Origin of the sequence: Peribacillus simplex NBRC 15720 = DSM 1321, from assembly GCF_002243645.1 — a bacterium.
GTDB lineage: Bacteria > Bacillota > Bacilli > Bacillales > DSM-1321 > Peribacillus > Peribacillus simplex.
The window spans coordinates 1-57671 of record NZ_CP017704.1 but is presented as its reverse complement, the minus strand read 5'-3'; the positions used below and the strand labels follow the sequence as shown (position 1 = coordinate 57671).

Annotated in this window: 50 protein-coding genes and 11 pseudogenes (1 of these 61 running past the window's edge); 46 read left to right on the top strand and 15 right to left on the bottom strand. The window is 36.1% G+C overall.

The annotated features are described in order from the left end of the window. The 10 genes and pseudogenes from BS1321_RS00285 to BS1321_RS00240 form a co-directional block, all read left to right on the top strand. A protein-coding gene (locus tag BS1321_RS00285; protein WP_063233629.1) for an acyltransferase crosses the window boundary here: on the top strand, positions 1-453 show its 3' portion. 426 nt of this gene lie to the left of the window's left edge; 453 of the gene's 879 nt are visible here — the last part of the coding sequence; its start codon lies beyond the left edge, outside the window; the stop codon is at positions 451-453. Between the two features lie 563 nt (positions 454-1016). After that, a pseudogene (locus tag BS1321_RS00280) lies at positions 1017-2188 on the top strand (IS110 family RNA-guided transposase). Positions 2189-2557: 369 nt separating this feature from the next. Further along, entirely contained in the window at positions 2558-2869 is a 312-nt protein-coding gene (locus tag BS1321_RS00275; protein ID WP_063236494.1) for an ArsR/SmtB family transcription factor, read from the top strand. 224 nt (positions 2870-3093) lie between these two features. After that, positions 3094-3285, top strand: a complete 192-nt coding sequence (locus BS1321_RS00270; protein ID WP_063236486.1) for a hypothetical protein — start codon at positions 3094-3096, stop codon at positions 3283-3285. A 258-nt stretch (positions 3286-3543) separates the two neighbouring features. Continuing rightward, positions 3544-4716: an MFS transporter gene (locus tag BS1321_RS00265; RefSeq protein WP_063236487.1), complete on the top strand. Its 1173-nt coding sequence runs from the start codon at positions 3544-3546 to the stop codon at positions 4714-4716. Positions 4717-4790: 74 nt separating this feature from the next. Next, positions 4791-5225 carry a MarR family winged helix-turn-helix transcriptional regulator gene (locus tag BS1321_RS00260; RefSeq protein ID WP_069981803.1) on the top strand — a complete coding sequence of 145 codons (435 nt, stop codon included), beginning with the start codon at positions 4791-4793 and terminating at the stop codon, positions 5223-5225. Positions 5226-5693: 468 nt separating this feature from the next. Then, positions 5694-6704 carry an LLM class flavin-dependent oxidoreductase gene (locus BS1321_RS00255; RefSeq protein ID WP_063236488.1) on the top strand — a complete coding sequence of 337 codons (1011 nt, stop codon included), beginning with the start codon at positions 5694-5696 and terminating at the stop codon, positions 6702-6704. A 54-nt stretch (positions 6705-6758) separates the two neighbouring features. Then, the gene (locus tag BS1321_RS00250; RefSeq protein WP_063236489.1) at positions 6759-7568 is read left to right on the top strand and encodes a hypothetical protein; all 810 of its coding nucleotides are present in this window, start codon (positions 6759-6761) and stop codon (positions 7566-7568) included. 568 nt (positions 7569-8136) lie between these two features. Next, complete coding sequence (locus BS1321_RS00245; protein ID WP_063236490.1) at positions 8137-9096, top strand: nuclear transport factor 2 family protein; 960 nt, start codon at positions 8137-8139, stop codon at positions 9094-9096. A gap of 210 nt (positions 9097-9306) precedes the next feature. Next, a pseudogene (locus BS1321_RS00240) lies at positions 9307-9570 on the top strand (biotin/lipoyl-containing protein); the annotation flags it as partial. A gap of 273 nt (positions 9571-9843) precedes the next feature. On the opposite strand, the gene BS1321_RS00235 reads toward BS1321_RS00240, so the two are convergent. Next, positions 9844-10965: a type II asparaginase gene (locus tag BS1321_RS00235; RefSeq protein WP_063236492.1), complete on the bottom strand. Its 1122-nt coding sequence runs from the start codon at positions 10963-10965 to the stop codon at positions 9844-9846. Positions 10966-11274: 309 nt separating this feature from the next. Beyond that, complete coding sequence (locus BS1321_RS00230) at positions 11275-12522, bottom strand: cation:dicarboxylate symporter family transporter (protein ID WP_063236493.1); 1248 nt, start codon at positions 12520-12522, stop codon at positions 11275-11277. 761 nt (positions 12523-13283) lie between these two features. On the opposite strand from BS1321_RS00230, the gene BS1321_RS00225 reads away from it, so the two are divergent. The 7 genes from BS1321_RS00225 (at position 13284) to BS1321_RS00195 (ending at position 20420) form a co-directional block, all read left to right on the top strand. Then, entirely contained in the window at positions 13284-14561 is a 1278-nt protein-coding gene (locus BS1321_RS00225) for an IS110 family RNA-guided transposase (RefSeq protein WP_094246553.1), read from the top strand. Between the two features lie 475 nt (positions 14562-15036). Further along, positions 15037-15444 (top strand): hypothetical protein, encoded by a 408-nt coding sequence (locus tag BS1321_RS00220; protein WP_063236549.1) that lies wholly within the window; start codon positions 15037-15039, stop codon positions 15442-15444. A gap of 81 nt (positions 15445-15525) precedes the next feature. Further along, a complete protein-coding gene (locus BS1321_RS00215; protein WP_232522750.1) occupies positions 15526-16089 on the top strand; it encodes a GNAT family N-acetyltransferase in 564 nt (187 codons plus the stop codon). A gap of 441 nt (positions 16090-16530) precedes the next feature. Beyond that, positions 16531-17025, top strand: a complete 495-nt coding sequence (locus tag BS1321_RS00210; RefSeq protein WP_057219580.1) for a DinB family protein — start codon at positions 16531-16533, stop codon at positions 17023-17025. 162 nt (positions 17026-17187) lie between these two features. Then, a complete protein-coding gene (locus BS1321_RS00205; RefSeq protein ID WP_063236548.1) occupies positions 17188-17733 on the top strand; it encodes a GrpB family protein in 546 nt (181 codons plus the stop codon). A 374-nt stretch (positions 17734-18107) separates the two neighbouring features. Continuing rightward, entirely contained in the window at positions 18108-18662 is a 555-nt protein-coding gene (locus BS1321_RS00200) for a GNAT family N-acetyltransferase (RefSeq protein WP_063236547.1), read from the top strand. 555 nt (positions 18663-19217) lie between these two features. Then, the gene (locus BS1321_RS00195) at positions 19218-20420 is read left to right on the top strand and encodes an IS110 family RNA-guided transposase (RefSeq protein WP_094246552.1); all 1203 of its coding nucleotides are present in this window, start codon (positions 19218-19220) and stop codon (positions 20418-20420) included. A gap of 574 nt (positions 20421-20994) precedes the next feature. On the opposite strand, the gene BS1321_RS00190 is transcribed toward BS1321_RS00195, so the two are convergent. Further along, entirely contained in the window at positions 20995-21309 is a 315-nt protein-coding gene (locus BS1321_RS00190; protein WP_063236513.1) for an iron-sulfur cluster biosynthesis family protein, read from the bottom strand. 228 nt (positions 21310-21537) lie between these two features. Beyond that, positions 21538-22446 carry a LysR family transcriptional regulator gene (locus BS1321_RS00185; protein WP_063236512.1) on the bottom strand — a complete coding sequence of 303 codons (909 nt, stop codon included), beginning with the start codon at positions 22444-22446 and terminating at the stop codon, positions 21538-21540. Positions 22447-22780: 334 nt separating this feature from the next. Here BS1321_RS00185 and BS1321_RS00180 point away from each other — a divergent pair, with 334 nt between their 5' ends. From BS1321_RS00180 to BS1321_RS00135, 10 genes are all read left to right on the top strand, one after another. Next, positions 22781-24595 carry an assimilatory sulfite reductase (NADPH) flavoprotein subunit gene (locus BS1321_RS00180; RefSeq protein ID WP_063236511.1) on the top strand — a complete coding sequence of 605 codons (1815 nt, stop codon included), beginning with the start codon at positions 22781-22783 and terminating at the stop codon, positions 24593-24595. 26 nt (positions 24596-24621) lie between these two features. Further along, the gene (gene cysI, locus BS1321_RS00175) at positions 24622-26340 is read left to right on the top strand and encodes an assimilatory sulfite reductase (NADPH) hemoprotein subunit (RefSeq protein ID WP_063236510.1); all 1719 of its coding nucleotides are present in this window, start codon (positions 24622-24624) and stop codon (positions 26338-26340) included. Positions 26341-27008: 668 nt separating this feature from the next. Beyond that, positions 27009-27443, top strand: a complete 435-nt coding sequence (locus tag BS1321_RS00165; protein ID WP_063236508.1) for a hypothetical protein — start codon at positions 27009-27011, stop codon at positions 27441-27443. Between the two features lie 270 nt (positions 27444-27713). Continuing rightward, positions 27714-28247 carry a DinB family protein gene (locus tag BS1321_RS00160; RefSeq protein WP_063236507.1) on the top strand — a complete coding sequence of 178 codons (534 nt, stop codon included), beginning with the start codon at positions 27714-27716 and terminating at the stop codon, positions 28245-28247. Positions 28248-28738: 491 nt separating this feature from the next. Then, positions 28739-29215: an aminoglycoside phosphotransferase family protein gene (locus BS1321_RS00155; protein WP_232522749.1), complete on the top strand. Its 477-nt coding sequence runs from the start codon at positions 28739-28741 to the stop codon at positions 29213-29215. A 199-nt stretch (positions 29216-29414) separates the two neighbouring features. Then, positions 29415-29579: a hypothetical protein gene (locus BS1321_RS27225; RefSeq protein WP_157732786.1), complete on the top strand. Its 165-nt coding sequence runs from the start codon at positions 29415-29417 to the stop codon at positions 29577-29579. A gap of 167 nt (positions 29580-29746) precedes the next feature. After that, positions 29747-30181: a hypothetical protein gene (locus BS1321_RS00150; protein ID WP_063236590.1), complete on the top strand. Its 435-nt coding sequence runs from the start codon at positions 29747-29749 to the stop codon at positions 30179-30181. Positions 30182-30297: 116 nt separating this feature from the next. After that, positions 30298-30714 carry a DUF4304 domain-containing protein gene (locus tag BS1321_RS00145; RefSeq protein WP_063236589.1) on the top strand — a complete coding sequence of 139 codons (417 nt, stop codon included), beginning with the start codon at positions 30298-30300 and terminating at the stop codon, positions 30712-30714. Positions 30715-30897: 183 nt separating this feature from the next. Then, on the top strand, positions 30898-32193 hold the full coding sequence (locus tag BS1321_RS00140; RefSeq protein WP_063236578.1) for an IS110 family RNA-guided transposase: 1296 nt from the start codon (positions 30898-30900) through the stop codon (positions 32191-32193). Positions 32194-33154: 961 nt separating this feature from the next. Then, positions 33155-34132 carry a quinone oxidoreductase family protein gene (locus tag BS1321_RS00135; protein WP_063236573.1) on the top strand — a complete coding sequence of 326 codons (978 nt, stop codon included), beginning with the start codon at positions 33155-33157 and terminating at the stop codon, positions 34130-34132. 896 nt (positions 34133-35028) lie between these two features. On the opposite strand, the gene BS1321_RS00130 is transcribed toward BS1321_RS00135, so the two are convergent. Further along, positions 35029-36264, bottom strand: coding sequence for an IS110 family RNA-guided transposase (locus tag BS1321_RS00130; protein WP_094246551.1), 1236 nt, complete (start codon positions 36262-36264; stop codon positions 35029-35031). Between the two features lie 373 nt (positions 36265-36637). Between BS1321_RS00130 and BS1321_RS00125 the strand changes: the two genes are divergently transcribed. Beyond that, positions 36638-37933, top strand: coding sequence for an IS110 family RNA-guided transposase (locus BS1321_RS00125; RefSeq protein ID WP_063236578.1), 1296 nt, complete (start codon positions 36638-36640; stop codon positions 37931-37933). Between the two features lie 548 nt (positions 37934-38481). Continuing rightward, positions 38482-38981, top strand: a pseudogene (locus BS1321_RS00120) (DinB family protein). 547 nt (positions 38982-39528) lie between these two features. Here the strand turns inward: BS1321_RS00120 and BS1321_RS00115 are convergent. Then, positions 39529-39633 (bottom strand): annotated as a pseudogene (locus tag BS1321_RS00115) (YhjD/YihY/BrkB family envelope integrity protein); the annotation flags it as partial. A gap of 750 nt (positions 39634-40383) precedes the next feature. On the opposite strand from BS1321_RS00115, the gene BS1321_RS00110 reads away from it, so the two are divergent. The 13 genes and pseudogenes from BS1321_RS00110 (at position 40384) to BS1321_RS00065 (ending at position 49320) form a co-directional block, all read left to right on the top strand. After that, the gene (locus BS1321_RS00110) at positions 40384-41382 is read left to right on the top strand and encodes a polysaccharide biosynthesis protein (RefSeq protein WP_375781459.1); all 999 of its coding nucleotides are present in this window, start codon (positions 40384-40386) and stop codon (positions 41380-41382) included. 32 nt (positions 41383-41414) lie between these two features. Continuing rightward, positions 41415-41888 (top strand): NUDIX hydrolase, encoded by a 474-nt coding sequence (locus tag BS1321_RS00105; protein WP_063236027.1) that lies wholly within the window; start codon positions 41415-41417, stop codon positions 41886-41888. A 79-nt stretch (positions 41889-41967) separates the two neighbouring features. Next, the gene (locus tag BS1321_RS00100; RefSeq protein WP_063236031.1) at positions 41968-43062 is read left to right on the top strand and encodes an undecaprenyldiphospho-muramoylpentapeptide beta-N-acetylglucosaminyltransferase; all 1095 of its coding nucleotides are present in this window, start codon (positions 41968-41970) and stop codon (positions 43060-43062) included. A 75-nt stretch (positions 43063-43137) separates the two neighbouring features. After that, positions 43138-43785, top strand: coding sequence for a response regulator transcription factor (locus BS1321_RS00095; protein WP_063236026.1), 648 nt, complete (start codon positions 43138-43140; stop codon positions 43783-43785). After that, positions 43778-45169: a HAMP domain-containing sensor histidine kinase gene (locus tag BS1321_RS00090; protein WP_063236025.1), complete on the top strand. Its 1392-nt coding sequence runs from the start codon at positions 43778-43780 to the stop codon at positions 45167-45169. The genes BS1321_RS00095 and BS1321_RS00090 overlap by 8 nt, the downstream gene beginning before the upstream one ends. A 105-nt stretch (positions 45170-45274) precedes the next feature. After that, a complete protein-coding gene (locus BS1321_RS00085) occupies positions 45275-45496 on the top strand; it encodes a hypothetical protein (protein ID WP_063236024.1) in 222 nt (73 codons plus the stop codon). An 8-nt stretch (positions 45497-45504) separates the two neighbouring features. Beyond that, positions 45505-45747 (top strand): glycoside hydrolase, encoded by a 243-nt coding sequence (locus BS1321_RS28660; RefSeq protein ID WP_411836528.1) that lies wholly within the window; start codon positions 45505-45507, stop codon positions 45745-45747. Continuing rightward, positions 45737-45910, top strand: coding sequence for a glycoside hydrolase (locus BS1321_RS28655; protein ID WP_419555895.1), 174 nt, complete (start codon positions 45737-45739; stop codon positions 45908-45910). Before BS1321_RS28660 ends, BS1321_RS28655 begins: the two co-directional genes overlap by 11 nt. Next, positions 45897-45968 carry a hypothetical protein gene (locus tag BS1321_RS28650; protein ID WP_412762429.1) on the top strand — a complete coding sequence of 24 codons (72 nt, stop codon included), beginning with the start codon at positions 45897-45899 and terminating at the stop codon, positions 45966-45968. Before BS1321_RS28655 ends, BS1321_RS28650 begins: the two co-directional genes overlap by 14 nt. Before the next feature lie 205 nt (positions 45969-46173). Beyond that, on the top strand, positions 46174-47124 hold the full coding sequence (locus tag BS1321_RS00075; protein ID WP_063236022.1) for an LCP family glycopolymer transferase: 951 nt from the start codon (positions 46174-46176) through the stop codon (positions 47122-47124). Positions 47125-47552: 428 nt separating this feature from the next. Further along, positions 47553-47822 (top strand): annotated as a pseudogene (locus BS1321_RS28645) (SH3 domain-containing protein); the annotation flags it as partial. Positions 47823-47870: 48 nt separating this feature from the next. Continuing rightward, positions 47871-48704 (top strand): D-alanyl-D-alanine carboxypeptidase family protein, encoded by an 834-nt coding sequence (locus BS1321_RS00070; protein WP_232522837.1) that lies wholly within the window; start codon positions 47871-47873, stop codon positions 48702-48704. A gap of 241 nt (positions 48705-48945) precedes the next feature. Beyond that, positions 48946-49320: a DUF3888 domain-containing protein gene (locus BS1321_RS00065; protein WP_063236020.1), complete on the top strand. Its 375-nt coding sequence runs from the start codon at positions 48946-48948 to the stop codon at positions 49318-49320. Positions 49321-49742: 422 nt separating this feature from the next. Here the strand turns inward: BS1321_RS00065 and BS1321_RS00060 are convergent. From BS1321_RS00060 to BS1321_RS28590, 9 genes and pseudogenes are all read right to left on the bottom strand, one after another. Then, positions 49743-49886 (bottom strand): annotated as a pseudogene (locus BS1321_RS00060) (twin-arginine translocase subunit TatC); the annotation flags it as partial. A 467-nt stretch (positions 49887-50353) separates the two neighbouring features. Next, positions 50354-50635: a hypothetical protein gene (locus BS1321_RS27965; RefSeq protein ID WP_232522748.1), complete on the bottom strand. Its 282-nt coding sequence runs from the start codon at positions 50633-50635 to the stop codon at positions 50354-50356. A gap of 806 nt (positions 50636-51441) precedes the next feature. After that, positions 51442-51912, bottom strand: coding sequence for a Ger(x)C family spore germination C-terminal domain-containing protein (locus BS1321_RS00050; protein WP_094246549.1), 471 nt, complete (start codon positions 51910-51912; stop codon positions 51442-51444). Positions 51913-52001: 89 nt separating this feature from the next. Then, positions 52002-52234, bottom strand: a pseudogene (locus BS1321_RS28890) (Ger(x)C family spore germination protein). A gap of 46 nt (positions 52235-52280) precedes the next feature. After that, positions 52281-52523 carry a hypothetical protein gene (locus BS1321_RS00045; protein WP_094246548.1) on the bottom strand — a complete coding sequence of 81 codons (243 nt, stop codon included), beginning with the start codon at positions 52521-52523 and terminating at the stop codon, positions 52281-52283. Between the two features lie 143 nt (positions 52524-52666). Next, positions 52667-53533: pseudogene (locus BS1321_RS27960) on the bottom strand (GerAB/ArcD/ProY family transporter). Between the two features lie 185 nt (positions 53534-53718). Next, positions 53719-53823, bottom strand: a complete 105-nt coding sequence (locus BS1321_RS28415; protein WP_250645053.1) for a spore germination protein — start codon at positions 53821-53823, stop codon at positions 53719-53721. A gap of 52 nt (positions 53824-53875) precedes the next feature. Further along, a pseudogene (locus BS1321_RS28595) lies at positions 53876-54469 on the bottom strand (spore germination protein). Then, a pseudogene (locus BS1321_RS28590) lies at positions 54459-55147 on the bottom strand (spore germination protein). The pseudogenes BS1321_RS28595 and BS1321_RS28590 overlap by 11 nt, the downstream one beginning before the upstream one ends. A 204-nt stretch (positions 55148-55351) precedes the next feature. On the opposite strand from BS1321_RS28590, the gene BS1321_RS27215 reads away from it, so the two are divergent. The 4 genes and pseudogenes from BS1321_RS27215 to BS1321_RS00010 all read left to right on the top strand — a co-directional run. Next, on the top strand, positions 55352-55501 hold the full coding sequence (locus BS1321_RS27215; RefSeq protein WP_157732783.1) for a hypothetical protein: 150 nt from the start codon (positions 55352-55354) through the stop codon (positions 55499-55501). Next, positions 55498-56802, top strand: coding sequence for a spore germination protein (locus tag BS1321_RS00020; RefSeq protein ID WP_094246544.1), 1305 nt, complete (start codon positions 55498-55500; stop codon positions 56800-56802). Before BS1321_RS27215 ends, BS1321_RS00020 begins: the two co-directional genes overlap by 4 nt. Further along, the gene (locus BS1321_RS00015) at positions 56774-57139 is read left to right on the top strand and encodes a GerAB/ArcD/ProY family transporter (protein ID WP_094246543.1); all 366 of its coding nucleotides are present in this window, start codon (positions 56774-56776) and stop codon (positions 57137-57139) included. Before BS1321_RS00020 ends, BS1321_RS00015 begins: the two co-directional genes overlap by 29 nt. Then, positions 57096-57607: pseudogene (locus BS1321_RS00010) on the top strand (GerAB/ArcD/ProY family transporter); the annotation flags it as partial. The gene BS1321_RS00015 and the pseudogene BS1321_RS00010, both read left to right, overlap by 44 nt. Between the last annotated feature and the right edge of the window lie 64 nt (positions 57608-57671).

Here is a 57671-nt window from a genome sequence, read left to right as displayed (position 1 = left end):
AAGAGTGTGTACTTAGGTGACCACATTTGGATTGGGCAGGACGTCATGATTCTAAAAGGAGTAGAAGTTGGTACAGGTTCAATTTTAGGTGCAAAGTCGCTCGTGACAAAATCGCTCCCATCAAATGTTTCAGCCGCAGGAAGTCCTGCACGTGTGGTGCGGAAAAATGTTTTTTGGGCACGTCCGTCTGTCCATGCATATACTGAAATAGAAACAGCAGACTCACAAAAATTCCCGGATTTGCGTTTTGTCTATACGCCAAAAGGCTCAACAGCAAAACATTTTGCAAAAATTGAAGAACAGCTAAATACCGCAACTTCTGTAGAGGAGAAGACTGACATATTAACGCCTTATCTTGATGTAACAAGTAAGAATCGTTTCTTTCTTCCTGTGCCTCCTGAGATAAAGAAAACATTTCTCGAACGAATCTTTCGCAAAGGAGGCAAGGGGTAGCACTGACAAAAATCTTATTTTATACGTTAACTCAACACCTTGATATATAAAGCTTTTGAATATAAATAACTAAAAAGGGTTTCTAATATTTCTTTTGGTATCTTGATTTTGGTTATGAGTTTTGGTGATAAATTCAAGCCATATTTGCCACTATTTAAGTAAATACCAAGACTATTTTATAAACGACCGTTTGTGGAGCCAATTAGATAACAGAAAAACAACTATTTCTTCGCTATGTGACGGATTAGAGCTGCAAAATCGTAGAAATGTTTACTCTACGGACAAGGTTGTGAAAGAATGTACTTAAACTAACGGGTGCGTTCGTATTATAAGGTTAGCCAGTTTTTACTGGTTGACCTTTTTTTAATAGAATCTATTATATCAGTAGCCAGGGTAGGACGTACGGGTGCGTGGGACTTGATCCCGTGAACTAAACTGTCCGCCCCCTACTTGTAGAAACATGTTTGAGGCTGGTTGGGACGCAGATCTCGTATAACAAGCGAAGCTATGACACTACATGGAGGACTAGGGGTACTGGTTAATAAGTAGAGGAGGTAAAGATAATGAATCCAGTTGTTGGTCTGGATGTGGCAAAAGGAGAGAGCCAAGTTCAGGCATTCTTAGATCAATCTAAACCGTATGGGAAAAGCTTTTCAATGAAGCATATCAAAGAGGAGTTAGATCATTTTTTAGAATTTCTAAAAGAAATTGAAGAGGTGACAGGGCAGATGCCTATGGTCATTTTAGAATCTACAGGGCATTACCATTCTCCCGTTATTCAATACCTGGAGGATCAAGGGATTCTATATATCTTACTAAATCCGATTATTTCTTATCAGGCAAAGAAGACCAGTTTACGAAAGGTAAAAACAGACGCTATCGATGCGTACCAGTTGTGTGTGCTGTATTACAAAGGTGAATCTCATAAAATTAGAGGAATTCGGCTTTTAGACCTTCGGAATTTGTCCAGACAACAGGAAATCGTAACGAATATGTATGTGGAAGCTAAACTTCAGTTTCACACCATTTTAGATCAAGAGTTTCCTGAATACCGGAAGGTTTTTGGGGATCTATATTCGAAGGTTTCTTTATTGATGTTAAAGGAATATCCTAGGAGAAAGTAGACTAGCAGAGAGTGTTATAGAGTTCTGTTCTAGCCGATCGGGTGAATGGGCATGGGAAAAAGCAAAAAAAATAATGGATTCCGCATCTAGAAATCCATTTCAAAAAAGCGTGTATGAAAGTCACGTAATCAATCTTCGTATGTATATTGAGTTGCTTTTTCATTACCAGGGACACCTTTCCGATTTGGAAGATCGTATAGTGGCCCTGGCAAATGAACTGGAAGAATATAAGATCATCCAATCGATTCCGGGTATCGGAGAAAAAATCGCAGCCACGATTATCTCTGAAATCGGTGAAATCGATCGGTTTAATCATCCGAAAAAACTGGTTGCCTTCGCTGGAGTAGATCCAAGTGTTCACTCATCGGGTAAGTTTACGGCAACCATTAATCGTATTACAAAAAGAGGTTGAGCAGACTACGTCATTCTCTGTATCTTGCCGTGCTATGCGGCATAAGGAGTTCAAGGAACAAAAGCTTAAATCTTTCTTTGATAAGAAAAAATCGGAAGGAAAGCCAGCCAAAGTGGCGATCGTTGCCTGTATGAATAAACTTCTTCATTGGATTTACGCTTTATTAAAGAGAAAAGAAGCATTCCTAGATTTATCCTGATTAACGGTTTTATGAAACAGAGAAAAATCCTTCCAAAAGGGTTTTGGAGGGTTATTTGTCATGAACAAAAATAGTATATCATAAGGGAAATGAAAATTTTAGAGAAAGATATTGACATCCTATTAGCTGGTTTAGTTCTATAAGAAGAAGTTAAAAAAGTCGATTCCTTAACGTAGAGGAGATCGACTTTTCAGGTTGGAATTCTCTTAGTGTTTAAAATTTCCGAAATGGGCGGTATAGCATTGTTGCTACCGTTCGTAAAAGACACTTTTCAAAACTATTTTGATTTTTAATCAGCTTCAAAAACATGTTTTCAAGATATTTGAGCATCATGTTGACATATCTATAAAAATAGATATAATAACACCTATGGAACCTTTATTAATATACAAAGCTTTGTCTAACGAAACGCGTCATCAAATTTTACATTGGCTAAAGAATCCCGCAAAACATTTCGAGGTACAGTGCCATATTCCTGAAGATGTTGATTTTAAAATTGGAGTATGTGTTGGAGATATACAAGCAAAGGCTGGAATGGCGCAGTCTGTGATCTCTGGTTATTTATTAACCATGCAAAAAGCTGGATTATTAGAGTCTGAACGAGTAGGACAGTGGACGTATTATCGACGAAACGAAAAGATCATTCGTCAATTTACTGAATATGTTCAAAATGAATTATAAAAGGGAGGTGTTTTTTTTAAAATATACATCTAGATTTCTAGATATATATATATTGTTTATTTCGAAGTAATGACAAGTTCTGTTAGATATTCAATGGATCTATATAAAGGGGGCTAATTTATCTTTTTATATCTATGTTTCTAGATATATATATAAGATGATATTGAAACTGAAATGAATTTCGAGGATAGAGAACGTTTAGTTATTCCAATGTGGCGAATGCTGTGGAATCAGTGGTTCTAATAGATAAAAGAAACTTATCTATTGGTTTATCTTGCAAAATTGAACCAACTGGAAAAATAGATGTTTCTGTAGAATTAAAAGGTGACCCTAATGAATATCTAATTACTCACCAAGCCAAGACGTTGCAATTGTACTTATTCAATCAATTGGTAATGAGTATGTTAAAAAAATGAGGTTTCAAAGACTATTTCTAAAAGTAACTAAACATCTATATAAATGCATGTGCATGCACATTCACTATATGAGAGTGAGCAAAGAACCAGATGATTAGGGTAATGAGTGGAGTTAGTTAAAGGAAGAAAAGAGAGAAGAAATGAAAAGTTGCTAAAGTAGAAATACTGTGCGTACTAAGGGACCTTTAATTCTTTTTAATAAAATTATTTAATTTACGTTCAATTTTGATTTATCGAATTTTAGGAAGGAGTTTTAAAATGAAAAAAAATGGAGTAGTAATATTTATCTTAGTTTTAAGTGTTTTTGCTGCCATAACAAATGAGATGGGTATTGTAGGTGTACTACCACAAATTACAGAGAAATTTCAAATTACAACATCGCAAGCTGGTATATTAGTTAGTATATTTGCTTTAGTTGTAGCGCTTTTCGGACCTTTCGTCACGTTAATTGTTTCAGGTTTTAACCGAAAAGGATCATTATTATTTATTATGTTCATTCTAACTATTGCAAATACAGTCAATGCTTATTCTTCAAGCTTTGGATTAACTCTTTTATTTAGAATAATCCCAGCATTATTTCTTGCATTGTTAATTTCTTTAGCTATTTCAGTCGCTGTAAAATTAGCTCCTTCTGAACAGAAGGGAAAGGCAAGTGCTAAAGTATTCGCAGGAGTTACATTAGGCTTAGTGTTAGGCGTACCTGTAACTTCATTGTTAGCCGATCAATTTTCTTTACAAACTGCTTTCTTATTTTGTGCATCGGTGAGTGCAGTATCTTTCTTAGGAATTGCTTTTTTTATGCCAACTATGCCAGTCGAAGAGAAATTGTCTTATGGAAAACAATTTTCTATTTTAGGTAAACTACCAGTATGGTTAAATTTGTTAACTGTAATGTTTGTTTTTGCTACTATGTTTTCTGTTTATAGCTATTTTGCTGAATATGTGACACAAATTAGTCATGTGCAAGGAGCTTGGATAAGTATTTTATTAATGCTTTTTGGGTTGTTTGGACTAGTAGGTAATTTCTTGTTCAGTAATTTACTGCAAAAAAATTTAGTGCGTACAGTTATGTTATATCCATTTATTTATCTTATCGTGTACGGATTTATTAACTTCGCTGGTACGTATACAATACCTATGATTGTATTAATTTTTGTATGGGGAACGGTGCATTCTGGAGGTTTGATAATTAGTCAAACCTGGTTAAGTACAGAAACAGTTGATGCACCTGAATTCGGAAACAGTTTATACATGTCATTTTCTAATTTTGGAATAACAATAGGCTCATCCTTAGCTGGTTGGTTTATTTCTCAATTTGGAACTGGAAGCCTGTTGCTAAGTGGTATGTTGTTTGCAATATTAGCAGCTTTAACTATTGTATTGAAATTATCCTTATTTAGAAATATTAGTTTGGAAAATCACTCTTATTAATCCAGTTTTATTTATTGAAACCCTCATGGAATTTGATCAAGTAAATTGATTTAAAAAAGGTAGGCGATTTTTAAATGAATAATAAACAAGAAGAATTAATAAAAAGCTGGTTATCTTTCACACAATTTCATGAAACTGTTTTAAAGGAACTTGAACATTCTCTTCAACAGAACTACAAGCTTGCTTTAAAAGCATTTTATGTATTACTATTTCTTGCGGAAACACCTGAAAAACAATTACCCCTTCAAGAGTTGCAACATATGATTGGGTTAAGCCAAAGTGCTATGTCTAGACTTGCAGCTAGAATGGAATCAAAAAACTGTGGAGTAATTAGACGTCATGGATATGGAGACGATAGACGAGGTGTTTATACAACAATGACTGAAAAAGGGGAACAATTTTTTGAAGAAGTATTAGAAACGTTTGAAGAAGCAATTGAAAAGACGCGTCAAAATAGTGACTTTAAAGTTAATCTGAAAATCTTAAATAGTTTTAATAAGCAGTCATAACTTTTTTGAAAAAGAATGATTTTGATCAATAAATCATAGGCATTACCACCGAGGTTTTATTCTTTTTTCCAATTGAATTGATCTTATTTACCCTTAGGCCATATTTTTAAAGTAGTAACGCAATTTACTATATCTCATCACTGCTTACTGGTTACACGGTAAAAAGAAGGGATAATTAAGAATTAACCTCTCTTGTGCTTTATCTATTTGACTTTTTATAGGGAAGATTAAATAATGCATGCGCATGCATTTTATTTTTGTTAACTAAATAGTTAATAGTGATGTAACAGTCTTTCACTTACATGGGGAAGCGTCAAGAAAGCTTGAATAGAATATTGCTTCAATAAACATCTTTATATTGATTATGCTGACATTTAAATATAGATAAAAATAAGCTTTTCTTTGAATGCAACCATATCAACAAAAAGTAAAAGCAATTAATATTAGTCAAACAGGGAGTGGAAAATAATGATTTCATTAAACATACTGGATTATTCTCCAATAGATGAAGGAAGTAATGCACGTGAAGCGTTATTTCAAACAACTGAATTAGCAAAGAAAGCTGATAAACTTGGTTATAGCAGATTTTGGGTATCTGAGCATCACCAAATGTTATCACTTGCTGGTAGCAATCCTGAAATGTTGATGATGCATCTAGCAGCATCAACTGAGCGTATTCGAATTGGTTCAGGAGGGGTTATGCTTCCGCATTATAGTTCGTATAAAGTAGCTGAAAACTTTCGCATGTTGGAAGCATTGTATCCGAATCGTATCGACCTGGGGCTAGGGAGAGCACCTGGAGCAAACAGTTTAGTAACCTATGCTTTAAACGAAGAAAAATCAAGACCACTTCCATATGAGCAGCAAGTTGTAGACTTAAAAAGTTTTTTAACAGATGAGTTTTCAGAAGACCATCGTTTTAATGAATTGACTGCTACGCCTGTTATTGATACAAAACCAGAAATGTGGATTTTAGGAGCTGGTGGAGGCAGTGCAAGGATCGCTGCCGAGAATGGCACTGCATTTACATTCGCACACTTTATTAATCCATTTGGAGATGGCTTAACCGCAGTTAAACATTATCGAGAGAACTTTAAACCATCTTCTTTATTTGAAGAACCTAAAGTAATGATCGGGGTATTTGCCGTTGTGGCTGAAACAAATGAAGAGGCAGAAGAGATTGCTAAGGCTTTTGATCTGTGGCTTCTCAAAGCTGAGTCATTACAAACACCAACTTCTTATCCATCTATTCAAACAGCGATGGACTATCAGTATAGTCCACATGAAATAGAACGTATTTCGAGAAATCGAAATCGTGTACTTGTTGGGGATGCAAAGAAAGTGAAAAATCAAATTGAAAAACTAGCTCAGCTTTATGGCACGAATGAAATAACCATCTTACCTAATATTTCTGGAGCCCATAATCGAATAAAGTCAATTGAGTTATTAGCAGAGGCTTATAACTTATCTAACCAATAACTAGTTAAAATCGCCTTATATTTACCAACCTTATGTTAAGAAAGGAGTCATTAAATGGATATTTCTTCTCGAGAAAAAATTAGAGAACATGCTGCACGTGATATTGCACATCGTTGGTTTGCTTACTTTGAAGGGAAAAATAAAACTGTAAACAGACAATTAGAAATTTTAAGTGATGATATAAAGATTCTACATGCTTCTTCATACTTGTTAGCTTATGGAAGAGACTCAGCTGCTGAATGGGTGGCAAACGTCCCTGAGGAAGTAGATTCTCATTTTATTAAAGAGTTTATCTATAATCCATTAAGTGAGGATTTAGCTGAAGTAAGAATGAAAGTGGCATATCAAGTAATTCAGGCAGATAACCAAATAGGGGGAGCAATCATTCATTATCAGACGCTAGTAACGTTCACTGAAGATAACTTAGCTCTTTTTAAATTCATTAATAAAACTCCTGCTGAGCATAACCCTAACAAAGTATTTGCTGATTCATACCAGGAAAATCGCATTCACTCTTTAATATATCGATGGATTTATTTACGTGAAACTTTTAATCCTGAAGGAATTAAAGAATTATTAGTAAATGATGGGCAGCCTTTTATTTTCTCTGAAAGAAAGGATGTAAAAAATTATGAAGAGTGGACTAATTTCATGGAACAGTTATCAGCTCAAACACAATATGGCCACTATGAAATAGAAAGTATTGACACTGAAACGGTGAGTGATAATCAAGTGTTAGTTGAAATTAAAGCAACATGGAAAAGAGTTATAAAAGGAGAGGTTCTAAGTTCTTCTGTACAATACAAATTAAAACTTCAAGATAGCGGAGAGCGCTATCTAAAAATAGTTGATTTGCAAGAGTAAGATATAAGCATTACGAAGAGAAATATCGATACCGTTAGATATTAGGAAAAGGGAAAGGTTATTTTTCATAATTTAGTGTTGTATCTATATAACTTTTCTTCCTATCCATTTAAGACATCTGCTTAAAACTCTTTTCCTAAATAAAGAGTAGACACTGAGTTTAGAAAAGGATAATTATGATTATCTTTTTCTGAATTTATCCTGACATTCGAGTAAATAGTATTAAGGAGTATTAATATGGATGAGTTACAAAAGAAAATTATCAATAAAACTGATTTGCATTTCTTTAGATACTGTGAAGATAACTATGGTATAAATCGAGGCGTCTACAATACTATTGATCAGTGGTTTTATAAAAAGGATATCTATTGTATTACAGAGAGAAGATTATATATTATTGAATTTCTTAAATGAGTATTTGGACCTGATAAGGGTTCCGATAAATTTGGAAAAGGAAGAGGAAAAGTAACAAGTAGACTACATGATTTTTGGATTCAGAAAAATAAAATTTTATAATTCTTAAATAAAGAAGTTTATTTATTATTTTCCTTATGGAGGTTCTATTTTCATGTTTATAACTCACAAGTTAGTGAACTATACAAGTATAAATCGTGCTACTATTAGCGAAGTATTTTCTAAGTTTTCAAAAGCTCTTGAAGAGGGGAATACTTTAACTTTACGAGAACTTCTACTTCCTAATGCCCAAGCAAGCTTTAGCATGTATGGGGAATTTGAAGGTGTAGAAGCTATAATAGAGGGCCTATTAAATAAAGAAGAAACCCCAGACATTGTTCACCATTACGTAACTAATGAATATATAGCAATAAAGGAAGAACTAAGTCAGCAAAGCGTTTATTTAACAGGCTTATTTATTCATAAGGATAATGGACAAATGAATCCATTTTGGTTTGGAGGACACTATGTTAATTCGTATAAACTGACTGAAGGCGGTTGGGAAATTTCTCATCTTAGATTTGACCTAGATTGGCATTATGGCACAAGTCCGTATACAAGTAAATGGAAACCTGCAGGTCGTACTTTAGGATGGACTCCAGATACTGAGAATCCAAAAATTCTTAGTGAGTTAGAAGCTCCCTGGAGAGTTATTCCTGAATCTGAAGAGAGTAATTATGAGGAGGAAGAAGTTGTAGCAACATTTAATCGTTATGCCTGGGCTTTTGATCAAGGAGATTTTAGTTTGCTTAACGATATATTTACAGAGGATGCTACGATAAATATGGTTCCTATTGGTGAAATTAAAGGACGAAAGAATATTATTAGTCAGTTAAAAATTTCTCGTTCAGGTAGACCTACTTTTCATCATGCAGTGGAACCACATGGAATTGAAATAAAGAAAGAAAAAGCTAAATTAAAAATGTATCGTCTGATACCTTTTAGACCAACAGAAGATACTATAGAAAATCCAGTTTATGGTGCAGTCTATACATGTAACCTTCGAAAGGAAGACGGTATGTGGAAATTCGAACAGATGAACTACGAAGAAGGTTCTTTATTTCAGCTTAAATAAATGGTTTTGGTGCAAAGGTTTTTTCCGCAATTTTGTTAAGCTATTTAATCTGCCTTATTTTGATGCCTGTAGGCATCTTTTTTTATTCTTCAACTCTTGAATGGCTATAGGATTACAACAATTTTTTCATTTTGGAAGAGAGTAAAATAAATGTAATAAAATTTGAGAAACCCTGGTGAGGGGAAGATTTAACTCCACTTTTAATGAACTAATGAAAACATTAAATCTTCTGTTCAATCCAAAGTAAAAGCTGACTCAAAAAATAAAAAGCATATCGGTGCGACAATGCCTGGTACAGTAATTCGTGTTGTCGTCGAAAAAGGGGATCAAGTTAAGCAGGGCGATCACCTAATAATTACGGAAGCCATGAAAATGGAAACAACCGTCCAGGCGCCATTCTCTGGAACTATTAAAGACATCTTTGTTAAAGATGGTGAAGCGATTAGTACTGGTGATTTATTAATTGAGTTATAACTTAGCAGAAGATTTTCATTAAGATACGAATTTCTCTGAAAGGGTGTAATCGAACTTTCCCCTACTACTCAGAAAAAAATTAAAATGTGATTGATTATTTAATTACATCGCCCTTCTCTACTCAAATTGAGGTGTGTTCAGAAAAGGATAAATATAAATTAATAATTCAACCAAGGGATAAAAATAAATAAAAGCATACGTTGGTGATTTATACCATCGTATGCTTAAAATTTCATTCACTATTAGTTAATCAAAGAATTCTAATTTTAAATATTAATATTCGTTAAAAAATTGCTGAATTTCTTTTGGATCATCTGTTTTTGTTAATGCAAGCATCGTCAAAATGCGTGCTTTTTGAGGATTAAGTGAGTCCGCTGTAACAAAATTATTTTCATCGTCAATCTTTTCTCTCGTAACAATACCATTTCCTACACGGCTAGATCGAGTAATAATCACGCCTTTTTTGACAGCGTCTTTAGCACCCTCAAAAGCAGTATCAGAAGTTAAACCGTTTCCTTCACCTGCTATTATGATCCCTTTAGCTCCTGCTTTCACAGAGGCATCGTAAAGATATCTACTATCATTTTGATAGCTATAAATAATGTCCACTTGAGGAAGTTTATCTAGTTTTGATATATCAAACACCGATTTGGTTGTATGTTTACGTGTGGGTTCATTGTAGAAAAATATTTTATTACCTGCGATTGCTCCTAAATAGCCTTGTTCCTCAGATTGAAATGTATCTGTCATGGTAGTATTGGTTTTAGTTATATAACGTGCAGAACCTATCCGGTCATTTAATGAGATTAAAACACCTTTGTTCTTAGCATCTTTACTAGCAGCAATTTTTACAGCATTATATAAGTTTAAAGGTCCATCTGCACTTATAGCTGTAGCCGGTCTCATTGATCCAACAATTACGACAGGTTTGTTGCTTTTTACGACCAGATTCAGAAAGTAAGCAGTTTCTTCTAAGGTATCTGTTCCATGCGTTACGACAATTCCATCAACGTCTTTAGATTTTAATAACTCGTTAATTCGTTTCGCCAACTTTAATAAGGTTTTATTATCCATATTGTTACTGCCAATATTGGCGATTTGTTCACCACTCACATTTGCTACTTGTTTTAATTCAGGAACAGCTTTAATTAGTGTTTCAACACCAAGTGCACCTGCTTGATAACCAGTTGTGTCAGTATTGGATGTAGCAGAGCCTGCAATCGTTCCACCAGTAGCTATAATTTTCACATTGTTTAACTTGGGATTTGTTGAAGCTGCTTCTACTTTCTCTTCTTTTGGACTACTATTTGCTGAGCTATGGATAGCAGTGATAGATCCAGAAAATAATAGTGTAACTAATAGAAACGTGATTCCTAGGTATTTTTTAATGTTCATGTCTAGTTAGCTCCTTCTTTATTAAATTATGTACGACATATGAAAATACTATCATATCTAGATATTACTCCGATTGCGGAAGATCGATATATAGTAGATGATAACTAAAATTTGGAAATCGATCTAAATTATTATGGATTACTTGCTTCAGATAAAGAGTCTTCCCAACTATAATCTTGAAGTTTTTGCACCAGAACCATAAAAACTTTATCGCGGTTATGTTGAGGATGAACTTCCAATCATTTACGTTAATTTCTTCAAAGAGAATTCCGATTCCTATTCTTAGTCATTAAACTCGGTCATGCAACATTATGCGACTTTATTTCTCACTTCATTAAATTGACCTTCCCATTTAGAGATGACGATTGCCGCAAGTGAATTACCAATAACGTTTACTACTGTACGTCCCATATCAAGAATACGGTCGATACCGGCAATAAATGCTAAACCTTCAATAGGAATACCAACTGTTCCTAATGTCGCTAAAAGAACTACGAAAGATACACCTGGTACACCCGCAATCCCCTTAGACGTGATCATTAACACTAGCATTAGCGTAATTTGCTCATACGTGCTTAAATCAATTCCATACATTTGAGCGATGAAGATAGCTGCTAACGCTTGATATAATGTAGAGCCATCAAGGTTAAAAGAGTATCCAGTCGGAATAACAAACGTAGCAATATGTTTCGGACATCCCGCTTTCTCCATTTTTTCCATGATTTTCGGAAGAACCGCTTCTGAACTTGCTGTAGAGAACGCAAGAATCAATTCCTCTTTTAGAAGTTTAATCAACGTAAAGATATTGAATCCTACAAATTTTGCTATAAGACCCAGAATGACAATTACAAAGAAAAGCATTGATCCGTATACAGAAAGCGCTAACTTACCTAACGGAATTAAAGATTCCAAACCGAACTTGGAGATGGTCACACCAATTAGTGCAAATACCCCGATAGGAGCAAATTTCATGACCATATTAGTTAGGTAGAACATTCCTTCTGCTGTACCTTGGAAGAAACGGAATACTGGTTTACCTTTTTCACCGATAGCCGCGATGCTAAGTCCAAACAACACGGAGAAGAAAATGATCGCTAGCATATCGCCTTCTACCATAGCTTTAACTGGATTGGATGGTACAATGTGAACGAGTGTATCTACGAAAGATTCATGCTGCTTAGTTTCTGCTGTATCAACATAAGTGGATATATCAGTTTGTTCCAGATTATTCATATTTACACCAGCACCAGGCTGGATGATATTCGCGGAAATTAAACCAACAGCAATCGCAATCATAGTTACCACCACAAAGTATGAAAGTGATTTAGCTCCTAGTTTTCCTACTGCTTTTAAATCACCTACACCCGCAACTGCAACGATAAGACTTGACACAATGATTGGCACAACAATCATTTTAATCATTCGTAGGAAAATGTCTCCGAATGGCTGTAAAAAGTTTTGGGCCGTCTCATTACCATAAAAAATGGCACCAACGATAATCCCTAGAATTAAACCAATGAAAATTTGGCTAGCTAAACTTAATTTGAATTTCTTCATTTACTTTCCTCACCTTCCCTTTTTCATTATGCTTAAGCTCTTTTTACTTTTTGACCTTTGCTACCATGACTCTGAATCCCCTAACGATTAGCATTGTTAATAAAACTTAACTTTTCATTTACTTTATCATCAAAACTACATCATCCTACAAAAATCTACATTTTTTATTTTAGAATATTCTGAAATGTAAACGCACCCATTTTTTTACGCATGCAAATATGCGAAAGAACAATTATAGGAGTACTTGTTCTTTCGCATGTTTGTATAATTAATGATTCCTAATCGATCGCTTCGTTTCAAAATAAAGAACTTGAATGAATTTTTTCACGTTAATTCGACTATGAGCAGAAGATAAACGGAGTAGCACTGTTATGCTAACAAATGAAGGAGAAGAATTGCTCGCTTTAATTCAGGTGACGTTAAACGATAAATTACGCAGATCTCTAACAGATAGTGACTTAGAACACATACTTAAAATTGCAAATGAATAAACATTATATAGCTGTTAGTTTACTTCAGTGGACATTCCTGTAATAAATGAAGAGGAAAGCTCTCTTTAGTTTATGGTGAAATCTATTTCAACTAAAGGGTGCGTTAGCTGAAGATCAGAGCTGTCTTTAAGGCAGCTTTTTCTTATGCAACTAAAGGGGCAGCATTCCTGTTAGAAGGATGTTCGAAGTCTTGAAAGAAAAAGAGCCCTCTTGTATGATGCATGAGTGTCAACGACCATTGACTCAGCATCAAACAAGGAGGACTTCTCTATGCAGTTTAAATGGAATGAAAAAATTAATCAAGTTACTGAAAATACACTCGTTGTTGGTATGGATATTGCCAAGCGTGTTCATTACGCTTGTTTTGTTGATGAACGAGGGCGCGTGATAGAAAAAGCCTTCGCAGTACATCAATCAAAAGAGGGCTTTGAACACCTGTATGAAAAGATTCGTCAAACGATGAAGGAAGCTAAGAAAACAGAAGTAATTGTTGGAATTGAGCCAACAGGCCACTACTGGATGAACTTAGCTAATTTCTTAGATCATTACGGCATACCACTAGTCATGGTGAATCCAATGCATGTCAAACGATCGAAGGAACTGGACGATAATTTACCGACAAAGAACGATAAAAAAGATGCATTAGTCATCGCTCGTTTATTGAAAGATGGGCGTTTTAGCTATCCACGTTTATTAAAAGAAGTAGAAGCAGAACTTCGTATCGGATCTACTCTTCGTTCAAAGTTAACGGAAGATTTAGCGAGTATTAAAAACCGAATCATTCGTTGGCTTGATCGTTATTTTCCCGAGTTTACTCAAGTCTTTCCGGCTTTCGGAAAGATGGCTCTAGCTACATTGGAAATGACTCCGTTGCCACAGGATATCGATGGAAAAAGTGCTGAGGAGCTTGTCTTTCTTTACCGTAAGGTAAAGGGAATGAGAGCCCCACAGCTACCAAAAGCAAAGCTACTCATTGAAGCAGCGACGAACTCAATTGGACTGACAGAAGGGACACAGATGGCCCGACATGAAATTGCCACGCTCCTGCGTCAGTATCGCTTACTAGAAAACGAAATTGAATCTGTGAATAGTCAATTATCCGAAATGGCCCAATCAACTATGGAATATGAGCTGCTGGCTTCAGTTCCTGGATTAGGAGATGCAACCATTGTTGATTTGCTTTCAGAAGTCGGAAGCTTTTCACTTTATGAAAATCCACGCCAATTGATTAAACTAGCGGGATTAACATTACGTGAAAACTCATCTGGTCAACATAAGGGACAAAAACATATCTCCAAACGAGGAAGAAAGCGACTTAGATATATTCTTTTCAAAGTAATAGTACCTCTCATTCGTCACAACGAGGGGTTTAAACAGCTTCATGAATATTACACAACACGCCAGCAAAATCCCTTACGCGGAAAGCAATCGATGGTGGTACTCTGTGGTAAATTGTTGAAAGTATTGCATGGTATTTGTAAAAAGAAAGTCCATTTTAATGAGCAGAATATGATGAAGGATCTCTACTGCCTCTCAGAGGCAGTGTAAGCATTTCTAACTATCGATTTATAACAAGAAGGATGACACGGAGAAGCCAGCAACATTACTAAACTAAGACCAAGAGTCCCCGGGGCAGCTTAGCAGGCCTCTGCCTTATGAATAGACCGAACGAAGGAATGTAAGCGCAAATGACGCTAAGAGACATGGGAGGGTACGTCATCATAAGTTTCGCAGAGATCTATTGTGCATCACATAGTGGAGAAAATAGCTAATGATTTCCATTAGTTTTAGCGAAGCGTACGCTCAATTTAGTAATAAAAACCAGAATTTCAATACTCTGTTTAAAAGTAGAATAAAAAAATAATTCCCCTAATACACCGAGTGGTGCAAACCGTTGATACATCAATGTTTATAGAGGGAGTTTAGTTCAAGAAGCGTAATTTATTCGTACTGTGAATTAATTGCAATACAATTTCCTACCACTCTTTATGAAATGGTAATATTTAATGCTGAGGTGGTGTTTATGAAAAAATTATATCTGATCCCTATTTCTATACTTCTTGCAGCTCCATTGTCATCGTTTCTTAGTGCTTCAATTGATAGTTTAATATCTTTAAATGAAGATCTTCCAAAAGACGAATATTCTCCTTTTTTAAATGGAATAATTGTTGGCACATTATATGAATTAGCAATATATTGCATTATTGGTATTCCTGTAACTCTAATTATTGATACCATAACGTATTTTGTGGGTTTACATACAGACTTAAAAGTATATCTTTTACAATTTTCTTTGTATACTATTTCTGCAATAACTCTTGCCTACATATTAGACTCTGATAATTTTTGGGCTTATTTAATGGTAGGAATAGCAGTACATACCTATTTTCATATATTGTTTTTTTTGAAAAAAACTAATAGCAAACCTTAAACAGAATCTATTACGAAGTATTGGTCAACTCTTCTTATAGAACTAACGGGTGCGTTAGCTGAAGAAGACAGGGGTACTCTAATGATGATAATTGGAGAAGATAATATGAAGATAGATATGGTATTTGATTATGAGATGGGTAATGATTTAACCTCAAAGATACAAGAATTGTTAAGCCAATGTTTTCAAGAAGACTATCCAAAAAACAGAATTTATTTTAAACAATTACCCCATTTTAGGTTTGTAGCTTTTAACGAAAAAAATCAACTTGTAGGACAGGTAGGAATAGATTACAGAGTGATGAATCTTAACGGAAATCCTGTAAGAGTTCTTGGTCTAATTGATTTATGTGTCACCCAAAACACTCGCTCGCAAGGGATAGGTTCGATGTTACTTTTAGAAATTGAACAGTTTTGTTGCAATAGAAATATTGATTTTTTATTGTTATTTGCTGACAACGAAACGTTGTATTTGAAAAATGGATACAGGTCAGTTACGAACAAATGTAAATGGTTAAAAATTGACCATGAAAGTCAAATTACAAGGGGAATAGGTTATGAAGTAATTGAGGGATTATTGATTAAAGAAGTTGGTAAGTATAATTGGTGCGAAGGAGATCTAGATTTTTTAGGCTACCTTTATTAAGCTAACGGGTTCTACTTCAATAAGAGAGGTTGCTGCGGCAACCTTTTTCTTATGGAACTAACGGGGCAGGATAGTTGCATAAGAACTGGTATAATTTAGAGAAAAGTAGAGTGTAGAGGTGAATTATGGCTTTCCTTATATTAGCAATCTTATTAATATTTTTATTTGACTTCACAAAAATGAGAAATCAAAATCAAACAATAATTAAACAGAATGAAAAGGTTATCTCTCTGTTGGAAGAGATTAAAAATAAAAAAGCGTAGTTCTTAACCTAACAGGAGCAATAAAGGAGTTGCTTTGGCACATCTTTGTCTTATGGAACTAAAGGGGCAGGTTAGCTTAATAAGAACAGGACAATCAATATACTATGTAGAATATAATTAAGATGACATTGTTTAAAGATTTAGAAAAAACAGTATATAAAAATTAGGAGTGTTTGTTATGGTTCATGCAAAAGATGTTTTATCGGATCAGTTGTTGGCAAATGCTAATGACCCAAGTTGGTACCTACCATTTTCAGATTCAGTAGAAAGATTGTCTGAGGAACATGCATTTTGGAAGCCAAACGAAGAAAGTAATAGTATTGCTGAAATTGTGCAGCATCTACTATATTGGAATCAAACATGGCAAACAAGGTACCAAAAATCTCACGTTGATGCTGTGCCTTCAATAGGAAATAATAATAACAGCTTTATTATTCCTGAAAATCATACTTTTGCTGACTTAAAAAAACAACTATTAGAGGTACTTTTACGTTGGCAAGAGTTATTATCTGAAGAAAAAGTTGAGAGAGAAGTTAATGGTTATCCTGGACACGTGAAATGGTGGGCAGTACTCGGAAATGTGTCAACTCATAACGCATATCACATTGGTCAGATCATTTATATCCGGAAGTTGCAAAATAGCTGGAAAATAGATGCAGGAGTAGATAAATAAATAAAGTTGCACTAGTGCCTACTTGAACTAACAGGTGCTTTAGCTGAAGATCGGAGCTGTCTTTAAGGAAGCTTTTTCTTTTATCGAGGCAGGTTTGTAAAAGAATGCAGGTACAAAGATTTTTCTGAAACTGAAAAAATTAAAATCTTGAGGGAGAGTAAAATGAAAGATATTCATGATGAAAGCACATGGCCCGTTTGGGCTAATGAGACAATAGACATTGTCGAACCAAATCCCAAGTGGGTAGAAAAAGGTAATCAGGAAAAAGCACTTCTTCTTAATCTTCTTTCAACTTTCGGCATAACGGAAATTCAACATTATGGAAGTACATCTATTCCAAATTTACCAGCTAAACCAATCATTGATTTAATGGCTAAAATTGATTCATTTCAAAAAATAAAAGAAATATCTTCATTGTTAGCTAATCACGACTGGAATTATGTACCACCTACCATAGACAATCGACCTTGGCAAAGATTTTTTGTGAAAGTAATTAACGACAAACGAGTAGTACATTTACATATTTTACTTGAGGGAGAAGAACGGTGGGATAATCAGCTACTTTTTCGTGATTTATTACGGACTAATCAGCAGTTTATTGATGAATACGCTATTCTTAAAAGGAATTTAGCAAAAAAATATAGCAATGATCGTGAAGCGTACACTAAAGCAAAAACAGAATTTATTAATTATGTTCTTAAATCTTAGTTGCGAACTAATATAAGTTTGTGAAGAAATGTACTTAAACTATAGGGTGCGTTAGCTGAAGATCGGAGCTCTTTAAGGCAGCTTTTTCTTATGCAACTAAAGGGGCAGGATAGTTCCATAAGGAATACTGTTAAGTGACATTAAAGTTGTTTAATTTACAATAAAGTCGTTTAAAACATAATAAAGTTGTTTAAAAACGTCAGTCATGTTATTCCATTAAAGGGACAGATTGCCGAGGAAACAGTTGAAACATATATATGGAAAATTATTTGAAAGGATATACTAAGATGAGTGCGATGATATTTAACCTTAATTGGGGACATTTTCGCTACCATCGGAGGTTCATTAACAAAGCGTAGTTAGAGGAGGTTAAAATGGAGAAGCAGGCTGTTTTATTTCATTCATTAGAGGGTGAAAAAATCTACTTCAAAGCACTAAGGATAGAGGATGTTCAAGAGATACATCATTATGCGTCAGATCAAGAGGTTTCACGATTTATTGGCTGGAATTTGATGAGTACTTTGGAGGAAACTCGTCAGTTCATTGAAATAATGTTAAAACGTGAGTCGGCAGGAACTCATTTATATTCCTCCATTGTTGAAAAATTAACTCAAGCAATTATAGGAACAGCCATAATTTTCAATTTTGACCAAGAAGCAAACCAAGCTGAAATTGGTTATGTGTTGCATAAACATCATTGGGATAAGGGGTATGGAACAGAGATTGTTGCATTGATAAGTGATTTTGCATTTAAATCACTTAATCTTCATAAGCTCCATGCTATGGTAGTGCATGCAAATATTGGCTCTGCACGGATACTTGAAAAGAACAGGTATGAGTTAGAAGGACGATTAAAAGACCACTATTTTATAGAGGATAAGTATTATGATGCATTACTTTTCGGCAAAATTACTAACCTGGAAACTTAGCGTTCTTGTACAGATAAAATGAAGAGGTTTGTTGACGATAATTTCAATAAAATATAGTCCCTTCTTATTCAATTAAAGGGCGCGATTCTTTAATAAGAATCGCTTTTCTTATAGAACTACCATGAAAATAAGTTTCTTTAAAAATGGAAAAATGACAATACTTAAGAAGACCCTGCTCAATCGTTTAAAAAAAGAGGAGAGCGTTAATTAATTAGTCTATGGATTAGGGTTGACTGGATTAAGGTCAGTATCAGTATTGACACTTCCTAACCATTTTCATTCTTTGCGATTCATGGATGGCTAACGGGTGCGTTCGTATTATAAGGTTAGCCAGTTTTTACTGGTTGACCTTTTTTTAATAGAATCTATTATATCAGTAGCCAGGGTAGAACGTACGGGTGCGTGGGACTTGATCCCGTGAACTAAACTGTTCGCCCCCTACTTGTAGAAACATGTTTGAGGCTGGTTGGGACGTAGATCTCGTATAACAAGCGAAGCTATGACACTACATGGAGGACTAGGGGTACTGGTTAGTAAGTAGATGAGGAAAAAACGATGAATCCAGTTGTTGGTCTGGATGTGGCAAAAGGAGAGAGTCAAGTTCAGGCATTCTTAGATCAATCTAAACCGTATGGGAAGAGCTTTTCAATGAAGCATATCAAAGAGGAGTTAGAGCATTTTTTAGAATTTCTAAAAGAAATTGAAGAGGTGACAGGGCAGATGCCTATGGTCATTTTAGAATCTACAGGGCATTACCATTCTCCCGTTATTCAATACCTGGAGGAACAAGGGATTCTATATATCTTACTAAATCCGATTATTTCTTATCAGGCAAAGAAGTCCAGTTTACGGAAGGTGAAAACAGACGCTATCGATGCGTACCAGTTGTGTGTGCTGTATTACAAAGAGGATTTAGAACCTCATAAAATTAGAGGAATTCAGCTATTAGACCTTCGGAATTTGTCCAGACAACAGGAAATCGTAACGAATATGTATGTGGAAGCTAAACTTCAGTTTCACACCATTTTAGATCAATTATTTCCTGAATACCGGAAGGTTTTTGGGGATCTATATTCGAAGGTTTCTTTATTGATGTTAAAGGAATATCCTACTTCAGAGGTGGTATTAACGGCCGGAGAAAGTAGACTAGCAGAGAATGTTATAGAGTTCTGTTCTAGCCGATCGGGTGAATGGGCATGGGAAAAAGCAAAAAAAATAATGGATTCCGCATCTAGAAATCCATTTCAAAAAAGCGTGTATGAAAGTCACGTAATCAATCTTCGTATGTATATTGAGTTGCTTTTTCATTACCAGGGACACCTTTCCGATTTGGAAGATCGTATAGTGGCCCTGGCAAATGAACTGGAAGAATATAAGATCATCCAATCGATTCCGGGTATCGGAGAAAAAATCGCAGCCACGATTATCTCTGAAATCGGTGAAATCGATCGGTTTAATCATCCGAAAAAACTGGTTGCCTTCGCTGGAGTGGATCCAAGTGTTCACTCATCGGGTAAGTTTACGGCAACCATTAATCGTATTACCAAAAGGGGTTCGAGCAGACTACTTCATTCTCTGTATCTTGCCGTACTATGCGGCATAAGAAGTTCAAGGAACAAAAAGCTTAAAGCATTCTATGATAAGAAAAAATCAGAAGGAAAACCTGCCAAAGTGTCAATCGTTGCTTGTATGAATAAGTTGCTTCATTGGATTTATGCTTTATTAAAGAGAAAAGAAACGTTCCTAGATTTAGCCTAATTAACGGTTTTATGAAACAGAGAAAAATCCTTCCAAAAGGGTTTTGGAGGGTTATTTGTCATGAACAAAAATAGTATATCATAAGGGAAATGAAAATTTTAGAGAAAGATATTGACATCCTATTAGCTGGTTTAGCTGAAGATCGGAGCGTCTTTAAGGCAGCTTTTTCTTTATGCAACTATCGGGGCAGATTTGTTTATGCAAAAGGGTGCTTTACTTCGATAAGGGAGGTTGCTGAAGCAACCTTTTTGGGGAAGCCTATTAGACAATACTCGTTTTAGATTTTGGATGTGCTGAAAAATTATCTAAATAATAGAATAACAATATATTAGACCCTAAATATGGGATTAAATGACCATTGGTCATATTTTTAATTTGTGATAATTTAATTTAATGTTTGTGATTATAACAAGTAGGGAAATGTATTACTCGAAAATCAGTTGCCTAATGGTAGTGTAGTGCCATCCCATGGGAAAATAAAAATCCCTTTAGGTAAATGCCGATGATAAATTCTCTGAGAATAAACACAAAAAGCCCAACTGAAACAGAAGGGCTTTTTACTATGTTCATTTTTTTAATTCACTCTATTCAACTGGAGATTATATCTCAATGTTTCTTCGTCTGAATATAATTTGTATCCAAGTCCATCACTGTAGTTTAGAAAGACTTTATCCGGAAGATGCTTTTTAGACTCACGTGATATTAATATGGGGACCCCATCAATTATGAATCTCTCATCATCTTCGTTCTTATTATCAATTTTCAATTCGTGTTCCACATAAATCGAACAGCTTCCAACATAAATGGCTTCGATACGAACACCTTCATTCTCTTTATAATCCACTTTTTTTAGTTGTTCAATCGCTGCTTCTTTAATCTCAATATTCATAAAAACCGCTCCCATACAAAAATTGATATTATTTTTTATCTATAAAAGGAAAACAAAAATCAATCTATGAAGAATCCTCTATTTATTCGTATACCCAATTGTTTATAAATTAATGTGTTAGACCTTTCCTAGCGAAATAATAGAGTTTCAAAAGAAGGGGCTTTCCCAAAATAAATAAGCCCCAAATAATCGATCTTATGGAATTTAGAACATAGTCCTCCCCAATGATCATACTTTAGGCTTTGCTTTCATAGGCCATTTTTTGTTTAATTCAGTTATAAAAGTCTTGACATTCTTTTTATCTTTCATGATTGGGGAATAGACATACGAAAGTGTTCTGTTAAAAGATTCATTTTTTACCTGAATGATAGAAAGGATTTTATTTTGTACATCCCTTTCAATGACACTTCGGGAAAGCAGAGCCAGCCCTACGCCGTTTTTTATAAGTGTTTCTTTAATTCCTTGATTACTGCTAATCGTAAGTATCGATTTAATTTTCAATCCATTTGAACGTATGACGTGGTTAAGGTATTCACGTGTACCAGATCCAACTTCCCTGGTTACCCATGCTTGGTCATGTAAATCAGTAATCTCCACTTCGTCTTTATTAGCGAGTTCATGATTGTTAGAAGACACAATGAATAGCTCATCTTGCATGAATGGGTGAACAGAAAGCTCCTTTTCATTAGTTTGACCTTCGATTAAACCAATATCCACTTTGTATAGCCGAACGGCTTGAACGATTTCTTCCGTGTTTCCAATTACGACTTGAAGTTCAAGTTCAGGATAGTCCTCTTGAAGGTCGATGAGTAAAGAAGGAAGGATATACTCTCCTATTGTAAAACTTGCCCCTATCTTTAATTCGCCCTTGATGGACTTATCGTGTTCTTGAATGTCTTGTCTGGTCTGTTCATAGATTGTGATCATTTGCTTGGCCCGGTCGTAAAGAATTTCTCCTGTTAAGGTGACTTTTAGAAATTTAGGAGAACGGAGAAATAATTTGGTCTGGAACTCTTCTTCTAATTTTTTTATATGTAAACTAACACTTGGTTGCGACATTAGAAGAATTTCTGCTGTTTTTGTAAAATTCTTGACTTCCACAAGGGTCACAAATGTTTTTAGAGCATCATAGTACATAGAAATTTCTCCTTATTATTAATATTCTTAATAGTTACAATAAATTATATATATTTTACTAATGATGTGCCTTCCAGTAAAGTTTTAATGAGAAACTTATTTTAGGAAGAGTATAGGTTGAGGAAAGCTATTGTCCTTTATAACCTTATTTTTTTATTTGTTACGTGCTATGAACCTATATGACTGTATTTTAAATTTTTTTGCAATTAAAACCGACTTGGTCTATAGGAGTAAACGAGTTAATTAATTTATGGATGGGAAAAATGTTTAAACCCACTCGTTATACATAATAGTCAACTAAGATAAGTTAATATCCCTTTGTGAGGTGGAAATCGTGCAACTTCAGGTAAGTAACAGTCCCTTTAATCAAGAGCAGGCAGAGCTCCTTAACAGCCTACTGCCTAGCTTGACAGAAACACAAAAAATTTGGTTGAGCGGTTATCTGACTGCATCTTTGTCAGTTTCGAATGTGAGTTCAGCCGACGCCCCGGTGTTGGAAGCTCAAAGCGGCGGAAAGACAATATCAAAAGAGGTGACCATTCTTTATGGTTCACAGACGGGCAATGCTCAAGGGCTGGCAGAAAATGCAGCGAGTAAGCTTGAGGGGAATGGCTTTCAGGTTACCATTTCATCCATGAGTGACTTTAAAGTCAACAATTTGAAAAAAATCGAAAATCTTCTGATTGCCGTTAGCACGCATGGAGAAGGTGATCCGCCGGATAATACATTGTCTTTCCATGAATACCTTCATGGCAGGAGGGCACCAAGCCTTGAAGGTCTCTGCTTTTCGGTATTGGCGCTTGGGGACAGTTCATATGAGTTTTTCTGTGAAACGGGAAAACAATTCGATAAACGCTTGGAGGAACTTGGTGGGACACGGTTATTTCCGAGAATGGACTGTGACCTTGATTATGATGAGCCTGCTGGAGAATGGCTGGAAGGAGTCATTTCTAGTTTAAGTGAAGGGCAAGGCAGTTCTGTTGCTGCAGTTCCCGCAGCGATAGCTTCAGTAGGTGAACAAACGTATTCGAGAACAAATCCGTTTAAAGCGGAAGTGCTGGAAAATATAAATTTGAACGGCCGTGGCTCCAATAAAGAGACACATCATCTTGAGTTATCTCTTGAGGGTTCAGGTCTTTCATTCGAACCTGGTGACAGCCTTGGAATTTATCCGAAAAACGATTCGGATTTAGTTGATATGCTTCTTATGGAACTCAATTGGGACCCTGAAGAAACCGTGAAGGTCAATAAGCAAGGAGAACTTCGTCAGCTTAGGGAATCGCTCATCTCCGATTTTGAAATTACGGTTTTGACAAAATCGCTCATTGAACAAGCGGCCCAGCTTTCAGGTAACGAGGATTTAAAGGAGCTTTTAGTGCCTGGTAATGAAGAAAAATTAAAAGAATATCGTGAAGGCCGCGATTTGCTTGATTTTGTCCTTGATTTTGGTTCATGGGGTGATTCGGCGCAAGAGTTCGTATCAATACTCCGGAAAATGCCAGCCCGTTTATATTCGATTGCGAGTAGCTTATCCGCATATCCGGATGAAGTGCATTTGACAATCGGAGCTGTCCGGTATGAAAGTCACGGTCGAGAAAGAAATGGTGTCTGCTCCATTTTATGTGCGGACAGATTACAGCCAGGGGACTTGTTGCCCGTTTACATTCAGCATAACCAGAACTTCAAGCAGCCGAAGAACCCAAACACTCCAATTATCATGGTTGGACCGGGAACGGGCATTGCTCCGTTTAGATCCTTTATCCAGGATCGCGAAGAATCGAATGCAAAAGGGAAAACGTGGCTCTTTTTCGGCGATCAGCATTTCGTTACGGATTTCCTTTATCAGACTGAATTGCAAAAGTGGTTGAAAACAGGTGTACTTACGAAAATGGATGTTGCCTTTTCACGTGATACTGATGAAAAAGTGTATGTTCAAAACCGGATGCGCGAGCACAGCGGGGAATTATACGGATGGCTTCAAGAAGGGGCAGCTCTATACATTTGCGGTGACGAGAAAAACATGGCACATGACGTCCATAATACGCTTATTGAGATCATTGAAAAAGAAGGCAATATGAGCCATGCTGATGCTCAAGCTTATCTTGAAGAAATGCAACAGAATAAACGCTATCAACGTGATGTGTACTAAAATTTGGATGAAAAGGAGATAACAACATGGTGAACCCACTATTGAAAGCACCAGAAGGCGCGCCTAGTGATGTTGAGCAAATTAAAGAAAAAAGCGATTATTTGCGAGGTACACTTGGAGAAGTGATGCAGGAACGGATCAGCGCCGGTATTCCGGATGATGACAATCGACTAATGAAACATCACGGCAGCTATTTGCAGGATGATCGAGATCTACGCAATGAGCGTCAAAAACAAAAACTGGAGCCTGCTTATCAATTTATGTTGCGTGTCCGTATGGCAGGCGGGGTTGCCCAGCCATCTCAATGGCTTGTTATGGATCACCTTGCTCAGAAATACGGTAACGGAACCTTAAAATTGACAACAAGGCAGACGTTTCAAATGCATGGTATTTTAAAATGGAATATGAAAAAAACCATTCAGGAAATCCATGCTTCCATGCTTGATACAATCGCTGCATGCGGAGATGTAAACCGGAATGTAATGTGCAATTCGATTCCATTTCAATCCGAAATCCATTCCGAAGTATATGAATGGTCGAAAAAATTGAGTGATTATCTATTGCCGCGTACAAGGGCGTATCATGAAATCTGGCTGGATGAAGAAAAAGTGGTTGGTACTCCTGAAGTGGAGGAAGTCGAACCAATGTACGGAAAGCTTTATTTGCCAAGGAAATTTAAAATAGGCATTGCCGTCCCTCCATCCAATGACATTGATGTTTACTCCCAAGATCTTGGCTTCATAGCAATTGTTGAAAATGGAAAACTCGTTGGATTTAATGTGGCGATCGGCGGCGGTATGGGAATGACCCACGGTGACAAGGCGACATATCCCCAACTAGCTAAGGTAATCGGCTTTTGCCAGCCAGACAAAATACTGGATGTGGCTGAAAAAGTCATTACGATTCAGCGGGATTACGGAAACCGATCCGTACGGAAAAATGCACGGTTCAAGTATACGGTTGACAGGCTTGGGCTCGAACCTGTAAAGGCTGAACTGGAAAATCGTTTAGGATGGAAGCTAGAGGAAGCGAGAACTTATCATTTTGATAATAATGGTGACCGTTATGGATGGGTAAAAGGCATGCAAGGAAAATGGCATTTTACACTATTTGTCGAGGGTGGCCGAATTGCCGATATCAATGACTACAAGCTTATGACCGGTTTGCGCGAAATCGCAAAAATCCATACGGGTGATTTCCGTTTGACGGCCAATCAAAATCTGATCATTGCAGATGTGTCAAGTCAGAAAAAGAAAAAGATCATAGAATTGCTTGAAACATACGGTTTGACGGATGGTGCACATCATTCGGCGCTCCGACGCAGCTCGATTGCATGCGTGTCGCTTCCAACATGCGGGTTGGCAATGGCCGAAGCAGAGCGTTATTTGCCGGTTCTGCTTGATAAAGTCGAGACCATCGTTGATGAAAACGGGCTGAGGAACGAAGAAATCACGATTCGCATGACCGGTTGTCCGAATGGATGTGCCCGACATGCACTCGGGGAAATTGGTTTTATCGGTAAGGCACCTGGCAAATATAACATGTATCTCGGTGCTGCATTCGACGGAAGCCGATTAAGCAAAATGTACCGTGAAAACATCGGTGAAGAAGAGATATTAAAAGAGCTGCGTGTACTTCTTTCCCGTTATGCGAAAGAAAGACAGCAAGGAGAGCATTTCGGTGACTTTGTCATAAATGCTGGCATTGTTAAAGAGGTGACAGATGGAACGAATTTTCATGATTGATTAATCGAAAGAGAGACAGGGATAAGTTTAAATTAAGATAATAATTCATAGGATAGTTAGTCTATTATGAGGACTAATTATCCTTTTTTTATTACATAATTGATTAAATAAATAATGATTGAAAATATGGTTTAAAAGGTTTAATATGGAAATGCATATTAGAACATTTGTTTTGTTGTTGAGGGACATAGTCTCGGTGCGAGGATAGCACTCCGCAGAACCGTTAGGTTCGAGGACCTTAAAAACAACAATAATGGTAGTGAATATAGGTAGAAATACTATTAAAGATAATAATTAATGGGAGGTTGTTCACATGAGAGTGGAAGAGATATCTGTTGACAATAGAAAAGCTTTTCTTCTACTGGATACAAATGGGTTGCCTTTTGATTCTGTTGCAAAGTATATGAAATACCTCCATAACAAGGAAAGTAGCAGCAATACTTTAAAGACTTACTGTACAGCTTTGAAATTTTACTTTACATACTTAGAACAAACATCTAAGTGCTGACTAATTTTTTGTTCTTGAACTAACGGGTGCGTTAGCTGAAGATCGGAGCTGTCTTTAAGGCAGCTTTTTCTTATGGCACTAACGGGGCAGGTTAGTGGGAGAAGGAAATTTCGGTAAGATAGTGAATTATGCAATAAAATGAAACTAAAGGTGATTAGGTATGACCACAAGTGATGTGCAATATCTGCGCTCAGGATTAAGAGTCAGGTGTGAAAAGGATGTAAATCCATCAGTAAAACGAGCTTGTTTAAGCTTTGCGGTTTGGTTACGTACATATATGGAATTTCCTATAAGAGTTGTTGTATATCTAAAAACGGATTATCAACTTAAAACCAGAGATACAAAAGAACTGGCAAGTGCTACTTTTTTTGCACCTTATGATAAAACTGTTGAACCTTACATAAGAATTGCAACAGGAGATTATGAAGAATTAGTTTCAGAAAGAGGAAAAAATGATGCTTTATGGGCAATTTTACGTAGCATGGCTCATGAGATAATCCATTATCAACAATGGCTAGAAGATAAGGAAATGGATGAGAAAGAAGCAGAAAAAGGTAGCGAAGAATTATTAGATAATTACTATGAATTTTTGTAATTTGATATTCTTGTTGAACAAACAGGTGCGTTAGTTGAGATCCAGAGCTGCCATGTGGTGGCTTTTTTGCTTAATGAACTTTCGGGGCAGGATAGTTGAAGATTGCTCTTTGACCTTTATTCAACAATTGGGCCATTTTCTTGAATAAAAGAGAAGGGATTATTTGTAAGTAAGTCGAAGTTAATGTCAGAAGATGTTATTTAGTTTAGCATTGGGACGTACTACTCAACATTAAGGAGAAAGAAAATTATAAAGAAAGTGGGAGATCTATTGGATACAAAAGAGATATCTAAGCGATTCGAACAGGTGGCTACATACTATATTGAAGAGTTAAGTAAATATTCGCTAGATGAGTTTACGAGGAAGCCTTCTGAGGATGAATGGTCATTAGGACAAATGTACAATCATTTAATAAATGGCACCCTTTATCTTCATTTGAAAGCCATTAAGCAATGTGCTAATGGCACCACTTCCGATGGCGGTAAAAAAACAGAAATAGGCGAATCGATTTTCAAAGAAGGAACGTTTCCTCCAATCAGGTTAAAAGGTCCGGATACACCGGATTTCACACCGCCAAATCCTACAGGAAAAGAAGAAGTAAAGGAAGGACTGCTTCAAATCATTGAGAAAATGCAAGAAATAGAGAGAAAGCTCTCTGACATTCCGGACCGCCAGAAAGTTCAGCACCGAAGAATGGGATATTTAAATGCAGAGGAATATTTTCAGCTAATCGAAATGCATTTCCGGCACCACTTACGGCAAAAAGAACGTATCGATCAGTTTCTTTTAAAAGTAAGTAAGTAATTTATCTTTATTGTTGAAGCAGTTATTGACCTTCGGAATATCAGCAGGAGCCCAGTTGAGGGAGTTTAAAGAGCTGAGAGGGTGCAATTCAAGTTAAACCAATAAGCAGTTTACAACGAAGGTTGATTATGAAACTGTTGAATGACGAATAGAATTGTTCCGTTAAAGGGCGCTTTAATGGAGTAACGAAAAAAGCCCAATTTCTCAATTTTAATGCTGAGAAATTGGGCTTTTTAATATCGGAATTTCCTTAACATTGTATCCGTATTTTCCTGAAGCTACCCCTTATAGAACTAACGGATGCGTTAGCTGAAGATCAGAGCTTTCTTTAATGCAGCTTTTTGTTTATGCAACTATCGGGGCAGGATAGTTCATGAAGAAATGTAATTTGGAAAGTAAACGAATTTGGTGAACTTAATACCGAAAAATTCGACATTATTCCCTTTAAGGATACCTATACTCAATGGCTTTTCAATAGAATAAAGTTTTGGTTGGAAGATGCAAAAAAATATTCAGAAATAACGGAAAAGGATTTTGAATGGGTAGGAACTTTATTGGACGAATCCAAAGAGGCACTTGATAATTTATCCTCTTCAACTTTTGTAATGGGTGATTTTAAGCCTGGGAACTTCTTGATATATTTAGGGGACAGTGGATGGGAAATAAGTGGTGTATTTGATTTTACGAATTCTTATTTTGCAGACCCTATTTCAGATCTAATAAAGATGATTACATATTATTTAGATAACAATGAACGTAAAATTGCAAAGCATTTAGTCAATGTGTATTGTCGTGAATTAGAAGAAAAAGAGGATTTAAAAAAACGTATTAAAGTACATATGCTTCATCAACGGGTTTTAGATTGGGGTTGTGCAAAAGCAATGAATATGGTCACTTGGGATAACGAACTTCCATTTTCTAAATGGGTAGAAGCGTACACAGATTCAGTGGCAAGTCTTTTAGAATAAGATAGAAAAATCTTATTCAGCAAACGGGCGTGATTCTTTAATAAGAATCGATTTTTTTAATGAACTAACGGGTGCGTTAGCTGAAGAACAGAGCTGTCTTTAAGGCAGCTTTTTCTTATGCAACTATCGGGGCAGGATTGTTGAAAAAGAAAAATTGCTTTATGATAGAATGTATGTAATATTTTAGGAGATGAAGGAGATGGAATTGAAAAAATATATAATAGTTTTTTCAGCAGGATATTTTGCCGTTATGATAATGGTTTATTTTCCCTTTAACTACTTCTCTTGGTCATATGCTGTGGGTTCTTTAACTGGTATAGTTTTATTCGCACTAATAGTAAAGGTAATGCGCAGAAAAATATAACTGAATTAATTCTAATACACAATTCTTAATGAGCTAACGGGTGCGTTAGCTGAAGATCGGAGCTGTCTTTAAGGCAGCTTTTTCTTTATGCAACTATCGTATCGGGGCAGGTTAGTTGAAGAACTATTTTTTAGTATAGTGTAGGTAGACAAGGAGGAGAAATCAAAATGACTTATGTAAATTATCTAGGCTGTAATCATAAATTGCCTATCGGTGAAAAATATGAAACTGAAGAATTAGGCTTGATTGATGAGACTTTTTTTTCAGATCCTGCTGAAGGTATGGAGAATATAAGAAAACATATCTCTTCTAAATATATATACCAAGTTGATACTAATGGCGGGGGAGCTATTTTATTCGATGGATATTTAAAGGTGACATCGCCACATAATTATCGAAAAACAATTAAGGATATGGAAGCACTATGTGCGTTTTTAAGGAAACACCTTGTAAGTGGAGACGTTTGTGAGATGTATACTTGTTTGGATGGTGAAGAATTGGAAGAAAGAGATATAGAATTAGATAAAACAATAACATTGAATAACTGTGATATGAACGATGTCGAAGTAAATGATAGACAACTTTTAGTTATAAAGATTTAGTTCTTAAAAAAAAACGGGTGCGTTAGCTGGTAGATCGGAGCTGTCTTAAGGCAGCTCTTTCTTTATGGAACTACGGGGCAGGTTAGTTGAACAACAAAAGGAAGGAGAAAGAAAAAATGGCTTCGAATGAAAGAAAAATGATGGATAATGCCTTGAAAAAAGTTGTGATACCAGTTTTAAGAAAGCTAGAATTTAAAGGCTCATTACCTCACTTAAGAAGAAAAAATGAAAATAATATAGATTTAATTACTTTCCAATTCAACAGATGGGGTGGTTCATTTATTGTTGAATTGGCGACTTGCCCAACAGAAGGTGTAACAATGTATTGGGGTGAACAAATCCCACCTAACAAAGTTACTGCCCATCATATATACAAACGTTTAAGGTTAGGAGCAGAATCGGAAGATGAAGATGGGATATGGTTTGATTTTGAGAATGCAAAAACAGAAGAAGAATTTGAGAAAGTCGCTATGAGTGTTTTAGGTTTATTTAATACATCAGACCGTTTATGGATTTCCAAGTTATTCAACTAACGGGTGCGTTAGCTGAAGATCGGAGCTGTTTTAAGGCAGCTCTTTTCTTATGGAACTAAAGGGGCAGCATTCCTGTAATAACTGAAAATGAGGTTTGAACGAAAAAAGACCTCTTGATAAGATGAATGTGTCCTAAGCTGGCCAGCTAAAAAAGGACAAAAACATCTATTTGGAGGTCTCACAATGAATTATAACCAAAATCATAAAATCACTCAAATTACTTCTGAAACCTTAATTGTCGGAGTAGATATAGCCAAGCACAATCATGTCGCGAGAGCACAGGATTTTAGAGGATTGGAACTGGGTAAAACGTGTTTCTTTGAAAATACGAAAGCAGGATTTCATTCGTTTCTAGATTGGATTAACCAACTTGTTAAAGAGTGTAAGTTAAATCAAGTGATTGTAGGCATGGAGCCAACCGGTCACTACTGGTTAAATCTAGCTCATCTTCTAAAAGAGAATAATATTAAGTTCGTATCTGTCAATCCACTACATGTTAAACGAAGTAAAGAATTAGACGATAATTCACCTACAAAGAATGACGTGAAAGATGCAAAAGTCATCGCACAATTAGTCAAAGACGGAAGATATGCCGAACCAACAATTCCACAAGGAATTTATGCAGAACTCCGAGTGGCCAAAAAACTTCGCGATCTTCTCAACGTTGACTTACAGGTCGTTCAGGGACAAGTTCATAACTGGCTTGATCGTTACTTTCCCGAATTTTTGACAGTGTTCAAAAGTTGGGAAGGCAAGGCAGCTATTCATTTTCTAAAGCTAGAAGCCTTGCCACATCAACTTGTAAATTATACGGATGAAGAGCTCTTACTTTCCTTAAGACAAGTGGTAAAACGCAGTATAGGCTTAAAGAAGATACGAGCACTCAAAGAAGCAGCCAATCGTTCGATTGGTATTCGTCAAGGGGCAGCTATGGCAAAATTAGAGTTGAGAGCTTTACTAGAGAAGTATGATTTTATTCAAGTGAAATTCGAAGAATTAGATCATCAATTAGATCAGTTATTAGACCATATCCCAGGTGTCACACAGATGTTAGAGGTGTCAGGAATCGGTCGAGATACAGTAGCAGGGTTTTTCGCAGAGGTCGGCGACCTCAGAGACTATCAACATCCTCGCCAAATCGTAAAATTAGCAGGTTTAAGTTTAAAAGAAAACACATCCGGAAAGCACAAAGGACAGACCAAGATTACCAAACGGGGACGAAAGAAATTGAGGGCTCTCTTATTCCGGGCAGCCATGATACTGGTGGCAAAGAACAAGGCTTTTAAAGCTCTTCATATATATTACACAACACGTTCTCACAATCCCTTAAAGAAAATGCAATCTCTGATAGCCTTGTGTAACAAGCTTATTCGAATTCTGTTTTCAATCGGTAAAAAACAATTTACGTTTCAAGAAGACAAGATGTTAAAGGATATCCCTCATATGGCAACATTTGTAGTACATCAAACAGTCGCATAGTTCATTGAATTTTAAGGTTACACGGTCATTTAATTAACACTCATTTAAAAGTGAAGCACGGATTAGTCGGCAAAGCAACTAACGTGAGGACTTAGATCCTGTGGGGCAGCATGACCGACATCCACCTCATGGAAAGGTTGAACGAAGGAATGTAGGAGCATCGACTCTGTGAGACATGGGAGGGTTGACCTCCATGAGACATGTGGATATCCAAAAGTGCGATCATAACATTGCTTAAACCAATTTTTTCCTATAATTGGCTAGTTTAGCATACACTTTTTTCGATAAATCCCTATCCTTGAGGAGTAATGCCGAGCTTACATAGATAACGGTTAATGATATGACTATGAAATCCTAAGAATTCTAGAGCAATCGTGAGATTGTGTTTAGTTTATTGAGGGAGGATAGTTCAATAAGGGATATGTTTTTTAACAGAATTAGCGTAAAATGGTAAATGTAAATTTATTGAATTAAGGGTTGGGGAATATGAGGCATCTTAAAATAACACTTAAAATAAGCGCAAATTACCTCTTAAAGTGACAATAAAGGCATGATAGTACGTAAAAAAATTCAAACTAACATAGGTGTAAGAATGTTAGTCCGTTGCAGAACCATTAAAAACATTTTAGGTGTAGGCAGCCAACAATCATATTTAGAGCCAGTTAGGAGAAAATCAGCTCTTGTTTATAATGCTTCTATTTAAAAAATTCGTTTTCTCATTCCAGTCGAAACATGTAGCCCATCAGGAGAAATCTTTGCTCGTCGTGACTTTAAAAACTCCCCAAGCACTTTTATATTTCTGTTTTCCATCCAGATTTCTCTCCTTAAGGTGTTACTGATAATACTAGTATAACGAAAAACTCGTAATAATATTGGTAGCTATTAGAATAAAATCATAGAAAAGAAAATAAACAAAAAATGCCTAGTAATTATCAGGCAAGCGAAAGGGGAAAGAGAAAAAATGAAGGCTATTATCATTCCACAATTTGGAGAAGCATCCGTACTTACACAGAAAGAAGTAGCAACTCCACAACCTGGGATTGGAGAAGTAACAATTGATGTTGCTTATGCAGGTGTTAACTATGCGGAGGTATTATTTCGCAAAGGTGTTGTAGAGGATTTAACGCTTCCATTTGTTCCGGGAATTGAGGTATCTGGAACAATTCGAGAAATCGGTGAAGGAGTAACGGGAGTAAGAGTAGGTCAACCTGTTGCAGCTCTAACAATTGTAAATGGAGGTGGATATGCAGAGGTAGTGAAAGTGAGTGAGGATTTGGTTATCCCGTTGGATCAAGAAACAAAAACTGTAGATATGCGAGTAGCAGCAACATATCCATCCAATGTAACGACCGCGATGATGATTTTATCCAGTGTGGCACATTTACAAAAAGGCGAAACGGTACTGGTACATGCTGCCGCTGGTGGAGTAGGAAGTGCGATCGGGCAAATGGCCCGTGCCCTTGGAGCAGGTAGGGTGATTGGAGTAGTAGGAAGCAAACAAAAAGTAGCATATGCCAAAAGTTTAGGCTATGACGAAGTTTATTTACGAGACGAATATGCACAAACTATTGCAGGTAGTGGTATAGATATTGTCATTGATCAAGTAGGAGGAGAAGCCAGAACAACAGGATTATCTCTCTTGTCCCCATTAGGACGATTGGTTGTCATGGGCAATGCAAGTGAAGCAGTAGATGTTACCCCATCTGCGAATGAACTTTGGTTTAGTAGTAAAGCAGTCCTTGGATTTAATCTACAGTTACTAAGTGTGTACCATCCAAAAATCGTTGCACAAGCAGCACGAAAAGCCCTTTCTTATGTGGCAAGTGGCGAAGTGAAGGTCGATGTAACAGAAGTACTGGATTTATCTGAAGTAGCAAAAGCTCATGAGAGTATCGAAAATCGGACATCCAAGGGAAAAATAGTGCTTCGGGTGAAATAAACAATACCTGTTTTGAATACGTGAACTACTCACCGCCTAAGAGGCGGAAGTTTCCTGCTTCATCGACCAACTGTCTACCATTTAGTAGGTCTTACATGATCCCCACAAACGTAACTTTGACGTGAACCATACTTAGAAAACGATAGCAATTTCAATGCAAGAGATTTCCTGAAAATATGTCAGACATTCGAGGTGGCTAATGACCACAGAAACCCGCATTCCACCGTTTTTTCAAACAACTATATTTCCTAAATTAGCATCATGCAGTCTTGTTGACAGTGCAAAATGAAACAACTTTATGGTAAGAATCGAGACCATTACTTACGTAAGAATATGCCTTGAACAGCTTATTTTTAAACGACTTTCACTGCACAACGTTGTTAAATCAATCAAGCAGCCTTTCCATATTTCAATATTCCAGAATCGGGCGCAATTGTTGAAGATTAAGCAGATTTAATCGACTTTATTGTTATTTATTTTTTGTAAAAATGAGTACAGGGTGAAGATAATTAAATAACTATTTTTTTGAACACTGTCCCATTTACGTGTAATGTATGGAATATTAAAATTAAACAACTTTGTTGTAAGTGAACACTAAAGAAAAAAGTTAAGGTAAATTCAACAAAATAAATGAATTTGCCCTAGCTTTGAGTGGCCCAAAAAAGAACGAATCGTTGCCGTACCCCAATTTGTCTTGAACTAAAGGGTGCTTTACTTCATTACCAGGAGCTGATCAGCAGCTCCTTTTCTTATGCAACTAAACCAGCTAATAGTTTGTCAACATTTTTCAATAAAAAGATAAAAACATACGTGATATACTAATAATAGGTATACCAAATAACCTTCCTTCAGACTCTCATTTGGAAGGTTTTGTTCTTTTTAGTTAAATATAAATTTTAAACAATATCTTGGAAAGTCATTTTGTTCTTTAATAGAGCGAAAATCCAGTGTAAGAGCTTATTTACACAGGCTATGACGGCTACCTTATAAGGCTTTCCTTCCTCGCGTTTCTTGTCATAAAACACGCGTAGCTTCTTATTTCGAGGGATAATTTCATCAGTTGTCTTAGACTTCCGGCAATCACGAATAGCACAACGAACCGCCATATATAAGGCATGTCGAAGTCTGCTAGAACCTCTTTTAGTGATTCTATTTTTGGTAGCTGTAAACTTACCGGATTCGAATACACTAGGATCAACTCCAGAGAAAGCTACAAGTTTTTTAGGATTATTAAATCGATCTATCTCACCAATTTCAGAAATAATCGTTGCCGCGATCTTTTCTCCGATACCTGGGATAGATTTGAGGATCGTATATTCTTCAATTTCTTTAGCGAGGGCGTCTATCTCTGCCTCTAACTTTGATAGATGCTCTTTGTACTGAAGAAGAATATTTATATACATACCAAGGCTTAAAATATGACTCTGATAGACTGTCTTTTCAAAAGGGTTACGAGCTGCCGCAGCTTTAAGCTGAATCGCTTTTTCATTTGCCCATTTAATTGATCTACTCTTGCATAACTCAAATATCCTTGCTGTCATTGCTTCTTCACTTGCCTTCAAAATGTCCTCTGAAGAGGGGAACTCTGAAAGAGTTAAGAGTGACACCACAGAATATAAATCTCCAAAAACTCCTTTATATTCAGGAAACACTTGTTCAAGCACTGCCTGAAATTGAAGCTTTGTTTGAACCATAACGCCAGTTATGTTTTCATGTTGTCTTGTGAGATTACGAAGGTTCAATAACTGGACTCCACGCTTTTTATATGGCTCTAATTCTTCTTTATAAAACAACTCACAGAGAAGATAGGCATCAATGGCATCTGTTTTTACCTTTCTTAAGCTTGATCCTCTTGCCTTATATGAAATCAATGGATTAATGATAATCAATAAATATCCTCGTTCTTCCAAGTAATGAACGACTGGAGCTTGATAATGTCCAGTGGCTTCTAAAACGACTGAAGGCTTCTGACCAGACTCTTTCTTTACATCCTCAAGAAACGCTACAAGTAAATTAAGCCCCTCAACAGTATGAGTTATTTTAAAACTCCTTTGATAAGGTTTACCCTTATCCAAAAATGCTTGAACCTGACTTTCCCCTTTTGAAATATCCAGACCAACGACTGGATTCATTCTAAATCTCCTCCTGATCTAGTGGATTACCGGTACCCCTATTTCTCCTTGCAGTGTCACAGCTTCGCTTGTTATACGAGATCTACGTCCCAACCAGCCTAATCATGTTTCTACAAGTAGGGGGCAAACTGTTTAGTTGACGGGGTCTATCCCCACGAGCAGGTACGTTTTGCCCCGGCTACCGTTATAATAAAACCATATAAAAAATGGTCAACCAGAAATATTTTCTGGCTGACCTTATAATACGAACGGGGCAGCATTCCTGTAATAACTGAAAATGAGGTTTGAACGAAAAAAGACCTCTTGATAAGATGAATGTGTCCTAAGCTGGCCAGCTAAAAAAGGACAAAAACATCTATTTGGAGGTCTCACAATGAATTATAACCAAAATCATAAAATCACTCAAATTACTTCTGAAACCTTAATTGTCGGAGTAGATATAGCCAAGCACAATCATGTCGCGAGAGCACAGGATTTTAGAGGATTGGAACTGGGTAAAACGTGTTTCTTTGAAAATACGAAAGCAGGATTTCATTCGTTTCTAGATTGGATTAACCAACTTGTTAAAGAGTGTAAGTTAAATCAAGTGATTGTAGGCATGGAGCCAACCGGTCACTACTGGTTAAATCTAGCTCATCTTCTAAAAGAGAATAATATTAAGTTCGTATCTGTCAATCCACTACATGTTAAACGAAGTAAAGAATTAGACGATAATTCACCTACAAAGAATGACGTGAAAGATGCAAAAGTCATCGCACAATTAGTCAAAGACGGAAGATATGCCGAACCAACAATTCCACAAGGAATTTATGCAGAACTCCGAGTGGCCAAAAAACTTCGCGATCTTCTCAACGTTGACTTACAGGTCGTTCAGGGACAAGTTCATAACTGGCTTGATCGTTACTTTCCCGAATTTTTGACAGTGTTCAAAAGTTGGGAAGGCAAGGCAGCTATTCATTTTCTAAAGCTAGAAGCCTTGCCACATCAACTTGTAAATTATACGGATGAAGAGCTCTTACTTTCCTTAAGACAAGTGGTAAAACGCAGTATAGGCTTAAAGAAGATACGAGCACTCAAAGAAGCAGCCAATCGTTCGATTGGTATTCGTCAAGGGGCAGCTATGGCAAAATTAGAGTTGAGAGCTTTACTAGAGAAGTATGATTTTATTCAAGTGAAATTCGAAGAATTAGATCATCAATTAGATCAGTTATTAGACCATATCCCAGGTGTCACACAGATGTTAGAGGTGTCAGGAATCGGTCGAGATACAGTAGCAGGGTTTTTCGCAGAGGTCGGCGACCTCAGAGACTATCAACATCCTCGCCAAATCGTAAAATTAGCAGGTTTAAGTTTAAAAGAAAACACATCCGGAAAGCACAAAGGACAGACCAAGATTACCAAACGGGGACGAAAGAAATTGAGGGCTCTCTTATTCCGGGCAGCCATGATACTGGTGGCAAAGAACAAGGCTTTTAAAGCTCTTCATATATATTACACAACACGTTCTCACAATCCCTTAAAGAAAATGCAATCTCTGATAGCCTTGTGTAACAAGCTTATTCGAATTCTGTTTTCAATCGGTAAAAAACAATTTACGTTTCAAGAAGACAAGATGTTAAAGGATATCCCTCATATGGCAACATTTGTAGTACATCAAACAGTCGCATAGTTCATTGAATTTTAAGGTTACACGGTCATTTAATTAACACTCATTTAAAAGTGAAGCACGGATTAGTCGGCAAAGCAACTAACGTGAGGACTTAGATCCTGTGGGGCAGCATGACCGACATCCACCTCATGGAAAGGTTGAACGAAGGAATGTAGGAGCATCGACTCTGTGAGACATGGGAGGGTTGACCTCCATGAGACATGTGGATATCCAAAAGTGCGATCATAACATTGCTTAAACCAATTTTTTCCTATAATTGGCTAGTTTAGCATACACTTTTTTCGATAAATCCCTATCCTTGAGGAGTAATGCCGAGCTTACATAGATAACGGTTAATGATATGACTATGAAATCCTAAGAATTCTAGAGCAATCGTGAGATTGTGTTTAGTTTATTGAGGGAGGTTAGTTGAAGATTGCTTTGACCTTTGTTCAACAATTGGGCCATTTAGTTGAAGATCTCATAAAATAAGATAAGTAATAATATTTAAAGGAATAATTCATTCTGATAAAGAATATTAAAAAACGTGATGATAAGGAGGCGATTGTATGGCAAATCATGTAGAAAATCTATATAACTATCATGTATGGGCAAATCAACGGATTATTGATCATCTTAAGACACTTTCTCCTGAGAAATATCAAAAGGAAATGAAAAGTGTCTTTCCTTCTGTTTCAAAGGTTTATCTCATCTCTATTTGGTGGAATATGGATGGCTTAATACCCTCGAGGGTCAGAGTATGAATGAAGCAATGCAATCTTCATTTCAAATTCAAGAAAAGATTGAGAAACTGCCCATTGAAGACTTAGAAACGGAATTTCACACTTTAACATCTCGGTTTAAATCCTTTTTGAACAGACAGGAAGATATGGAAAAGAGAATAATGTTGGATAATCCATGGGCAGGATTAAGAGAAACAAGTATATCTGAAATGGTCTTACACGTTGTGAATCATGGAACCTATCATAGAGGGAATATTTCAGCTATGTTACATCAGTTGGGTGATTCTTCAATTATGACTGATTATGCTTTTTATTGGTATTCTTGAAATGTTATTCATTATAAATAGGCAAGAGAAGAGTAATCCATTTTTTCTTCAAAAAGGTGATGTTAGTTGAGGATCGAGAGATGTTTACACAGATCTTTCTTTGAGCTAACGAATAACTTTAATCAAACAATTGTTGATCCAAAGTAATCTCACTCTTCTACGATATTTAACATTACCAGCAAGAATAAGTTAATTGCCTCCACAATACCGGCTAATATGAGCTTCTTGTTTATTCAAGAAAAGGGCGCGATTCTTTAATAAGAATCGCTTTTCTTAATGTACGATTCTTACAATAATCATACTGTACAAAAGTGATCTTAAAAGGCTCCCTTTTGTATGCAGCTTAACTTTTTAATGATCGCCATTCTGCCCATTTGCAGAACCTGATGTTTTATGGTTCCCCTTTTTACCCCTATGCTTTCCTTTCTTACTCATGAAAGAATTCCTCCCCAATACAAGATGTTATTTCTTGATTAGTGTTCGTTGAAGAGCTTTCAGCTATTACGGGAACTGAAGGAAGCTCATTCACTTTTTGGATGATCTTCATTTATGAGGCATTGATTTCTCCACCTATAATGATGATGATGAGCCGAGATAAATAAAACCAGATCATAAACACAATGATGCCACCAAGACTGCCGTATGTAGCAGACTTAAAGAAGTATTCGCAAAGGATTTTGATATCATTAGTTTTAGTGAAATGAAAAAGATTACTCAACCAAGTGAATTTTTCGGAGAAGAATTTTTGTGGACAAGCTTAATGCAAATGAAATAGTTTTTGACCTTATAATACGATCACCTGCTAATAGTTGTTAATAAACTTATATTAGCACCAAAAAGGGTATTAGCGATTAAAAATGTTACTTCGTTTTTGGGAATAAGTTTTGGATCTACACATTAACACAAATTGGTTGTTTTCTGATTCTATTGAAGTAACGTGCAGGACATCTGAAGAAAATTTTTTTATTTTTGTTCAGCAATCGGTCCATTATCTTGAATAAGATAATGGAAATATTTAGAGGTGAGTCGAAGCTCTAAGTTATTCAATTAACGCCTGATAGATGAACATATTTATAGAAAAACACCATTCTATTATTTGAATGGTGTTTTTCTATAATAACTTTGTTTACAACATGACTTTTGGTAAAGGTACCCCACCCTATAGATGTTATCCCCTTGGAGCTACCTAACTTATTAATAATTCAGAGTCTTATTGTTTATCATGTTTTTTTTTAACTATTACGATTGTCAAACTAATGTAACAAACAAAAACTATTATATATCTAGAATAAAAAATCAAAATATTCGTCATGATGGTTGTTACGAATTGCTATCATTTTTTCGATATGCAATGTAAAGGGATTGATTGAATTATTTTATGATTTATATGGAGGGAAAAACATTGAATAATAGTACATTTTTAATTACAGGTGGTACAGGATCATGGGGTCTTGAAATTGTGAAACAGATTTTTGATCATAATCCGAAAGAAATTCGTATTTTTTCACGGAATGAAACAAGACAAGTTGAGATGCAACAACAATTTGCTAATGATGATAGATTCAAGTTCATTATCGGTGACATCCGTGATAAGGAAGAACTTATGCAAGCATGTGAGGGTGTCGATTATGTTTTTCATCTGGCTGCATTAAAACATGTGCCTGTTTGTGAATATCAACCTTTTGAAGCCATAAAGACAAATGTACTTGGTACGCAAAATGTGATCGAAGCAGCCATTGAAAACGATGTAAAAAAAGTCATATACGTTTCAACTGATAAAGTTGCGGATCCTTCAAATACTTACGGAATCACGAAGGCTCTTGGAGAAAAGCTAATTATTCATGCAAATTTAAAAGAAACAAACACTAAATTTATTTGTGTAAGAAGTGGTAATGTTCTCGGATCCAGTGGCAGCGTTATTCCTATTTTCAAAAATCAAATAAAACAATTTTCACAAATAGGTATTACTGATCTAGGTATGACACGTTTTTTCTTATCGATTGAAGATGCCGTTCAATTATTGTTTAAGGCAACAAATAACGGTAAAGGTGGAGAAACATATGTTATGAACATGCCTTCTATAAAGATAGCTGATCTAGCCAAAGTGTTAATTGAATCATCAGGTAAAAAAAATATTGAAATAAAGGAAATAGGTGTTCGTCCAGGGGAAAAATTGAATGAAACACTCTTTACCGAATGTGAAAGCAGCCGAACTGTATATTTTGATAATGATTATTTTGTAGTCCTGCCTTCTACTCCTATGCCAGGACTTCAAGAACATTATACTAGCAGTACGCCGGTAAACCTGAAGGAATATAGTTCTGCTACAAAGCAAATTTCAAATAGCGAAGTGGAACAAATGTTAATGAAAGGAGGTTTTCTGTCGTGGAACGAAAACTGACGATCTCATCCTATGTAAGGAGCTGATATAGGATGGGGTATGTTGGCGAATTAAGGAAAGCTGTAGGACATCGACCAGTTATTTTGGTTGGCGCGGTTGTGATTCTAATTGATAAAGATAATGGTGTTCTATTACAACAACGTAAAGAACCGGAGGGTTTATGGGGCATTCCTGGCGGTTTAATGGAGCTGGGAGAATCAACTGAAAATACAGCAAAAAGAGAATTGTATGAGGAAACCGGACTTCTTGTAGATAATCTCACCTTAGTTGGTGTATTTTCTGGAAAAGAATACTTTGTGAAATTGCAAAATGGAGACGAGTTTTATGCTGTAACAGTTGTTTATACTTCGAAAGATTATAAAGGAGAATTGTTAGTATCCGATACAGAATCTTTAGATTTACGTTTTTTTAAGTTGGATGCAATCCCAGAAGATATGATGGACTCACATAAAGACATTTTCCATAGTTTCTTAAAAAAAACGGAAACTTTATTATTTGAATTTTAATAGGCTGAAGAAATACACGGATAGTATGAATGTATGTAATATGATGATATTTGTTAATGATAAAGGCAGGGGAAATAAGTTGAAAAAAAGTATTGTTTTTACTGGAGGGGGATCTGCTGGCCATGTAATGGTCAATCTAGTGCTGATCCCGAAGTTTATTCAGGCAGGTTGGGATGTTCATTACATTGGCTCTGAGAACGGAATCGAGAAACAATTAATGACAAGTATCCCCTCCGTTCAATATTATAGTGTTTCAACTGGGAAGTTAAGGCGCTATTTTGATTGGAATAATGTGAAAGATCCCTTTAAAGTAATCAAAGGAATCTTCCAATCGTATCGGTTATTTAGGAAGGTAAAAGCTAATGTTGTATTTTCTGCAGGAGGATTTGTAGCTGTACCTGTCGTTTTAGGGGGATGGTTAAACAAAGTTCCAATCGTGATTCGTGAACCTGATCGAACACTAGGACTTGCCAACAAACTATCTCTTCCTTTTGCAACAAAAGTATGCACGACTTTTCCTGATACTGGACAAGACCTAAAGACCAATAAGACAATTCATATCGGAGGTATTATTAGAGATGAATTGAAAAAAGGCCATTACACTGGGGGGCAGTCCTATTGTGGATTTACAGAAGAGAAACCCGTGTTGCTAGTTATGGGTGGAAGTCAGGGCGCGCAACGTATTAATGAAACTGTCAGATCATGTTTAGATAAATTACTAACAGATTTTCAAATTGTACACATTTGTGGTAAAGAAAAAGTCGATCCATCAATTCAGGTAAGAGGCTATCAACAATTTGAATATATCAACGAAGAATTATCTGATATCATGGCTATGACCGATTTTGTGGTTTCAAGGGCAGGTTCAACAGCTATTTTTGAATTATTGTCTTTGCAAAAGCCAATGCTTCTTATTCCACTTTCCAATGGTGCCAGCAGGGGAGAGCAAGTCTTAAATGCTCAATCTTTTCAAAATGCTGGATATGCAGAAGTACTTCTACAAGAGAATTTGAACAATGATACATTTATCGATGCGATATACATGTTATATCAAAATCGTGAAAAATACATCGGAAATATGAAAAAGAATAAAGATAACCAGGCAATAGATAAGCTAATCGATTTAATTAAGAAAGTGGCTGATAGAAGTTTTTGGCTCAGGAAATTTTTATAAATGTAAATACTAGTGTGTGATTAGTCAAGTTGAAGAATCAAATCTGTATCTAAATTCGATAACTCGGAGGAAAAAATGAAAGTACTAATCGCAGATGATGAAAAAGATATGTTGAAAATTTTAAAGGCTTATTTTGAGAGAGAAGGATTTCATGTTTTTCTAGCTGAAGATGGAGAAGAGGCACTGACTATTTTTTATAGTAACAAAATCAATTTAGCTATATTGGATTGGATGATGCCTAAGGCAAATGGTTTGCAAGTTTGTAAAGAAATAAAAAGTAATAGTGACACAAAAGTATTAATGCTCACGGCGAAAAGTGAAAATGAAGATGAGTTAGCAGCGTTAAAGATTGGAGCAGATGATTACGTAAGGAAACCTTTCCATCCAGGAATTCTATTAACAAGAGCAAAGAAACTTCTTCGTAAAGAGAAGATCGTTCAATTAAAAGACATAAAAATTGACTTAGAAGCAAAAAAAATTTATAAAAAGGAAAAAAATTTGAATGCGACAAAAACGGAATTTGAACTTTTGAGATGCTTTCTAAATCATAAAGGGAGTATACTAACACGAAAAAAACTCCTTGATATCGTCTGGGGATTTGATTACTTTGGGGAAGAAAGAACGGTTGATACACATATAAGAAGGCTAAGAGACAAAATCGGAGAAGGCGTGATCAAAACTCATAGAGGGTTGGGATATAGTTTGGAGGAAGAAGATGAATAAGCTTGGAAGAAAGCTATCCCTAAGCATCTCCTTAGCAGTAATCGTCATTTTTTCTATCACAATCTTGCTTACTCAATATTTTTTGCCTAAATATTACTTGCATAAAACAAAAGAGAGGTTAGAGCAAGTTTCTAATGAGATAAAAAAAATGGATAAGACTACATTTATTCATTCCAAAGAAACTATTGAAAATAAATATGGAATAACCATTGTTTACGAGCCTATTAATAGTAATGTAGATGAATTAAATGAAGTAGTATTTCGTCAACTATACAAAAAACGAATCACATTAAATAAATTTTGGATTACAGAAGAAACACTTCAAAAATTGGCAGAAGGAAAAAAAGTGAATAAAATATATGACCAGGGAAAGTTAAAATCAAGCTTTTTTGCCAGTTTTATGCAAAGAGACGATATGCTCGTGTTAGTCGGCAATTCCATTGTACATTTTAGTGATACGGCAAAAATCGTCAATGAATTTAATTTATATATGTTGCTATTTTCTATTATCCTCATCATTGCGTTAGTCTGGATATTGTCAAAAAAGATAACCACTCCGTTGAAAGAGTTAAAAGATGTTTCTAAAGATATTTCAGAATTAAAATTTGAAACTGTTCATATCAAAACAAATGATGAAATTGAGGAGCTTGCCAACAGCATTAATTTGATGAGTGATAAGCTTAATAAGGCTCATCAAGACTTAAAACGAAAAAATGTGAACTTAAAAATAGTTATGTCTGATCTTACGCATGAACTGAAAACACCGTTGTCTTTAATAAAAGCATATTGTGTAGGAATCAAAGATGGGCTAGACGACGGTACTTATATTGACACGATTATAAAACAAACAGATAATATTTCCAAAGTAATAGAGGATTTATTAAACTTTTCAAAAATTGAAAGAGATGAGATTGAAAAGACCACTTTTGATCTTATCGACTTATTTCATTCATGCCTTGTAAAACATAAAATTGAGATCGAAACAAAAGAAATAGATGTTAGAATTTCTAATTCTCATTTACATCAATTATTTGTGTGGGCGGATAAAGAGAAGATCGAGATAGTGTTTAACAATTTAATAAGTAATGCGATTAAATATACAGAAGATCATAAAATTGAAATTGAATTTGAGGATTTAGAACAAGAAATCGTATTTCAAATTAAGAACGGCACAAATGTACAACAAACAGAAAAGATTGAGAAAATTTGGGAGCCATTTTATGTATTAGAAGCATCTAGAAACAAAAAAGCCTCTGGCACAGGCTTAGGGCTTGCTATTGTTAAATCCATTCTTATTCGTCATCATTTTAAACATGGAGCCTCGATTTTCAATAATCAGATACAATTCTATATTTGTTTTCAAAAGAACCCTTTCAATCATTAGGGTTCTTTTTTTATGAGCCCCAAAGCCAACGCAATTTTGTGGAGAATTGTAAAACTAATGTAACAAAAAGAAAGTATAGTTTACGTATAACAGGAGGGATTAAAAATGAAAAAAAAAGATGCAGTGTTACTTGTTATTATTCTCATTATTAGTTTTTTTACAGGATGGGATAAAGAAAAAGATGTACAAAAGGCAATAAATAAGCCAACAAACATTAAGTACAGCGATTTTACATTCGATGGTAACCCGGAAATTGAAGTTTTCGTGGAAAAGGATGATCACAAAATATCATGGAGCTATCCTGATGAGAATTTGCCCACGGTATAGAAACTCCTGTGATTAAGTGGGGAGACCCGGACATTAGAGAAAGTAAAAATAGTCCGTATTATGTTGGAGGGTACTGGTCCCAAGAAGGAACAGCTCCTGACAGGTACAGTAAACAGATTCCGATCAAAGAGTTATATAAACATATCTATCTCGATCCAGCTTATTCTCTTCCTCTATTTAAATTACGAATCGGTGATCACAACCCATCATTGAGAATGGTGAAGTTTGAAAATCAAAGATATGGTCGGTGACAGAATGATATATGAATTTTTATATAATGTGCCACCGTTATACCATCTGAATAAGCAAGAATGGACGAAAAATAATGAAACTATTGTTCACTATTATTTCCTATTTAAAGGAATGGTCCCCCTTTCATCAAAAAGCTATAGCAAAACAGATGACAGGATTTAAGGTGCTTTCAAACGATCGCCTTGTTCAATCTACAGAATTTGGCACAAATTTAAAGTAATAGCCAACTTTTCAGATAAAGACTTTATATATAACAACGAAACCATTCAAGCAAAATCTATTGTAATTTATGAAGGGAATTCCCAAAAGGTATATGAACCTTTAAACAACTAAAGGGTTCCAATCATATAGAAAGAGTTATTTTATATGGGTGACGTGTCAAAATTAGAGCAATACAGCAATTAATGACTAGAAAGAGGATGTACATGGAAAATTCAAAAAGTGAAAAACAAATAAAATGGAGAAAATTCACCTTTATTGGAATGGTCTTGTTGTTACTAATCGGCGGTTCATTCGGTTACAGTATTTATCGTGTAGTTGCAAAATCGGTAGATCATATATATAAACCATTGCATGGTGAATCTAGTAAGCAGCAACCACTCAGTACACACGATCCAATAACTATCCTATTGCTAGGTGTCGATGAACGATCTGGTGATGTCGGTCGGTCAGACTCAATGATTGTCATCACTGTTAATCCGGAAACAAAAAAAACAGCAATGGTGAGCATTCCTCGTGATACAAGAGCATTCATTCCTATAAAAAATACGTATAACAAAATAAATGCTGCTTATGCATATGGTGGAATTGAAGGGTCTGTCAAAGCAGTAGAACAGTTCTTAAATATACCTATCAATTATTATGTAAAAGTGAATATGGAAGGATTTAAGGATATCGTCGATGCGGTTGGCGGTGTTACAGTGAATAATACGTTTGATTTTACCCTTGAAGGAGTGCACATACAGAAAGGAAAACAACATATCGATGGCAAAGTGGCTCTTGTATATGCTCGGATGAGAAAAGAAGATCCACACGGTGACTTTGGTAGGCAACAGCGACAACGTGAGGTCATTGAGCAAGTCATTCATGAAGGGTCCCAATTAACTTCATTAGCTAACTATCAAAAGATATTAAAAGCACTGGAAAAAAATGTTCAAACCAATTTAACAATGGATCAAATGATTGCTATACAACACTCCTATAAAAGCGCTGCTAATCATATTAAACAAATAGAGATCCCAGGTGATGGAGGGATGTATGGTGATATATGGTATTATATAGTGAGTGATGAAACAAGAACGACATTATCCAACGAGCTTCGCCAACTATTGAATATACCTAAGGTAAATTTAATGAAAGAATCGAGTAACAATTAGGTCTAATTCTTTGGAAAAAAAACATCTAAATTTCATGCATGTGGAGTGCTGTTTACTGCTTACGAGGATAGATAAATAAAAAGTTGTAGTAGCGTTAGCTTCCTGTTATTGATATTATCCCCTCTTGTGTAGACAGTGGTTGGAAAAAAGCCCATATAGTTGACACAGGAGATAATATACTGATTTATCAAGCTCAAGTACATCTACGAAAAAAGTGTAGCATACAATATTTCACTTACAGGAGCGTTAGTTCAATAATTAAAGAACGCACATATTTAGATATGTCTAAAATGTGCGTTCTTTTTGTTTTCATATGTTTACATTATCTAACCTAAATATAATCATTTCAACATTCTTGTTGCTAATTGGAATAATAAACCAGTGACATTTATTGTTTTAAAATATACCTTAAAACTGAGGTGTTCTAAATGACAAAACTAAATAAAGTAACGTTAAACAAAAGATTGCTAGCTTCCGGTTTTACCTTCATTATTTTATGTGCAGGTTTAATCGGTTTTAACCATGCAAATATTAAGGGGTTAGAACCAAGTGTAGCCAATGCAGCAACAGTAACCTATACAGCAACTGCTAACCTGAATGTCCGTACAGGTCCTTCTACTGCTAATAAAATTATAGCAACAGTTAAACAGGGCACAAAGTTAACGGTTACTGGAAAAGATGCGAATGGATGGCTAAAGGTTAGCTTAAATGGTCAAACAGGTTATGTTAGTAGCCAATATGTAAAAATATCAAACTCTTCATCTGGCTCTAGTACAGCAACAGTAACCTATACATCAACTGCTAACCTGAATGTCCGTACAGGTCCTTCTACTGCTAATAAAATTATAGCAACAGTTAAACAGGGCACAAAGCTAACGGTTACTGGAAAAAATGCGAATGGATGGCTAAAGGTTAGCTTAAACGGTCAAACAGGTTATGTTAGTAGTAAATATGTAAAGGTATCCAATCCTACATCTGACGCCATTCAGGTTGTTGCAAAGCCTGAAAGTATTCCAGTGCTAGTCAATAAAAAAAATAAGCTACCAGAAAACTATGTACCAAAAGACTTAGTATATACGTCGATACCGTTTACTTTTAAAGAAAAGACAGAAAAGAGAAAAATGCGAAGTGAAGCAGCTGCTGCCATTAGCAAATTATTTGCGGAATCCAAGAAGCAGGGAGTAAGTCTTCTCGGTGTATCTGCATACAGATCACATGCTACACAAGTTGCTCTATTTGATTATTATGTAAAAAGGGATGGTTATGCCAAAGCAATCACATACAGTGCATTACCTGGAACAAGTGAGCATGAAACAGGTCTTGCTATTGATGTGACAGGAGGAAATGGTAAATGCGCGGCACAGGATTGCTTTGGAGGTACTAAAGAAGCAAAATGGCTACAGGCACATGCAGATGATTATGGATTTATTATCCGATACCCTAAAGGAAAAGAATCAGTTACTGGTTATAAGTATGAACCATGGCATCTTCGATATGTAGGCAAATCAATAGCTCAAACTATTATGAGCCACGGAATTACTCTTGAAGAATATTATTATACTAGAGCCGTACAAAACTAAAGAAATGCTCCTAAAGATATATTGGTTCTAGTGCAAAAACTTTAATACACTATACGCAGTGGATAGCCTCATCAAAAACTTGATGAGGCTATTTATATTTAGGTATACTACCTAGAACTGTGATTATGTAAAAGAGATAGACAAATAATGTGCTTTTCTTATAGAACTAACGGGGCAGGTTAGTTAAGTAAGAGAAATAAATAAACCTTAGTAAAGGAAAACTAATACTGAGGTGAGTTATATGAAAAAGAAGTTTTCATTATTAATCATTTTATGTTTTATTTTATTCTTAGCTCCCAATTTTTCAAAAGCTACGGAAATACCTCAAGACGTGTTAGAAAAAGCATTAATTAAGCTATTACAGGAACCAATTAGTTTGGTAGTAGGGGCAGATTGGTTTAGAGGTAATGAGAAAATATTAGAAATAAAACAAGACGAAGAGAACATTGATATATTTTACGTTACAGTGCAAGTAGTAAGTTTCCAAGGTCCGCATACCCCACCATATATGGAAGAGATAATAACGTTTAAAATTGTAGGCTATAAAATCAAACCAACAGATTACTTCAACAGAGTTATCCCAGAAAATGAGTGGAATAATTTCCATTTGCATTGACTACTTCTTGAACTATTGAGTGCTTTATTGAAGTTCCGACTGCCGTCTGGTTGCTTCTTTTATAGGAAACCATCCAGATTATTTAATATGGCTTTGTTAAAGATTATTGTTGATTTTTATTATTAATCAACCTTTATCTTTTAACATAGCCTAATTTGATAATAATAAATAATACCGCACATATTAGACATATCTAAAATGTGCGGTCCTTTTACTGTCAACTGTGTCACTTAACTAACCTAAATATAAGATTCTTCCTGTCTCTGTTTGTATTCAAAAGTTTTCCGGCTTGTATTTTTCAATTCCTTCACTTTAGATAGAAGGGACCCTGGAGGCAAAAATCCAGTCTCACTAAAGTAATTCGTTTAATCACATTGTAATTGGTTGACTAGACTCTACTTATAAACAACCTTGGAGATGCCCACCCTCACAGGATTGAGAATCCCTAGTCTCGTTAAAAACATCACGACCAGCGGCATCTCAAATAAAAAGCCGAACCGTAAAATCAGGTTAATAAATAAACGAAAATATTTAACTGCCGTAAACATCGTTTCAAACTGCCCAGCTATAAAACAGTCGTTAACTCAGTTTTTTTCGCTTCTTCTTTATCCTCATCAACTAACCATTTGGTTGCACTTTTGAATTCAGATAAAGTTTTCGTCCAAAAGTTCGTCCGATTGGTGATTTTTTAGGACCAAAATCACAAGTGCAAAGATAAGAATGATAACTAAGCCTGGAACACCGGTATTTTGAAACATAACATTCACTTCAATCGTCTAACTTCTTATTTTTATAGGCTACTTCTGCTTCAATTTCAATCAGATAATCCGGAGAAACAAGACTTTCCACCCCTACTGTTGAACGAGCTGTTTTAACTGGATTTTCTTTTGTGTTAAAGAACAGAGCGTAGGCATTAAACCAACCTTGATAGTCTGGTGTATCTTCTTATTAGGATCTGGCGCGATATACACACGCAGATAGGTTACATCAGCGAGGGAAAGTCCTTTTGTTTTCAAATCTGCTTTTAATTTCTCTAAGATTCCGATTGCCTGCCTTTCTGTATTGCCATATCTCTCATAAATAGTCTTCCATCTTTTTTTAAAAGAGGAGCTACTGTTCCACTAAACGATATCCGGTTATAACTTTGAGGTACAGAAACTGAACTGGAAATCGCAGAAGTTGGGGATCCAAAGAAGGTCACTTTTTCTGAGTTCAATTCATCTTTTTCGCTACCTGCGGAAGCAAAAGAGAATCCCAAGAATACACTTATACCTATTACAGAAGTAGCGATGATTGATTTCAAAGTTTTTTTCATAAAGTCAGCTCCTTTTATTTATTAAAACATCGATAGGTTAATAACTCTTTTTCTTAAGAAGTGACCCTACCTTCTTTTATACTTTCTGGCTGATTCAAAATCACCTGCCATCATCCGGTTAAATAACTGAGATGTTCACCAGCAAGATGAAATCTATCTTGTAGCATATTTAATATATGGGAGTAGTTTTTACGATCAGCTGAAGAATATTCAGCACATCCGCCTTCATTTAAAGTGCGCGAACGATTAGTTCGAAAAGGTAGAAACATACAAGCTCCGATGTCCTTTCACAGGAGCGAACCTCCGGTGTCCAATGAATCCAAAGATTGGTTTTCACCTGACACTTTACAAACCGAGAGCGAAAGCACCGATATTAAGTGGTGATTTTTGTATTTGGATTACTTGAATCTCTCGTCCCAGTTGCTTTTCGGACGGATTCCAGATAAGTAACCACTGATTAAGTGATCCTAATTAGGGCCTTCCAGATCCTCTTTTCGGTGAAGATGGTTGTGAGGGAAAGGTCATTAATTAAAACAAATTCCAATTCGTTTTGTGAGTTGTCAAATGTATTAAATATTAGGATCACTAACCTTATAATAATACGTGAAAAATACTATATTATCGCGGTGGTTTATCGAAGTGAATTGAAATTATTAAAGGCTGCCGAGGGTTTCTCGACAGCCTGGGACAGGCGTGTTTTCCTGAAAATGTCAGATAAAAAGGGAACCTATGTTTACTATTTCAGAGATATGTTTAGTGGTATGGTTACTTACAGACAGCATGTAAGGAGTATTCCTATTATTAAATTATTCAGAGACCCCGGTTTGGATGATGTTAACTGTAGTTTCTATATTAATGTCCATCTTCGGATAAATCTTTTTCCAATGTTCATAGGTCAATTTTTTATTTTTGGCGTGATATTTTTCCTTTAAGCCAATCGGGTCAAGGGATTTTTTCTGAAAATCTTTAATAAGACGGTTTGCGTGCCTGGTTAAATCATCTTCCATATCCTTTTCAATTTTTTTTATCATCTTTCTATTGGTAAGGTTGTCACTTCGCATGGATTCCTTGATCTGTCCTTTAATTTTGATCTTAATCGTGATCGAGGGACTACTCTCTGATTCGGATACTTCATAACTTGAACCGCTTCGGATACTTTCCACTACGATATCGCTTCTCTTCTTGTCTTTTAATTTGAATTTGTATACTCCCCGCCTATGATGTTGAACTAATGTCTTAAAAATGAACATATCACCCGTTCGAACTTTCGTGACCATCTTATCTTCATGAAATAGGGCGACTCCAGATACCGCAACTTCATTATTAATTAATTTAATTAAAGGAAGATACGAATCGCCGCCAGTTTCTAGAGCGTTCCTAAAAAAAGATGGAGGTTAGTATCCGGTCCGTTCCCTGTTTCATTCTGTTGATTAATCAAATCCGATAAAAAGATTCCAATATTCACATTCGTATTTGGTGCTTTCGTATTTATTACATCCTTGACCTTTCCTTCAACGACAGCCAAAATGACTCTGTTTCAAGTTGCGGCTCACGGTAGAGATAATCGGTCAGTTCTGTTATTCCGATTTCATGAACCATTTTCTCGCTAAATAAAACGATGCGAGTCTGTCCTAGCATTACCGGCTTATCCGCTTTTTGGAAACGACAGCCTGGACATCACTCGTTGTCGTCGATGTCCACTTAAAATTTGATATTTACCCATCTTGTCCTGTTGGAAGATAGGGATGACGAACATTCCTTCGACATTATCATTCTTAAGTATATCGTAGCCAATGGCTTGGGACATATTGACTTCGTCAACCACCCTTGGCTCGGCACAGCTGCAAAGGAGGGGAAAAGCCAATATAACAAGAAATAATTTTCTCATAAACGTTTCCTCATTTTCTTTATATAAATGACGACCAAAAGAAGAGGCAAGTATAAAGCAACAAAGAGTGCGCCGTAGGGATTGATGATTTTATGCAATATATATAGTGAATCGACATCAAAAAAAAATATTCGTAAGCAGGATTATAATGGACATTCCCATAATGGATACTTTTGCTGAACATTGAATAAACGCTTGAAACCTCGGCTTGCAGCCCACAAGGAAATGGTCATGTTGGGAATGATGACGATGGCCCACCAAGAAACGTCTATATATTCAAATCGTTGAATAAAGGGCAATTCGACAATACTGGTCAATGTCAGTGTCGGCCATATAGTCAGTTCCAACTGTTTTTGTGAATAAAAAACAATTGAAACTAAATAAACGAATACGGTTATTAAGGTTGTTGTTAAGGCCCCTCCATGAGCATATTTTTGTGAAGTTTTAGCATCTTTGATGAACGGATAAAACATCACGATCATTTCAAAACCAAGCATTGTTAATGAAGTACTTCTTGTTCCTTTCAATATATCCAATAGAGTGTGTGGAAAACAGGGAGCAAATTGGTGAATTCAGAGTATTTCATGGCAAAAATAGGACAAATAAAAGCCAGTAAGTCAAAATGGAGCTTAAAAAGGTAATACCCGTAATTGTACGGAACCTCCCGTATTTATATAATAAATCAGGATCAGGAAAACCAAGGTAAACGCCCAGGAACCTACCTCTTCAAACATCCATACATGTATGACATTTATATAGCTAATCATGATAGTCATCCCTATGATCAAAAAGTAAAGAATGAATAATAGACTGAAGAAATTCCCGATCCATTTCCGAATGCATGATTATTGGCCGAAATGATCACCAGGGACGATACTGAAGATTTTATATATGACCCAAATCATTATATGAACGATCAGGCCGGCTAGTAGTATCGAAATCCAGCCATCTGTTCCCGTTGTCTTCGCTAAAACTCTTTGAAAACTTAAAACGCCTATTCCCGTTTGCATGGAATGCACTAAAAAAAACACATAGACGGGGATACCTTATACTTTTCATTAACTCCAGCTTGGTTCATACAGGACCCTCATTTAATCATTCATTAAAATCATTTTTTTTGATTCTTGCTTTTTTTGGCTGTGGCTGCCTGGATATATCATCAGGACGTAAATTTACAGGTCTGGATTTAAAAAAATTAAAAGGAAGCCGGAAAGCTATCTTTCCAATCTTGCATACGAAATGGGTATATCGGTTCTAGGTACGGGTGTCCCATTGACGTTAATTTGATAAGGTGGGTCATCAAAAACACGGCCGCTATCGTAATGCCCAGCAACCCCCAAATTTGGGCCCCACTAAAAGGGGAACCGCAGTACCCTAATGGCATTACCCATTTTATAAATAGGCGTAACAAAAGATGCCAGTGCTGAGAGGGCAACGATGATCAATAAGATATTACTGGTCAAACCTGCTACAACGGCAGCTTGACCGATAACGATACCGCCGACGATACCTAATGTCTGGCCTACCTTCGTTGGCAGCCTGGCAGCCGCTTCACGTAATAACTCAATGGAGATCTCCAAGAATAATGCTTCGATCAAAGGCTGAAAAAGGTATCAAGTTCCTTGAAGTGACGATCGTTTCCAAAAGATCTTTAGGAATCAGTTCATAATGATAGTCAGCACCGCTACATAAAGAGGAGTGGCAAATATCGAAAAAGCGACCGCGAATATCCTTAATAAACGGAAAGCAGATGCCGGAATCCATGGCATATTATAATCTTCCATGGTAATAAAGTATTCCAGCAAAATGGTTGGTGTAATAAGTGCAGAGGAAGACCTATCGATTAACATAGCTACTTTACCTTCAGCCAATGCACTTGCGATGCGATCAGGCCTTTCGGTATTTAGAAAAAGGGGAAATAAGGTATTTGAATCATCATAAAGCATTTGCGCGAGAGGACCCATCCAATATTTCATCAAACTCTATGTCATTGATCCTTTGGATAACATTATCGACATTTTCCTGATCAACGATTCCTTTTATAGATATAACCGCCACTTTGGTTTTAGACAAGGACCCCACAGTCAGTTCACTTACTTGCAATCCAGGATAGGCAGCCTTTTTCTGACTAGATTCAGGTTGATATCAATATCCTCAACAAAAGCTTCTTGAGCACTTATGATTCCAAATTCAAGTTCAGGTTTATCAACTTGCCTTCCTTGTTGTGCCGCAACATTGATTAATAGGCATTCATCAAGATTCGCATCTAAACGAATGGCAATTTCGCCTCTCATGATCCTTTCTTCGATTACAACCTTGGTATTGGTGATAATTGTATTTGCTATTGGAACGTTTTCTTTAATTTGCTCCAAATTTATCGCTTCCAGAGTTGGTATGACAGAAAGAACACTATTATGAAGTTCCTGTGCATCAATTAAAGAGCGATAAAAAGATACCCAATAGCCTACACCATTATACGTTCCTTGATGATTTATGAAATCATTGGATGAAGAAAGGGTATTGAATAGATCCCTTACATCCGAAACTTTATTTAATTCATCATTTTTATCGTTTGGTTGATTGGGTTTTTTTTTGAACTTTCCGCGGTTAAACAATGCTGTCACCTCTAAACTAAAGCTTGTTATCCTAGCATTTGCAATTTAATTACATATTAACCATTTTGGATTGTTTAGGATGCTCGTTTCGGAAAGGGGGATTCATTATAAGGATTCTTGGTCTAAAAGCTGTCACCATTTCCTGTTCGAATAAAAAAATTGAAAATAGAGGAAACTGATACAATAAAACGCATTTAACCAAAGGAGTTCACCATGGAAAGTAAACCCTTGCATATAAGATTGGATCAAAAGCAGGAAAAATTGAAATCTGAATTGGATATGCAGGATGATGTAGTTTTTAAAAAGATATTCATTCCCGGTTATGAAGTTTCAGGTTATTTGTATTTGTCAATGGAACAATGAATTATCCAGCATTCAATGATATAGTCCTAGATTTATCCGCTACGCAGGTCGAATCAAGGCACCCGGTTTCCATCGAGAAGCTGGTCATTTCCAAAATCTGTGCAGTCAGGGAACAAGATGTTGAAACATATGAAAAAGTCATAGAGCATATTTTTGACGGAAAAACACTTTTATTTATAGATGGAATGGCAAATGGTTATGTTTTGAATCTGGAAAAGGAGAAAATTCGTACACTGAGTGAACCTTCGACAGAGAGGGTTGTCCGTGGACCGAAGCTTGGGTTTATCGAAAGTCTCCAGGAAAATATCGGATTAATTAGACAATATTCAAACCATCCCAACCTAATCGTCAAACAACAGAAGTTAGGGACGCTTGAAAAACGGGAAGTTGCATTAATCTATTATGAAGGAAAAGCAAGCGATTCTTTGTTAAAAGAAGTGAATAATCGGATAAATGGAGTAAAAGCTACCGATCTCCAAGACTCGGGGATGCTTGAAGAATTAATTGATACTTCGTTTAGCCCTTTCCCACAGATCCAGAATACCGAGCGTCCGGATAAAGTATTGGCGGCACTGCAGGAGGGAAGGGTGGTCATCATGGTTGACGGCTCTCCATTTGCGTTGATGGCACCTACGACGATCACGATGCTGCTGCAGTCACCTGATGATTATTATGAAAGGTGGGTCGCGGGTTCTTTTCTACGTGTCCTTCGTTACTTTTCTTTATTTATTACCGTTTTTCTTTCAGGAATTTATATCTCCTTGGTTTCGTTCAACCCTGGATTGCTGCCGACGGAACTAGCGATGACCATCGCTGGTACAAGGGAGAACGTACCATTTCCGCCTTTTGTTGAAGCGATCATCATGGAATTGACGATTGAACTGCTTCGTGAAGCAGGAATTCGGCTCCCAGCGCCCATTGGGCAAACGGTTGGATTGGTTGGTGGTGTCATTATTGGACAAGCAGCCGTTCAAGCGAATATTGTGAGTTCCCTCATGGTCATAATCGTAGCGATTACGACGATTACCTCTTTTACGGTACCACAATATAGCTTTGGACTGGCATTCAGGGCATTAAGGTTCGGGGCGATGATTTTTTCCGCCGTTCTAGGTCTATATGGAACCACTTTATTCTTTATCATCGTTATCAGCCATTTGTCGAAATTGACTAGCTTTCAAGAACCTTATTTTCAACCAACGGATTTTATCGGTAAAAAGACTTGGAAGGACGCGTTTCTCCGGTTACCGAAGCGGAAAAAAGGGGGGAACTTTCTTGAGCCAAGCAGACGGCAAAATTCTTAGCGGGGAATTGGCCTCGATCATTTCATGCGCCATGTTAGGAGTTGGGATGCTTACGCTTCCAAGGACGATAACGGAAAAAGTTAATTCATCCGATGGATGGATCGTCTTGATTCTAAATGGGTTCATTATTGCCCTTTTAATATGCCTATTGGTTGTAATGTTAAAAAAACATAAAGTTATAAGCTATTTCACATACATGGAGGAGGCATATGGAAAGTGGCTCTCCAAAATTATTGGATTGATCGTGGTGTTTTACTTTATAGGAGTGGCCAGCTTTGAAGTGCTTGCCATGAGTGAAATGGTCCGATTTTATTTGTTTGGAGGATACGCCGGTTGAAATATTGTTGCTCACATTGATTTTAGCGAGTGTCCATCTATTGACAGGCAAAATTAAAGCCATTGCAAAGGTGTGCGTCTTCTTTCTTCCTCTGACAATTGTCATCGTTTTGTTCATTTATATGTTCAGTATTAAAGTAGTCGATATAAAAAACCTGCAGCCTGTTCTTGGAAAAGGGTTTCTCCCTGTGATGAAAGGAATGGGCTCCGGGACTTTGTCTTTTTTTGGAATTGAACTTTTCATCTTTTTGTTTGGCGTCGTTAAAAATCAAAACAAGATAAAAAGTGGCGTTTTAATCGGTTTTTCATACCGATGATATTATATGTGATTACATATGTTCTGGTAGTCGCTACACTGACTGTTCATGAAGTCAAAGCTGTTACATGGCCAACCATTTCTTTTATTCAATCGTATGAAGTAAAAGGGATATTTATAGAGCGTTTAGAGCTGTTTCTCTTAATCACCTGGATTCTTCAGTTCTTTTGTACACATGCAATTTACTATTACTTCGCAGCAGAAGGACTGACGAAAA

Bases quoted from the DNA above. Each gene is read 5' to 3' on its own strand.
- BS1321_RS00145 (WP_063236589.1), top strand. From the start codon at position 30,298: ATGGCTTCGAATGAAAGAAAAATGATGGATAATGCCTTGAAAAAAGTT.
- BS1321_RS00205 (WP_063236548.1), top strand. From the start codon at position 17,188: ATGAAAGATATTCATGATGAAAGCACATGGCCCGTTTGGGCTAATGAG.
- BS1321_RS00210 (WP_057219580.1), top strand. From the start codon at position 16,531: ATGGTTCATGCAAAAGATGTTTTATCGGATCAGTTGTTGGCAAATGCT.
- BS1321_RS00165 (WP_063236508.1), top strand. From the start codon at position 27,009: ATGACCACAAGTGATGTGCAATATCTGCGCTCAGGATTAAGAGTCAGG.
- BS1321_RS00195 (WP_094246552.1), top strand. From the start codon at position 19,218: ATGAATCCAGTTGTTGGTCTGGATGTGGCAAAAGGAGAGAGTCAAGTT.
- BS1321_RS00095 (WP_063236026.1), top strand. From the start codon at position 43,138: ATGAAAGTACTAATCGCAGATGATGAAAAAGATATGTTGAAAATTTTA.
- BS1321_RS00135 (WP_063236573.1), top strand. From the start codon at position 33,155: ATGAAGGCTATTATCATTCCACAATTTGGAGAAGCATCCGTACTTACA.
- BS1321_RS00235 (WP_063236492.1), bottom strand. From the start codon at position 10,965: ATGAACATTAAAAAATACCTAGGAATCACGTTTCTATTAGTTACACTA.
- BS1321_RS00220 (WP_063236549.1), top strand. From the start codon at position 15,037: ATGAAAAAATTATATCTGATCCCTATTTCTATACTTCTTGCAGCTCCA.
- BS1321_RS27965 (WP_232522748.1), bottom strand. From the start codon at position 50,635: ATGAAAAAAACTTTGAAATCAATCATCGCTACTTCTGTAATAGGTATA.
- BS1321_RS00090 (WP_063236025.1), top strand. From the start codon at position 43,778: ATGAATAAGCTTGGAAGAAAGCTATCCCTAAGCATCTCCTTAGCAGTA.
- BS1321_RS00125 (WP_063236578.1), top strand. From the start codon at position 36,638: ATGAATTATAACCAAAATCATAAAATCACTCAAATTACTTCTGAAACC.
- BS1321_RS00265 (WP_063236487.1), top strand. From the start codon at position 3,544: ATGAAAAAAAATGGAGTAGTAATATTTATCTTAGTTTTAAGTGTTTTT.
- BS1321_RS00225 (WP_094246553.1), top strand. From the start codon at position 13,284: ATGCAGTTTAAATGGAATGAAAAAATTAATCAAGTTACTGAAAATACA.
- BS1321_RS00050 (WP_094246549.1), bottom strand. From the start codon at position 51,912: ATGGTCACGAAAGTTCGAACGGGTGATATGTTCATTTTTAAGACATTA.
- BS1321_RS27215 (WP_157732783.1), top strand. From the start codon at position 55,352: ATGGAAAGTAAACCCTTGCATATAAGATTGGATCAAAAGCAGGAAAAA.
- BS1321_RS00215 (WP_232522750.1), top strand. From the start codon at position 15,526: ATGATGATAATTGGAGAAGATAATATGAAGATAGATATGGTATTTGAT.
- cysI (WP_063236510.1), top strand. From the start codon at position 24,622: ATGGTGAACCCACTATTGAAAGCACCAGAAGGCGCGCCTAGTGATGTT.
- BS1321_RS00105 (WP_063236027.1), top strand. From the start codon at position 41,415: ATGGGGTATGTTGGCGAATTAAGGAAAGCTGTAGGACATCGACCAGTT.
- BS1321_RS00185 (WP_063236512.1), bottom strand. From the start codon at position 22,446: ATGTACTATGATGCTCTAAAAACATTTGTGACCCTTGTGGAAGTCAAG.
- BS1321_RS27225 (WP_157732786.1), top strand. From the start codon at position 29,415: ATGGAATTGAAAAAATATATAATAGTTTTTTCAGCAGGATATTTTGCC.
- BS1321_RS00260 (WP_069981803.1), top strand. From the start codon at position 4,791: ATGAATAATAAACAAGAAGAATTAATAAAAAGCTGGTTATCTTTCACA.
- BS1321_RS00230 (WP_063236493.1), bottom strand. From the start codon at position 12,522: ATGAAGAAATTCAAATTAAGTTTAGCTAGCCAAATTTTCATTGGTTTA.
- BS1321_RS28655 (WP_419555895.1), top strand. From the start codon at position 45,737: ATGGTCGGTGACAGAATGATATATGAATTTTTATATAATGTGCCACCG.
- BS1321_RS00020 (WP_094246544.1), top strand. From the start codon at position 55,498: ATGAATTATCCAGCATTCAATGATATAGTCCTAGATTTATCCGCTACG.
- BS1321_RS00065 (WP_063236020.1), top strand. From the start codon at position 48,946: ATGAAAAAGAAGTTTTCATTATTAATCATTTTATGTTTTATTTTATTC.
- BS1321_RS00190 (WP_063236513.1), bottom strand. From the start codon at position 21,309: ATGAATATTGAGATTAAAGAAGCAGCGATTGAACAACTAAAAAAAGTG.
- BS1321_RS00150 (WP_063236590.1), top strand. From the start codon at position 29,747: ATGACTTATGTAAATTATCTAGGCTGTAATCATAAATTGCCTATCGGT.
- BS1321_RS00245 (WP_063236490.1), top strand. From the start codon at position 8,137: ATGTTTATAACTCACAAGTTAGTGAACTATACAAGTATAAATCGTGCT.
- BS1321_RS00140 (WP_063236578.1), top strand. From the start codon at position 30,898: ATGAATTATAACCAAAATCATAAAATCACTCAAATTACTTCTGAAACC.
- BS1321_RS00275 (WP_063236494.1), top strand. From the start codon at position 2,558: ATGGAACCTTTATTAATATACAAAGCTTTGTCTAACGAAACGCGTCAT.
- BS1321_RS00255 (WP_063236488.1), top strand. From the start codon at position 5,694: ATGATTTCATTAAACATACTGGATTATTCTCCAATAGATGAAGGAAGT.
- BS1321_RS28415 (WP_250645053.1), bottom strand. From the start codon at position 53,823: ATGACCCACCTTATCAAATTAACGTCAATGGGACACCCGTACCTAGAA.
- BS1321_RS00200 (WP_063236547.1), top strand. From the start codon at position 18,108: ATGGAGAAGCAGGCTGTTTTATTTCATTCATTAGAGGGTGAAAAAATC.
- BS1321_RS00075 (WP_063236022.1), top strand. From the start codon at position 46,174: ATGGAAAATTCAAAAAGTGAAAAACAAATAAAATGGAGAAAATTCACC.
- BS1321_RS00250 (WP_063236489.1), top strand. From the start codon at position 6,759: ATGGATATTTCTTCTCGAGAAAAAATTAGAGAACATGCTGCACGTGAT.
- BS1321_RS00085 (WP_063236024.1), top strand. From the start codon at position 45,275: ATGAAAAAAAAAGATGCAGTGTTACTTGTTATTATTCTCATTATTAGT.
- BS1321_RS00045 (WP_094246548.1), bottom strand. From the start codon at position 52,523: ATGAGAAAATTATTTCTTGTTATATTGGCTTTTCCCCTCCTTTGCAGC.
- BS1321_RS00130 (WP_094246551.1), bottom strand. From the start codon at position 36,264: ATGAATCCAGTCGTTGGTCTGGATATTTCAAAAGGGGAAAGTCAGGTT.